We start from the raw sequence: 57,671 nt of genomic DNA on the forward strand, positions 1-57,671 counted from the left end.
GCTGCTTTCGGTGATTGTGCTGGGGGTGGCGCTCTCGCGCGGCGTGCTGACCGAGGCGCTGTGGCAGGCCATGGACCGGATGCTTTTCCTGTCGGCCCTGATCGCGATGCTGGGAACCTTGCGCTCTGCGGCTGCCATCGCGCCGGAAGTGTTGCAGGCCGGGGCCTATGTCACTAACCAGCCCGCATCACGGCGCTATCTTGCCATGACTATGGGTGGGCATCTATTCGGAGTGCTGATCAATTTCGGTGGTCTTGCATTGCTGCTGGATCTGGTCAAACGCTCGATGGCCACGCCGGCCACCGCCAATCTTCCTGAGGCGGCTCGTGAGGCACGGCTGCGACGCATGACGCTGGCGGTGGTTCGGGGATTTTCGATGATCTCGCTGTGGTCGCCCTTTGGCTTTGCGACCAATGCGATCCTGATCACGCTGCCGGGTGTCTCTTACATGGATTTTGGCCCTGTCGGTTTCGCGATGTCCTTTCTGTTCATCGCCATAGGCTGGGGCTTTGACCGCATCGACGGGCGACGTTTCCGGCGCCTTGGGTTGCCGCGCCCCAGTCCGCCACAGGGCAGTTGGCGCGGCGCCGCGCTGATGGTGGCGCATGTTCTGGCCTTGGGTGCGGGCATCGTGACGATACATGAGCTGACGTCGCTTAGCTTCCAACAGGCACTGATCCTCATGGTGCCGACATATGCCTTGCTGTGGGCGGCCTCTGCCGGTCGCCGCGCAATGGGCGGCGCGGCAACCGGGGTCGTGGCGGCGTCGCGCATGACCTGGCTGCGCCTGTCGGATCTTGGCGCCGAGGTTGGCGTTTTTGCCGCGGCGGGATTCCTGCCGGTGATCTTGTTGGCGATCATTCCGATCGAAGATTTTCGCGCGACAATCATTGCAATGGGGTTGGGACCGGTCGCGCTTGCACTTGGGCTGAGCCTGCTGACGGTGGCGCTGGCCTTCTGTGGAGTGAATCCGATTGTGACGGCCTCGGTCTTTGGCGCAATTGCCGCGCAGCTTGCCGTGCCGGGATTAAGCAATGCCGCCATCGCGCTGGCAATCACCGGGGGCTGGACCGCGGTAATCGGTTTGTCACCTCTGATCACGACACTGGTGATCGCAGGAACGATCATGGAGCGTAGCACCAGCAGGATCGGGCTTGTCTGGAACGGACCCTATTGCCTTGCCATCCTGTTCGTCTGGCTGCTGTTCCTGACAACCCTGATCTGGTCCGGCGCAGTCTAGGATTGCAACAGGCCGAAATGGGCATGGTTGCCTATCCGGCTATACCCCATATGCATGTCTTTTTTCAGAGCGTTGTCCCGGGCCATTGACCGGTGGCGACCATGGCATGGACTTCGGATGTCAGGAACTCGGCAAAGCTGCTGGTCAGGCGCGATCCGGGCCGGTTCAGAGGGGTCATCAACACAAGTGTCCGGTCGATCGATTGCCTGACGATGGGGCGGGCGATCAGACGTCCGTCGCGGACATGGTTGATCACGCTGATCAGCGGCAGGATCGTGCTGCCCAGCCCGCGCTCGACGAAAGCCAGCATCGTCGGCAGGATGTCGATCTCGAGCACCACCTCGAGATCGATCCGCTCATCCTGCGAAATGGATTCGACGCGGCGGCGCAAACCATGCTCGGGATTGGGTAGGATCAAGGGTTTCGTCAGCGCGTCATGCATCGGGATCGGCACGCCATCACGATCACCTTCTTTCTCGGCGGACTGGATCAGGAAAAGCTGCTCGAGAATGATCGGCTGGGCCTTGATCGAAGGTGATTTTTGGTCCTCATATGCAACCCCCAGGTCGATCTTTCCCCGCAGCAGCCAGTCCTGAACATGGCCGCTGAAACCCGAGATGATCCGCAGCTTCACCTCGGGATAGCGGTCCATCGTGCGTTCGATCAGATGCGTGGCCAGTATCTCGGACACGGTGGGCGGCAGGCCAAGCGTCACGGTGCCTGAAAGTGGCGCACGATTGCCGGAAATGTCCCCGGCCATATCCGCGACATCCTCCAGGATCGCTTTTGCCCGGCGTGCCAGCCGGATTCCCTCCTCGGTGGGCATGACCCCGCGACCATGCCGGCGCAACAGCGCGACATTGAGTTCTTCCTCCAATGCCTTGACCTGACGGCTGAGGGCGGGCTGGGCGATGTTCAGACGTTCGGCGGCGGCGGTGATGCTGCTCAGCTCGACCACCTGGATGAAGTTGCGCAACTGCCGGAAATCCATTCATGCCTCATATGTATCGCTGATATATTTATAATGCATTTGAATCATGTCTTCCAGTTCGCCAAGCTCAGTTATGGAGGAAGGCGTCAATCCTGCCGGGCAAGCCATCGCCTGATCGGGGATGCAGGTCGCAAAAAAGAACGACCCGCTGACGTTTTGGGAGAACAGGGAGAATTACATGAAAACCGGATTCAAGTTCGGGGTCGCTGTCAGCGGTCTAGTGACAATGACTGCGTTTGGTGCCTGGGCGCAGGACCTGCCGAAAACCATGGTATGGACATCTTATGACGTTGGGTCGGCAGGATATGCCGAAGCTTCTGCGATTGCCGATGCGTTCGGCAAGGAGTTTGGCACCCGTGTGCGCATCCAGCCATCGGGCAGTGGAATCGGACGTCTGCAACCACTGCTGCAAGGGCGCGCTGATTACGCATTCCTCGCGACCGAAGCGTTCTTTGTTGCCGAAGGGGCCTTTGATTTCGCAACGCGCGACTGGGGCCCGCGTGAGCTGCGCGCGGTGGCAGGCCGTCCGGCAGGCATCACGCTCATTGCGGCGGGAGATGCGGGGATCGAGAATGTCGAGGACGCCCGCGGCAAGCGCATCGCCTTCGTTGCCGGGAACCCCTCGGTGAATGTGAAATGCGAGGCGATCCTCGCCTTTGGCGGCTTGACGCTGGACGATGTCGAAGTGGTCACCTTTCCGACCTATGGCTCGGCGATGGCGTCGATGACCCGCAACGAATCCGACGCCACCTGCACGACGCCCACGACCAGTCAGCTTTACGAATTGGCCGAAAGCCCGAGGGGCATCCATTATGCGCCACTGGAGGCAGACAATGCCGCCGGCTGGGAGGGATTGCTGAAGGTGCTGCCGATCATGAGCCCGTCGGACGAGGATGTTGCCGCCGGTCTCGAGGAAGGCGAGATCGCCAAGATGGCCGCCTATCGCTATCCGGTGATCACGACCACGGCCGAGAAATCGGCGGATGATGTCTATGCCTTTATCAAGTCGCTCGATGAGAGCTACGAGCTTTACAAGAACGGCACCGCCACCATGTCGCGCTGGACGCTTGAAAAGTCGGGCAAGCCCGCCATCGATGTGCCCTTCCACGAAGGCGCCATTCGCTACCTGAAGGAAAAGGGCATCTGGACCAAAGAGGATGATGCCTGGAACGAGAAACGGATTGCCCGCATGGATGCGCTGCTGGCGGCGTGGGAGGAGTTTCTGCCACAGAATGAAGCCTTGTCCGATGAAGAGTTCTCGCAGGCCTGGATGGCCCGGCGCGCCGAGCTCGTCTCGGGTCTCAACTAAGCGGCTGCTCTCACATATTCTCCGGCGCGGACCGCGCCGGGGGATCGTCTTGCTTCGATCAGGAAGAAACCATGGATTCCGACAAGACCACCGATGTCGCGATGCCGGACGGCCAGGCCGCTATCCTTCCGCCGCCCTTGCCCGGACAGAAGTCCATCCGCGTGATCGTCATGGTGATGGGCGCGCTTGGCCTCGTGATGGCGATCAACCAGCAGTTCCTGCTGAACCTGTTCGGGTTCCAGCCTCTGGGGAATGCCTATCTCTACTATCTGATCGGCATCTTTCTGGCCCTGGCCTTCCTGACCCTGCCGGTCAGTGCGATGTATCCCCGACGGTATCGGTGGCTGAACCCGGTACTTGCAGTCGCGGCGTTGGTCAGCGCCGGTTGGCTTGGCACGCATGGGCTCGACATCATCCAGAAGGGCTGGGAATATGATGCGCCGCTTCTGGCCGATGTCATGGCGTCGATATTGATCCTGCTTGTTCTGGAAGGGGTGCGGCGTGCGGGGGGGCCGGTCCTGTTGGCCACGGCGCTGCTGTTCGGAGCCTATCCGCTTTATGCCGATTACATGCCCGGTTTCCTTTGGGGGACCGAATATTCGCTAATCGGAACCGTTCGCGCGCATGTACTGGGCGTCGAGTCGATCATCGGCATTCCCATGCAGGTCGTCGCGGAACTGGTGATCGGCTTTGTAATCTTCGGTTCGGTCCTTGTCGCGACGAAGGGCAGCGATTTTTTCATGGAGCTTGCATCCGCGTTGCTGGGTAACAGCCGGGGTGGCCCCGCCAAGGTTGCGGTAATGGGCTCGGGCATTCTCGGCTCTCTTTCCGGCAGCGTGATCTCGAATATTCTGACCTCGGGACCGTTTTCGATCCCGACGATGCGCCGGGTCGGTTATCCGGCCTATTATGCCGCTGCCGTCGAGGCCTGCGCCTCGACTGGCGCGACGTTGATGCCGCCGGTAATGGGCACAGTCGCCTTCGTCATGGCCTCGTTTCTTGGGGTGCAATATTCAAGCATCGTCATTGCCGCGATCATTCCGGCGCTGATGTTCTATATCGCGTTGCTCTTTCAGGTCGACATGTATGCGGCGCGCCGTGGGCTCAAGGGGCTGCCGCGCGACGAGATGCCCGCAATCTGGCCGGTGCTGAAATCTGGCTGGCCCTATCTGCTGAGCCTCGCCGTTCTGATCTTTGTACTGATGGGGCTGCGTATGGAAGCGCGCTCTCCATATTATGCCTCGGTGGTGATGGTGGTCGCGACCGCGTTCAACAAGAATACCCGTCTGACATTTGGCCGGGCCAAGGCACTGCTGTTTGACATCTCGACGAATATCGCCGGTCTGGTTGCGGTTCTGGCCGGGATTGGTCTTGTTGTCGGTGGTCTGTCCTATACCGGCGTTGCGGGTGCATTCTCACGCGAGTTGCTGCTTTATGCTGGAGGGAACACGGCGCTGATGCTGATTGCCGGGGCTGTGACCAGTTTTGTCCTGGGCATGGGGATGACGGTGACGGCCTGTTACATCTTCCTGTCGATCCTGCTGGCTCCGGCTCTTGTGCAGGCCGGGCTCAACCCGATCGCCAGCCATCTGTTTATCCTTTACTGGGGAATGCTGTCCTATATTACCCCGCCGGTCGCGCTGGCCGCCATTACCGCCGCGAATGTGGCCGGGTCGAAACCGATGCAGACCGGGCTGCACGCCATGCGTCTGGGGATGCCGCTTTTCGTGCTGCCCTTCATCTTCGTCTATGATCCCGCGCTGATCATGGATGGGACATGGTTGCAGATCTTTGAACGTGTCCTGCTGACCCTGGTGGCAATCTGGGCGATCACCTCGGCCTTCGAGGCCTGGATCTACAAGGTAGGCCAGATCGGCATGCTGAGCCGGGCTGCCTTTGCCCTTGGTGGCGTTCTCATCCTTTTTCCCGAACTGACCACCAGCCTCGCAGGGGCGGGAATTCTGATGGCAGTGATCGTTGTGAATCGCGGGCTCGGGCGCCGCAGAAACGCCGTCAGGGCGTAAGACAGAAATCAGGAGAAACGAGATGGACAAGAGTGTGGCCGACCTGGAAACTGCGGTCGCTCCAATCCCCGACGGTGCTTCGGTGATGATCGGAGGCTTCGGATCTTCAGGTATTCCCCTTGCCTTGATTGATGCGCTGTTGGCGCAGGGTGCCAGCGGCTTGACGGTGATCTCGAACAATGCCGGTGCCGGTGAGACCGGGATCGCCAAGCTGCTGAAGGCCGGACGCGTGGCAAAGGTTATCTGTTCCTATCCGCGCACCCCCGGTTCGATCTGGTTCGAAAAACGATATCAGACCGGAGAGGTCGAGCTGGAAGTCGTGCCTCAAGGTACATTGGCCGAGCGCATCCGCGCAGCAGGGGCTGGGCTGGGCGGCTTTCTGACTCCGACCGGCTATGGAACCCTGTTGGCAGAGGGCAAGGAGACCCGCGTGATCGGCGGGCGCGGCTATGTTATGGAGTTGCCGCTACACGCGGATTTCGCGCTGCTGCATGCCGAGCGTGCAGACCGGTGGGGCAATCTCGGCTTTCACGCCACAGCGCGCAATTTCAATCCGGTGATGGCGATGGGCGCGCGACATGCGGTGGCCGAGGTGCGGCAGCTTTGTGCGACCCCGCTTGATCCTGAACATGTGGTGACGCCGGGCATCTTTGTCCAGAGCGTCGTGGAATGCGGAGTGCAGGCATGACCGTCATAAATCTGCATGCGCTGAGCGATGCCGAACTGGCCGCGCGAGTGGCGCAGGATATTCCCGATGGGTCCTATGTGAATCTGGGGATCGGCAAGCCGACCCATGTCTCGGCCCATATGCCGGAAGGTCGCGAGGTGATCTATCACTCGGAAAACGGGATTCTGGGCGTGGGGCCGGTGCCCGCCGCGGGCGAGGAAGATCCGGAACTGATTGACGCCAGCAAACGCTATGTCACTGCCGCGCCCGGCGCTTCCTATTTTGAACATTCGGACAGTTTTGCCATGATGCGCGGCGGGCATATCGATATTGCCGTTCTTGGCGCCTATCAGGTGGCCGAAAACGGCGATCTGGCGAACTGGGCGACGCTGGACGAAAGCTATCCGCCTGCGGTCGGCGGGGCGATGGATCTTGTCGTCGGAGTGCCCCGGATCTTCGTGATGATGCGGCACAGGAATCGTGATGGCACGCCAAAGCTGTTGCAACGCTGCAGCTATCCGCTGACCGGTCTTGGGGTCGTAAGTCGTGTCTATACCGAACTTGCGGTTCTGGATGTGACGCCGGCCGGCTTCCGCCTTGTCGAACTGACACCAGGCAACCGCCTGGAAGAAGTTCAGGCGGTGACCGGGGCCAGAATTCTGACCTGAAGGACAAGATCATGCCGATACATGAATGCGGCTCGCAGCACCAAATGCCACGTTGGCGGGGGAATGGCATGGATCTGAGCTTCCCGCTTTTTGTCTCGGCTGCCCGTCCTGACGCCTTTGCTGCAGCTTGCAGGGCGGGCAGCGATACCGTGGTCATAGACCTTGAGGATTCCGTGCCAGCCGACAGCAAGGCGGCGGTGCGGCGCATTCCGCAAAGCGCGATGCCACAGGAACGCTCGGTGTTGCTCTTCCTGCGTGTGAATGGTGTGGGGACACTCTGGCATCGGGACGATGTGGCCTTTGCGCGCATGTCCGGGGTCGAAGGGGTGTTCCTGCCGAAAAGCGAAAGTGCCGCGCAGATCAACAAACTGCGCGCGGCGTTGGGTCCGGGGCAGAAGATCGTCGCGCTGATCGAGACCGTCAAGGGGTTGTCGCGGGCCGAGGAAATCGCCGAGGCGGCCGATCGTCTGGCCTTTGGTTCAATCGACCTCTCGGAAGATCTGGGCTGCGCGCATACACGTCTGGCCCTGCTGCCCTTGCGCAGCCGCATCGTGCAAGCGGCACGGTTGGCGGAACGCCCGCCGCCCCTTGATGGTGTCTCGGTGACGGTCACGGATGCGGCCGCCATTGCGGATGATGCAATGCATGCCTGCGAGTTGGGATTTGGCGGCAAATGTCTGATCCATCCTCGACAGCTGGTGCCGGCGCAGACCGGATTCAGCATTGTGCCACAGGATCTCGATTGGGCGCGCAATGCGCTTGCAGCGGAAGATGGCGCGCCGCCGGATGTCGCGGATGAGATGCTGCGCTCGCCGGTCGTGGCCCGCGCCAAACGTCTTTTCCTTCGCGCCCAGACAAGGTTGGCCCAGGCCTCCACAGGAAATGCCGGTGATGCCTGAGGGGCAGCACGGCCTGCCCGACACCAGACAGAGCATCAGGAAAGTGAGATTTGCATGAATGAGCAAAGCCATGTCGCAAAACAGGACCGGGCTGCGGCCTTGTGGCCGGGTCTGAAATTGCCCTTGATCGGCGCCCCCATGTTCCTCGCCTCGGGCGTCGAACTGGTGGTGGCGCAATGCAAGGCGAGGGTCGTCGGTACGTTTCCGGCGCTCAATGCGCGACCTGCCGAGCAACTCGACATCTGGCTGACCGAGATCAAGCGCCGCCTCGATGCGTATCGGCGCGACAGCGGTGAAGTTCCGGCACCGTTTGGCGTCAATCTGATCGTCAACACATATAACACCCGTCTGGAAGAGGATCTGGCGACCATTGTGCGCCATGAGGTGCCGTTGGTCATCACCTCGCTGTCCGCGCCCGACAAGGTGGTCGAAGCGGTGCATGGCTATGGCGGTCTGGTGTTTCATGATGTCGTCAAGGCGCGTCATGCGCGCCGCGCGGTGGCGGCAGGAGTTGATGGGCTGGTGCTTGTCTGTTCCGGTGCCGGGGGACATGCTGGCACGCTCAGTCCCTTTGCACTGGTCGAGGAGGTTCGCGAATTTTACGACGGGCCGCTGGCCCTGTCGGGAGCCATCGCAAATGGTCGCGCGATACTCGCGGCGCAGATATTGGGTTGTGACTTTGCCTATGCCGGGACGGTGTTCATTCCCAGCGAAGAAGCGATCGCGCCCCAGGGCCACAAACAGATGATCATCGGGTCCAACTCGGAAGAAATTCTGTATACTCCTTTATTTTCAGGTACATATGCAAACTACCTTACGCAAAGCATAGAGGCGGCGGGAGTCGATACGGACGAGGCAAGGCTGGCGCAGCCGCGCCGGATGGCCGACAAGTCGGCCCCTGATCGTCCCAAGGCATGGTCCCAGGTCTGGAGCGCCGGACAGGCCGTGGCACAATCGCGGAGTGTGGAGCCGACATCTGTCATCGTGGCACGGCTGGCGCGGGAATATCAGGCGGCCAAATCCGCAATTTGCGGCTGATGGAAGATCCCGACGTTACTGCATCGTTGTCGGCTCGGCGCGGTCGCGACGCCGAGACCACCCAGTACATATTGTAGTGAAGGACCTCATGACAGTTGCACAAACCCTTGCCAGATTTGCTTCGACCTCAACAGTTCAGGACGAGCGGATGCGTAACTTCCTGCGTCTGTCTTTGTTCGACTGGGCGACGGTTGGCATTGCCGGACGGGAGGAACCAGTGGCACGCATTGTCCGGAGGATGGTGCGGGAAACCGCTGCGGCCTCGTCGGGGGCGACATTGTTTGGAGGTGGTTGCGCCAGCGCCGCGATGGCCGCCCTTGCCAATGGGGCAGCAAGCCACGCGCTCGACTATGACGACACGCATTTCGGCCATATCGGCCATCCAAGTGTGGCGGTCATTCCTGCCGCGCTTGCTGCTGCTGAGACCGCACAGGCGGGGGAGAGTGTGTTTCTGGATGCCGTGGCGGTGGGGCTGGAAACTGCTTGCAGGATTGGCGCATGGCTGGGGCGGTCCCATTACGAGGCCGGATTTCACCAGACCGGAACTTCCGGTGCTTTTGGGGCGACTGCGGCGGCAGGGCGCGCATTCGGCCTTGGTCCCGAGAGGATGGCCGAGGCTCTTCGCCTGACCGCGTCGCGCGCCGCCGGGTTGAAAAGCCAGTTTGGCACCATGGGAAAGCCGTTGAATGCGGGTTTTGCAGCCGAGGTGGGGATCATCTCGGCCTCGTTGGCGCGGGCGGGTGCGACCTCTGCGCCGGACGCGCTGGAAGGCGCACAAGGATTCGCGATGACCCATGCTGGCAATGCTGATGCCACGGCGCTAGCGGGACTTGGGAGTGACTGGGTGTTTCCGCATATCTCATATAAATTCCATGCCTGTTGCCACGGCCTGCATGCAATGCTTGAAGCCGCGCGAAACCTGCGAGCGGAGGGCCTGATGGCCGATGAAATCGAAAGCGTCACGATCCGCACGCATCCCCGCTGGCTGGCGGTTTGCAATCAGCGAGAACCTGAGACAGGCCTGCAGGCAAAGTTCAGCTATCGCCTGACCGCAGCGATGATGCTGTCAGGTGTCGATACTGCATCGCTGAAGGTCTATAGCGACGCAACCTGCATGAGGGGTGACCTTATGGCGCTGCGCGATCTTGTGACGGTCCAACCCGACGACCGCCTGACCGACAGCGAGGCCTGGATATCGGTGGTTGCGGCCGGAAAAACGCTGGAGGCGCATCACGATATTCTTGCCGATGTCGACCCTGTCACTGTCCAACAACGTCTGCGCGCCAAGGCGGCGACTCTGCTCGGCTTCAGAAATGCGGGCGATCTTTGGGCTGTGGTTTCAGAATTGGGATCGGAACAGAAGTCCTTGGTGAGATTTCTGAAGCTGATTGGTTCAGAGACTGGCCGTGTCGGGGCAGATGGGGCATTTGCGCCCTAGGACCCCAAAATCCTTCAGGGCCGCTGCCCTGCCTTCAGCGTGAATTTTCGCAGTCCATAGCGGTTGCTGTGCAACCTCTTGATCGGACGGGCGATGCAACCGGTCCTCCTGATCTGAATTCCCGCCGTTTTTTGGTTCGCAGAAATAGCGCGCGTTCAGATTGCGGGCTGCTGGCGCGGCGGCAACGCAAGAACTGACAATATTTTCCTTGCCGAATGTTATTTATTATGGAGAATGATGAAAGGCCCATGTTTGCGAATGATTCTTGTCGGGGTGCAGAGAAACAGACCCGCTGAACGGTCTTGTTGGTCTGGTGCGGCGCTGGGGTCATTGGGGACGACAAGTCTATCGTGCTGGCGCGACGGCTTCGAATTTGATCCGGCACCTGGGGGAATGTTGGAGGTCGGGCTGCGGGGTCATTGGCCCATGCCCGCCCGCATATCTTCAGTGTCGGAATTACTGTCTGGGAGGAAAGAAATATGTATTGCCAATGTCTTCGGGTATTTGGTCAGTCACTTGAGGGGGAGGAGCGACCCGACATGGTTCCGCAGGGGACCGAGGTCATCATCAATGTGACGGCCGCAGGGGTGTGCCACACGGATCTGCATATTCGTGAGGGGGGCTTCGATCTTGGGCATGGACGCCGCATGAACTATGCTGAACGTGGCGTTGCGCTTCCGAAGATCGCAGGGCACGAGGTGGCGGGTGTCGTTGCTGCGGTTGGGCCGGATGCCGGGCCGGTCGATATGTCAAAAGCATATGTCGTCTATCCTTGGGGCGGCTGCGGTACATGTGATTTCTGCGCCGCCGGAGAAGAACAGCTTTGCACACAGCCACAGTTTTTGGGCATCCATCGCGATGGAGGCTACGCGACTCAGGTCCGCGTGGCTCATCCCAGATATCTGTTCGATGCAGGTGATCTGGCTCCGGAAATTGCTGCGCCGCTGGGATGTTCGGGTCTGACCACCTATGCCGCGCTGAAAAAGATATCGTCCACTTCCGGCACGCATACGCCTGTCCTGATCGGTGGCGGCGGGCTCGGACTGATGTGCCTGCAACTCCTCAAGGCTCAAAAGCTGAAAATGCCTGTGGTCGTGGATCTTGCTCGCGACAAGCGTGAGGCGGCCTTGGCGGCGGGCGCGGTGGCGGCCATCGATCCAACGGACGCGGATGCCATCGAGCAGGTTCACAGGGCCTGCGGGGGCGCGCCACTTGCCGTGATTGATTTTGTCGGTGCCGAACAGACAGCCGAATTCGCGATGAATGTGGTTGGCAAAGGCGCGACGATCATCGTTGTAGGGCTGTTCGGCGGGGCGACACCCTGGGCCATTCCGATGCTGCCGCTGAAATCCGTTACCGTTCGTGGCAGCTATACCGGCTCGTTGTCCGAATTCGGAGAATTGATGGAATTTGCTCGCAACGGCGCCATCACACCTATTCCGACAAAATCATATCTGCTGACCCAAGCCGACGAGGTGTTGGACCTGCTGGAAACGGGAAAAGTGATTGGCCGCGCCATTCTGGCGAATGGTTGACATGTTCTGCGGCCGTCACCGGCCCTGAAATCACGACATGGGAGGAAATATAAAATGATGAATTACAAAGCCTTGGCGCTTCTTTCGACAATTCTCTACGCTGCCTTTCCGGGCGATGCGGCACAGGCCGAGACGCTGCGCTATGCGATCGGCTTTCCACCTGGCGGTTCCGTGACCGATGGTCTTCATGAGTTCAATGACCGACTGAAAGCGGAAACGGATCTTGAATTGAAGATCTATGAGCTTTCGCTTCTGGATCTGAAGGAAACACCGCCGGGTGTGCGCGACGGCTTGGCTGATGCGGGCTATATCATCACGCCCTATTACGCAGCCGAATATTCCGAAACAAACCTTCCGGCAAATATGTCGATGCTGGCAACCGTCGGAACGCCCGCGAAGTCCTCGGGGGCCGTCATGGCCGGCGTGATGACCGAATATGTCATGCTGCATTGCGATGAATGCCAACAGCAGTACAAGGCGCAGAACCAGATATTCCTGGGGGCTATCGGCACACCAGAATATGTGCAGCTTTGTACGACGCCGATCCGCAGCATCGAAGACCTGAAGGGCAAGAAGATGAGGTCCTCGGTGGACGCGATGGGCCGTTGGGCTGAGAATTTCGGAGCCACCAAGGTTTCGATCCCTGCCAATGATATCTACGAAGCCATGTCGCAGGGCGTTGTCGACTGCACGATGTTCTCTGCTCCTGAACTGGGCAATTTCCAGCTGTTCGATGTGACCAAATACATCACGCTCGGTTTGCCTGGGGGGAGCTTCGCTGGCGTTGGCGCGATGAACGTGAACCTTGATACTTGGCAATCGCTGTCGAAAGAGCAGCGTTCGGAAATGCTGCGGCTGGCACCTTTCAACGCGGCGGCCATCACCGTCAACTATCACCGCGCCGCCGAGCAGGATATCGAGAAGGCCCGCCAGAACGGCACCGAGATCATCGAGCGGCCCGAGGCGATGGCCAAGGCGACCGAGGAATTCGTTCGCGATGACGCTGCGGTCATCAAGGCCAGTTTCCAAAACGACTACGGTTTGGAGAATGTCGATGAGAAATACGATCTTATCGCCGGTCTGATCGAGAAATGGAAAGGTCTGACGGAAGATAGCCATAACGACAAGGATGCAATGACCGAGTTGCTCTGGACCGAGGTGTTCTCGAAAATGGATGCCGCAACCTATGGCATGAACTGATGGCTGTGGCGGGTCGAAACACCGGCGCGCCACGCTGATATCCAAGAGGCTGCAATGCAAAAAACAGACAAGCTTCTGCGGGCGATCATCGCGGTTTACGGAGGGATTGGTGCGGTCATCATCTTTTTGATGATGCTGCACATCACGGCCGATGTGATAAGCAAATTCGTCTTCAATCAACCGCTTCCCGGCACGATTCAGATTGTCTCACAATACTATATGGTTGCCGCAGCATTCCTGCCGCTTGCCATGGTGGAGCGGCTGACCGGACATATTTCGGTCGAAATTCTCTACAATGTACTTCCGGGCACGCTGCGCGGTATTCTCGCCATGTTTTCAACCGCTTTGGGGGCCGTCGTTTTTGCGGCCATGGCCTGGGCAAGCTGGGGCGAGGCGGTCAAGAAATATACCATCGGTTCATTCAGCTATGAACAGGGCGTCAAGATAGCCATCTGGCCATCCTATTTCATCCTGCCGGCAGGCACAGCCTTGCTGGCGCTGGTGTTCCTGTGGCGGCTCATTGCCTATGTGATGCGCGCCGAGGATCCTTCGGCCCTCACTCCGGGACAGGCGCAGGCAAGCAGTGAGGGTGTTTCCATTGACTGATATCCAGATTGGTTTCGCCGGAATTGCCATCCTGCTGACCCTGATTGCCCTGCGCGTTCCCATTGCGATCGCCTTGATCAGCGTGTCCTTCATGGGCATCTCGGAATTGGTTTCATACAAGGCTGCCTGGGGCGCGCTGGGGAATATCCCCTATAATTTCACCGCCACCTGGCATCTGTCCTCTATCCCGATGTTCGTCCTGATGGGGTTCTTTTGCTATCATGCCGGGCTGACGACGGGGTTGTTCAAGGCTGCGCGGATGTGGCTTTCGGCGCTGCCCGGCGGGCTGGCGGTGGCGGGTGTTCTGGGTTGTGCCGGATTTGCCGCTGTTACCGGCTCTTCCATTGCCTGCGCGGCTGCCATGGGGCGCATCGCCGCGCCCGAGATGCTGCGCTATCGTTATGACGAGGGTCTTGCTACGGGCACCATCGCCGCGGCAGGCACCATCGGGGCCTTGATCCCGCCATCCATCCTGTTCATTCTTTACGGCATCATCGCGCAGGTTCAGGTCAGCCAGCTTTTTCTGGCCGGATCGGTGATCGGGCTGATCACTGTTGTGGCCTACACGCTGGTGATCGTGATCCGCGTCAAGCTCAACCCCGCGCTGGCCCCGGCAATCGAGGAGCATGTCGGGTGGGCGGAACGCTTTGCGGTCTTGCGAGAGGTCTGGCCGGTTCTGACGCTTGTTGTCGGTGTGTTTGGCGGCCTGTTTACCGGGATATTCACACCGACCGAGGCAGGCGGGGTCGGTGCGGCAATGTCCCTGGTGATCGCTTTTGCGCGCCGATCAATGACGCTGAAAGGAATCTGGTCCTCGCTGATGGAGACCCTGACCATTTCCTCTTCGATTTTCATCATTGCTGTCGGGGCCAGCATGTTGACGCGATTTTTCACCTTTTCCGGTGTCAGCGATGCAATTGCCGACAGCGTATTGGGGCTGGGGGTTTCGCCTCTTCTGCTGATTTTGGCGATCACGCTGCTGTATCTGGTGTTGGGAATGTTCCTGGAACCGATCGGTGCGATGTTGCTGACCTTGCCGATCTTGCTGCCACTTGTCCAAGCGGCAGGCATCGAGCTGCTTTGGTTTGGCGTTCTGGTCGCAAAGCTCCTTGAGATCGGAATGATCACCCCTCCCATCGGGTTGAATGTCTTTGTCCTGAAAGGCGTGATGGGAGAGCGTATCTCGATCGGAAAGATATTCTCGGGCGTGACCTATTTCATCTTCGCGGATTTCGCGATCATCGCGCTGCTGGTGGCCTTCCCCGGAATCATCCTCTTCACACAAAACATTCTGCACTGACTTACCGATCACGAAGGAACGACTTCATGCTTACGGATACGAAACTCTTCATCAATGGTGCCTGGCGTCCCGCGTCGGACGGTGCGCGAAACGAGGTGCATGATCCCGCCACGGGCGAAGTGTCGGGTCACCATGCCGTGGCGACCAGAGAGGATATGCTGGAAGCTGTAAGCGCAGCTGAAAGGGCCTTTCCGCTGTGGCGCGACACCCCGGCCATGGAACGTGCGGCAATCATGAAACGCGCTGCCGCACTTTTGCGGGAACGTGCAGCCGAGGTGGCCGCGATACTGACCTTGGAAATGGGGAAGCCTATTGCCGAAGCCGAAACGGAATTGCGTTCGTCGGCAGATATTCTGGATTGGTTCGCCGAAGAAGCGCGGCGCGTCTATGGTCGGGTCATCCCTCCGCGCAGTCCGGATGTAATGCAACTGGCGCTTAAGCAGCCGGTCGGGCCGGTTGCGGCCTTTACGCCCTGGAATTTCCCGGTCTCGCAGCTAGTCCGCAAGGTCGGCCCGGCGCTTGCCGCAGGCTGCACCGTCGTCGCCAAACCGCCAGAGGACGCACCGGCCAGTCCGGCGGCTATCGCCGAAGTGTTGTCAGAGGCCGGGCTGCCGGCAGGGGTGTTGAACCTGCTTTACGGAAATCCGCCAGACATTTCGAATTTCCTGATCCCGCATCCCGCCATTCGCAAGGTCTCGTTTACCGGCTCGGTCCCGGTCGGCAAGCAACTTGCCTCTCTTGCGGGACGGCATATGAAGCGCATCACGATGGAGCTGGGCGGTCACAGTCCGGTTCTGGTCTTTGATGATGCCGACATCGAGGACGCGGCTCGCAGCATCGCTGCCTTCAAGTTCCGCAATGCCGGGCAGGTTTGCATTTCGCCGACCAGAATTCTGGTGCAGCGCGGAATCTATGATCGCTTTGTCAGGCAGTTGCGTAAAGAGGTCGATAAGATCGTGACCGGACCGGGGATCGATCCGGCAACCGTGATGGGGCCGCTGGTTAGCCAACGCCGGATCGAGGCGGTCGGCACGCTCATCGATGAGGCCGTTTCCGAAGGAGCGACTCTGCTGACCGGGGGGGAACGGATGGATCACAGCGGCTTCTTCTACCGGCCGACGCTTCTTGAGAATGTCCCCGTCAAAGCCCGGATCCTGAACGAAGAGCCTTTCGGGCCGGTCGCACTGCTTGCGCAATTCGATACGATCGAGGAAGCCGTCACGGAAGCAAATCGTCTGGCCTATGGGCTTGCAGCCTATGCCTATACGACCTCGATTCGGATTTCGCAGATACTTCAAAATCAGGTGGAAACTGGGATGTTGGCGATCAACCACACAGCGCTGGGATTGCCCGAACTGCCTCTGGGTGGGGTCAAGGATTCCGGTTTTGGTTCCGAGGGTGGATCGGAAGCTGTGGAAACCTATCTGTTCACAAAGCTGGTGACCCAGAAATCCTGAAGCAAAAAGGCCGGAGCGCGGCGAATATGCGCTCCGGCAAACCGAAACCATTCTCAGGCCCTGGTTCCGGTTCAGGCAACTCGGGATCGTCAATTTGTTGCCCGCGGTCGAAGGTGGCTGTGCGCTACCGCCTTTCACGCGGCCATGCTGTTTGCGCAGTCGTTCCAGCGCTCGAACGCGGTGGCGAAGTTCTGACGGTATGCGGAGGCGGTCATCTTGTGGCGGCGAGGGCGGAACAGGTCTGCGGTTTCATCGTAACCGCCCGATTGGCATTGCTGGACTGCTCGAACACCAGGGCTGCCTACCGTTTCTTTTCCAACGGGAACGTCAGCGAAATGCATAAAACCCCCGACCCTGACCGCAACATTTAGCTTTAACTCATTGTTTTTCTGTATCTGTGCGTCAAATTTGGGCTGTGAGGGCCTGAACATTTCAAAGTTGATCTGTTGTTTTGATACAGTTTGTTTGCCATGCAGATGTCCTCGTTCCAACTGATATCGCGGCTTCCCGAGCGTCGGGGGGGGGATTACCCCCCTGACCGGTTAGACGGACGGTGATGCCCCCTGCGTGGCGGCACTCGAAACGCTTGATGACGCACGGCGACAGGTGCTGTTCGGAAATGCCCCGACACTGCACAGCACCGACGCGCCTGCGCCCGCAGCTCCTGTGACAGAGCAAGCAGATGCCTGGCGCATGGTCCCGGTTTGGGACGCGACGGGCATCGAGGCGCAGAGCTCGACGAGATTACCATCGGCGGTCGTCCCGCGCCCTACAACGGGCGGCAGGGCGACACGGCTTTTGCACTCTTTGACGGAGGCGCGCGTGCGCAACTCGTCTCCGGCGCCTCCATCGGTCGGTGTCGCGTAGCCCCTAATTGTGAGATGCGAAATCCAACGAAATCAACGGCTACACTTTGCCCTTAAACCCGAAACAGGGTTCACAGACTTGTTCGGCAAATGTCGATGGATGATGATGATGGCGAGGACTCCGCTGCCGTTGGTGCTGAGGAGGCTCGCAGGGCCGTCGTGCTGCGCCCTCTCGTTCAGGCATGTCTCAATGGGACTGGCAGTCTGGAAAGTGGCATCAATGATGCCGTTTGGGAGCTTGGTGTCAGTAGGGCGACGGTCTGGCGTTGGATAAAGCGGCTAGCTGAGGAGGGTGGCGCACCAGCGCTCTGGTACCGCGGAAGCGGGGCCGCCCGACAGGTAGGGTTTTGATATCCAGCAAGGTCGAAGCGGTGATCGAATAGCATCTTCGCCTCTATTTCTTGCGCCGGGAGCGATCTAGCCTGTCGCGTGTTGTGACAGAGATCCGCAGCGCCTGCTGGCAACAAGGCTTGCAGCCGCAGACACGGCGGACGGTTCTGCGTCGTCTGGATGCGATGGATACCCGCGAAATTGCGAAGGCACGGGAGGGCGCAAAGGCGGCCGGTCAGAAATTTGCGCCAGTCATAGGCGAGAACAAGGCCAGTCAGCCACTCGAGATCGTGCAAATCGACCATACGCCCGCGGACATCATTCTTGTCGACAGTCTTGAGCGTCAACCAATTGGCCGGCCTTGGGTCACGCTGGCGATCGACATCGCAACGCGGATGGTAACTGGATACTACACCTCTCTGGAGGCCCCTTCGCGTCTGTCCGTGTCGCTTTGACTGACAAAGGCGGTTGCCCCGAAGGCGGAACTTCTGAGGGAATTGAGGTGCAATATTCCTTGGCCCGCGCAGGGCAAACCGCTCAGCCTCCACGTCGACAATGGCCGCGATTTCCGCTCGCGGGCCTTTCGGTCGGCATGCGCGGAATGGGGGATCGATTTGGTCTATCGGCCACCGGGAAGCCCTCATTTCGGAGGGCACATCGAACGGCTGATCGGGACGATGATGGGGGCCGTTCACCTGTTGCCGGGAACAACGCAATCCTCGGTCGCGGCCACCCAACGCCGAACCAAGCGCTGCACTGCAAACAAGTTGGCAATGCCCAGACGTCAAAAAGGCCATGGCTCGGATTCAGAATGCGTTTCATCGATCAAGCCCCAATTGATCTAGGAACTGTTCATCTCGGGAGCGCAGCTTACGGGTGCCATCAAAGAATACCCCAATGTTTTCTGATCGAAACAAGTGCTGGAGCTTCTTGGTGCGCATGTCTTTGGGAAGGTCGACCAACATTTCGTCACAACATAAGGCAAAAAATATGCCCATCCCATTGCGCGCATACTCGATACATCGGTCATTGCTGGATGCTTCTAGCGTCACGTTGAACGGCAATCCCTTTTTCGACAGAGCAGACAGCAGCGCGCTTCCGGTTTGTGCGTATTCGGTGATCGGCGGCAGGATCAGGTTGTACCGGGAGATGGATTCAAGGTTGACCGGCGTGTTCCAGATGTCGTGGCTATCGTGGGCGATGATGTAGTGATGCATCGGCAGCCACCTGATCTGCGTCAGGTCGGACGGCACATGCGTGAGCAGCCCTAGCCCCAAGTCGAATTCCTGGGAGCGGATGCCCTTGACCACCGCGTCCATTGAACATTCGATCAGCCGCAGCTTCACATCCGGCCGGGATTTCCAGAACGCCTTCACGTAGGACGGCAAAACCTTGGACATCGTGTCGATGGGGGCCGCGATGACCAGCTTCCTTTCGGTCTCGTCCCTGATGTCGTGGATTCGTTCCACAACGGCTCGCTGTTCGCGCATGTACATCTCGGCGAACTGGAACAACTCCTTGCCTTCCGTGGTCGCCACGACGACGCCGCGCGAAACCTGCTCCACCAGTTTGCAGCCCAATTCCTGTTCCAGCGCGCGTATTTGCTGGGTCACGGCCGATTGTGTCCGGTAGGTCGCCTCGGCCGCCTTGGTGAAGCTGCCGAGCTTGATCAGGTGATAAAACCCGACGATTTGGTGCTGTTGCATGAGAATCCAAATTATTAGAACGTCTAATATTTATGCCGACTTAAATTAATTTGACGCTAGGTAATTGTCACGCTCTAATCTTGGTAACAGCGCGACAACCATCACCAACTGGATAAGAACATGCCCAAGTCTCCCAACATCGTAATGATTTGTACCGATCAGCTTCGCTTTGACGGTCTGGGGTGCACCGGAAACTCGGTCGCGCGCACGCCCAATATCGACAGCATCGCGAAGAGGGGCACGTCCTTTGCCAACCATATCACGCCTTGCCAGATATGCGCGCCGAGCCGGGGGTCGATGTTCACCGGGCTCTACCCTCGCCACCACGGTATGACCCGCAACGGTCTGATCCTCGACCCGTCCAAGGAACACTTTACGCATGTGCTGAAGAAGGCCGGCTATCGCACCTACGGCCTGGGCAAGTTCCACTTCCAGCCGACCCATGCGCCTGCCGAATACGGCCTGCCGGAATCGAACGGTTTCTGGACCCTGCCGCAAAGCGAAGGGTGGGACGGGCCGTTCTATGGCTTCGACAAGGTCGACTTCGTGATCGGCGATTCCTTCACGACTGCACGGGGCGGGCATTATGCCACCTGGCTGAACACCAACCATCCGGGGGCGGCGGACCTGTACCTGCCAGAAAACAGCCTTGATGACGAACCCGACGAGATGGAAGAACTCTGGAAGGCCAGCATTCCGGCGGAGCTGCATTACAATCACTGGATGGCTGACCGCGCGGCGGACTACATCGAGAAGCACACCGACGACAACCCGTTCTTCCTGTTCATGTCAACGCCTGACCCGCACCATCCCTGGTGCCCGCCGGCACCATATTGCGACCGCTTCGACCCCAACGACATGCCGATGCCGAGGGCGGTCACCGGCGAGCTGGACAAGATGCCCAACTACATCCGGGATGAAATCTGGACCGACGGGTCGAACGGTGAGACGACCTACAAGGACTTCGTGGACGCCGGGACCTTCCCGATCGAGCAGGGCAGCTGGCAGAATACGACTGCTTTCGGCGAAATGAGCCTGAGAAAGATCATCGCCTACAACCACGCCCTGATGAACATGATCGACGATTGCGTGGGCAAGGTACTCGCCGCACTGGAAGCGCGCGGGATCACCGACGACACGATCATCATTTTCACCTCCGACCATGGCGAGTTGATGGGCGATCACGGTCTCATTCGCAAAGGACCCATGCCCTACAGGGAGCTGATCCAGATCCCGCTGCTGGTCGCGGGGCCCGGTATTCCCGAAGGTCGCCAGATCGACGCGATGACGAGCCACCTCGATCTCAAGGACACGATTGTTGATCTGGTAGGACACACGGGACAGCCGACCGATGGAACCAGCCTGAAGCCCCTGATCGACGGTACAAAAGAGCAGGTGCGTGACGTCGCTTACGGCGAGTATTACACGCGCGCCGTCGACAACCAGTACAACAAGACGATAATCACCAACGACGACCGCCTCACCATCTATCCTCTCGCCGAGGAAGACAACTGGGGTGAATATTTCGACTATGCAAGTGACCCCGGCGAGCACGACAATCGCTTTGCGGACCGAGGCAAAAGTGAGCGCATCGCGCAGTTGTCGGCGCAACTGGAAACTGCCTTGCCCGGCACACCTCCGGCAACCGGGAGCATCCTGGGCTTCTTCTGATCGAGGCCCGGCGGGGCCGTATGAGAAGCCTCAAACCCCGCAACCAAAAATCGGCCATTCGTGCCGGTGAAAGAAACCACAACAGGGAAAAACCTATGCAGAAACTGATGAAACTGACCGCGGCTCTTGCTGCCATGGCGATACCGGTTCAGGCCGTTGCCCAGGAATGTACCAACGACGTCTGGAACAAGGTGATGGAGCGCGGAAAGCTCGTCGCCGGTGTCAAGGCGGACTACAAGCCGTGGGGCTATCGCGATACAGATGGCTCCATCGTCGGGATGGAGGTCGACTTGGTCGCCGATGTGGCCGCCAAGATGGGCGTCGACTACGAACTAGTGCCCGTCGTCGGCTCCAACCGCCTGGCATTCCTGGAGCAGGGCCAGATCGACATGTTCATCGCCACAATGACCGACCTGCACGACCGGCGGAAGATCGTCGGCATTCCCAGCCCGAACTACTACAGCTCCGGTACCAACATCCTGTCGCCCAAGGCGCTTGGCTTCAAGGAATGGGTCCAACTGCGCGACAAGCCGGTCTGTGCGGTCCAGGGCGCGTTTTTCAACAAGCTCATCGAAGAACGCTATGGCGCGAACATCGTTGCCTTCCAGGGGACTGCCGAGGCGAAGCAGGCTCTCAGGGACAAGAAATGCGTGGCCTTTGCCTTTGACGACAGTGGCCTGATGTCGACCCTCGCCACCGGTGACTGGGAAGATTTCGAAATGCCGCTGCCGACCGAGGACGCCGCATCATGGGGGCTCGCGGTTCCGAAAGCTGAAGAAAACTGCATCTTCGGGCGCTTCATGTCGGGCATGCAGTACTACTGGCACCGCGAAGGCAGGCTGATCGCGTTGGAAGACAAATGGGGCATCCGGCAGACAGCCTATCTAGCTGAGCAGGCCGAGAAGTTCAAAGACCACCTTCCCGCAGAATAAGAGAGGGGCGACTTCCGTCATGAACGGCTTGGAAGACTTCTTCGTACAATTGGCGGATGATTACCCCCGCTGGAACTTCATCTGGCTTTACGATGCAAGGCAGGCCGATCGAATTTTGACCGGCCTGTGGATGACCATCAAGCTGAGCATCGCCTGCGTTCTGCTGTCGGTCGTCATCGGCGTAGTTGGCGCGTTGCTGCAAGGCAGCAAGAACGCATTGGTTCGATCCCTTATTCAGGGCTACATCCAGTTCTTTCGCAACACGCCGCCGCTGGTGCAATTGTTGTTCTTCTATTTCGCGTTGGGACAATTCACCCCCGTGGTGGTGGGCCCCGACGGCTGGACCGAACAACCCATCATCTCCAACGTGGGCTGGGCCATAATCTCCCTGTCGTTCTTTGCCGGAGCTTTCAACGTCGAGATTTTCCGCGCCGGGATCGAGGCGGTCCCGAACACCACGCGCGAGGCTGCAACCTCCCTGGGAATGGGAAACCTGCAGACCTTTGCCTACGTGGTGTTTCCGCTCTCGCTCAGGGTGTCCATTCCCGCACTGAACAACAATCTGGTCAATCTGGTGAAAACCACAACGCAGGCCTACGCCGTAGCGGTCCCCGAACTGCTTTATGAATCCGTGTCTGTCTGGAACGATTACCCCTCTGCGCAGAACCCGACGATGCTGTTGTTGCTCGTCACCTACCTTGCGCTTGTCGGTGTGCTCGTTTTCGGAATGAACACTTGGGAAAGAAACATGAGGATCCCCGGATATGGCAATTAATTCCATTCCAGGCCTTGCGTCGGGCAGGCAAACGGACCTTCCGGTGATGAAACCGTTTCGTCCGCGAGGTCCAGCCTACGACGAGATGTATCTCGTTCGCTGGTTGGCCAGTATCCGGGCACGACACATCGTGCTGTTGCTGATGCTCTGGCCGGCTGTCGCATATGCGCAAGGCGGCAACTACGGGCTGGGCGACGCATTCAAGGCGCTCTGGCGCTGGATCCCCTTCATCACCTTGCAGGGGTTCGTGTTCAACGTCCTGATCTCGATCTTTGCCATGGCGATCGGGACATTCGCCGGTGCCGCCCTCGGATTGGCGCAGTTGTCCAAGATCACCATTTTGCGCCGGATCGCCTATTTTGTCACTCAGATGTTCAGAAACTCGCCATGGCTGGTGTTGCTGTTCGTCGTCCTGCTGGCGTTTCCTTACGAAATTGTCATCTTCGGTTTTGTCATACCAATCCCTTCGTGGATGAAAGCCGTTGTGGGCCTGTCTCTCCCGGTCATGGCAAACATTTCCGAAATCGTGCGGGGAGCGGTGAAATCCGTGCCTTCCGCCCAATGGGAAGCTGCGGAAGCGCTGTCCTTCACCAGAACGCAAACCATGTGGCAGATCATCCTGCCGCAATGCTTCAAGCGAATGATCCCGCCATGGATGAACTGGTACGCAATCCTGACGATGGCCACGCCGCTGTGTTCTTTGCTGGGGGTTGGGGAAATCATTACCTACTCGCGCCAGGCGATGGAGGCAGAGAACAACTATCCCGAATTGCTGGTTCCCTTCTACGGTTACACCCTTCTTCTGTTCTTTGCCTATTGCTACCCGATCGCACGGATGACCATCGCGCTTGAACGCCGTTTTGCCGTAAAGTTTTGAGAGACACTGACATGACCAACTGGACTCCCGACCAACCGATCATCTCGATTCACAACGTCCATAAATCCTTTGGTACTTTCAAGGTTCTCAAGGGCGTCAGCATCGACGTCATGAAAGGCGAGGTGATCTGCATCATCGGGCCTTCGGGCTCGGGCAAATCAACGTTGATCCGGTGCATCAACGCATTGAATGACATCCAGGGTGGTTCGATCACTGTCGAAGGGCAGGAGGTGCACGACGACAAGCTCGACAAGCTGGCGCTGCGGAAAAAGGTGGGAATGGTCTTTCAACAGTACAATCTGTTTCCGCACAAGACCGCCCTCCAAAACGTCATGATGGCACCAATCAAGGTTTTGAAAGAACCAAAGGCCGAGGTCGAACAGCGTGCGCGCGCCTTGATCAAGAAGGTCCGGCTGGAAGGTAAGGAAGACAGCTATCCGGGCGAATTGTCGGGTGGTCAGCAACAGCGCGTCGCCATCGCGCGGTCATTGGCAATGCGGCCGGATGTGATGCTGTTCGACGAAGTGACCGCGGCACTCGACCCCGAGACGGTGAAGGAGGTGCTGATCACGATCAAGGATCTGGCGGCCGAAGGCATGACCTGCATTCTCGTGACCCATGAAATGAAGTTTGCCGAGGAAGTCGCCGACCACATCTACTTTACCGACAAGGGCGTGATCGTCGAGCATGGGCCCCCGGCCGAATTCTTCAAGATGGCAAGCGACCCGCGCACGCGGGAATTCCTGTCGCAGGTTCTCTGAAATGAACGGCACAAAAATTCGAGAGTCGCTGTGTCTGTCGCGGGCCTTGTCACATTAACTGGTTCTGTCGCAAACTTTGCCGAGTGTCGGGGGTAATCCCCCCCGATCTTAGGGGGCTGCGGAAGTGGAATTTTCTCGGCAGGATGAACGAGCAGATCGCCGACCTGCTGCTTGGGCTGACGAAGGCGAAGAAGACCTGGGGCTTTGGCCTGTGCTTTCTCTACCTGCGCAATGTCCAGGGCCATGGCTGGAACCACAAGCGGGTCTACCGGATCTACCGCGAGCTGGAGCTGAACCTCAGGATCAAGCCGCGCAAACGGCTGAAACGGGAGAAGCCCGACGAGTTGGCCGTGCCAGAACAGCCGAACGAAGTCTGGTCCATGGACTTCATGGCAGATCGCCTCGGGGACGGACGCCAGTTCCGGCTGCTGAATGTCCTGGACGACTTCAACCGTGAAGGGCTGGGTATCGAGGTCGACTTCTCGCTACCCGCGGAACGCGTCGTCAGGGCGCTGAACCAGATCATCGAATGGCGTGGTGCGCCTCGAACCATACGAGTCGACAACGTCCTATGTCAGGAAAATCTGGCTGCTTAGGTCAGCAGGTCGTGTGGCATCCGGCTGTCCGGATACCCTGATAAGGTTGCCCAGACGGGCTCTGCCGTCAAGAAATGATCTCATCCATAGCAAACACAGGGTACGCGCGCTGGCGGCCCTCACCGTCCTTAATACGAGATCCCAAATCCCAAGCAGAAGGCCCGAACATTATCTACGAGGTCAGATTGACTGCCTCCACGGCTCAGTCAGAGAGAGGTCCTTCCGCCTGGGCTCACCCCCTCGAAGAAGGGGCGATAGGGTTCGCCGTGATTGACCACAGCGTGTACGGTGCGCGCCATCTTGGCCGCGATCGCGGTGTAGGCCTTGCGGCGCAGATGAGCGTTGTGTCGGTCTTTCGAGATGTAGCGTTCGAACTTGTCCCGAAAGCTGTTGGTCTTTGTCTGGACCGCCGTCTGGCCGGCCATCCATAGCGTGCGGCGCAGCCGGGCATTGCCGTACTTCGAGATCCGGCTCTGCCCGCGAAACATGCCGGACTGCACGGTGGCAAGATCCATGCCGCAGAACTTCAGGAACTGCCGATGATGCCGAAATCGGCGTAGGTCACCGGCCTCGGCCAAGATGGTCATGGCATTGATCGGACCAATGCCGGGGATGGTTGTCAGTAGCTGATAATCCGGCAGATCGGAGAGCAGCGCGACCGCCCGGGCCTCGATCTCGTTGCGCTGGCGGACGAGGCTTCTACCTTCGGAAAGGACCAGGCGGAACATGCGAACGGCGTCGGAATCCGGTTCCACGGGCAATCCAACAGAGTTGACCGCCGTAGCGTAAATATCTGAAAGCAGGCGCTCCTTGGCGACCTTCCTGCCCACCACCTGCCAAGCGTCTGCGATGAAGGTTTCCTGGCTCATGGCCGTGATCATCGTCGGTGTCGGATACTTCTCGAGGAAGGCCAGGAACCAATCGGTTCGTGAGCTTCGGTGAAACCGTTCGGCCTCTGGGAAATAGAGCGGCAGGTAATGGGTCAGGATGCGGTGCCAGAGCTCGGTCTTCGAGCGTGAAACGATCTCGTGCGTCTTTGACAATTCCTGGATGTCGGCGGTCCCGACGACCAGCGGATCATGAAAGAACTGCACGGCGCCAATCTCCAGCATGTGCAGGATGACCTGGGCATCCTTCGGGTCGTTCTTGTCCCAACTGTTGTGCAGGGCCTCGCGCGTCCGGGCGAGCCCGACAGAAGGGATGAGCTTCAAGTCAAACCCGGCCTGCCCGAGATGATGTGCCAGTGGCCTGTGATAGTTGCCGGTCGCCTCGAACCCGACCCGCACAGGCAGGCCGTAGCTGGCCAGGCTCGCGGACAAGCGCTGGAAGTCTTCCAACGTGTTCATGATCGTCATGCGACGACGGCGCTTCTTGCCCGGTACCTCGATCAAGACCTCGTGGCGGTGCTTGGAAATGTCGATGGCGACAAGCACAGTCGCAGCAGTAGAATGGTTGGCGGGCATAGCCGGTCTCCTCAGCGGTGTGGTTCTGCAAAACCACTGTTGAGACCTGAGACCGGTTATGGCCACACGCTGCGCTATTTGGGGGCTACGCGCGTGGCCATAACCTTAAAACAGCGCTTCTTCCCGACGTGCTACGGCCCAGAATACATCAGCGGCACCCTCATGGAATGGGCCGAAAACAAGGGCATCTCCTTGGCCCACATACAGCCGGGGAAACCGCAGCAGAACGCTTATGTCGAGCGCTACAACCGGACGGTCCGGCACGAATGGCTGGACCTCCACATCTTCGAAAGCATCGACGAGGTGCAGCAGATTGCCACCGAATGGCTCTGGTCCTACAACAATGAACGCCCGAACATGGGCAACGGCGGGATGACACCCGCACAGAAACTGAGAATGGCCGCGTAAATTCTACGACCAAGCCCCCGTAAAAACGGGGGGATTACCGTCGAAGCCGCTCATTCTCTTTGGCGAGGCTCAAATCTTCTTTGGAAACCACGTCTGTATCTCGGTGCGCGGCGATCCATTTGTTCAGCGTCGACATCCCAACACCCAGATCGTCAGCCAACTGCTTGCGTGTAAGCCCGCTGGTCAGCGCGATACGCACCGCGTCCTTGCGGAATTCGTCCGTTCCTTTCAGTCCCATAGTTCATCTCCTTTGGTGCATTAAATGCTATCAAAGGAGCGGCATCAAACCGCGACAGATCCATACATTGAAGACGACCAGCACCGAAAACCATGATGAGGCACAACATGCGTGACCTCGGAGAGAACCATGACCCTGGACGGACGGCTCGCTTTCCCGATTGACAATGCCGCAATCAGAGAACGGTCCGCGACATCTGTGAGGTCGCATCATTAGGCCGGACATATGTCAGTACCCGACGACGCGTCAGAAAAGCTCTGAACATATCTTTTGCGTTTGGGGCGGTTACATATGTTGTGTTGCGCGTTTGGAGAAGTCCGACCCCGCGACGACATGTCTCAACCTGCAACGAGGCGGTTCCGACCACGGCAATCCGCTTGCGCCAGGCGGCATTTCCGGGGTGGGTTTCACGATGGCAAGCACCACGGGAACCCGCAAACGGAACTTCCGTGACCAAAGATTTCGGGAATTCGGGGGCTTCGGGCGATGCTGCGATTTCGCATGGCATTCGCCTGAACAAAAAGGGCGCCCGGACAGTTTCTGCCGGACGCCCCTTGCTGTTGGTGTTGGGCTGACCAACCCGCGCGCAGCGCGGGTCGATTCTGCCGCGCTGTGGTCAGGCGGGCTGCAGCTCTTTGACAGCCGCTTCGACGGGCTCTGCCTTGGCCGGGGCCGCAGCCGGGGTCACCGCATCATGACCGACCCAGACACCGCGAGTGTCGATGACGGTGCTGTTGCGAGGCGCAGGCATGGATTTGAAATCATCGTGGTCGACCAGCAGGACGATGATGTCGCAGGTCTCGGCCGCCACACTCGGGCGCAGCAGTTGCGTCTTGCCTTCCAGCTGCGCCGGCAGGCTTTCGATATAGGGTTCGACAATGTCGACCTGCCCGGGATAGGTCTGCACCAACCGCGTCGCGATGGACAGGGCAGGGCTTTCGCGCAGGTCGTCGATATTGGGTTTGAAGGCCAGACCGAAGCAGGCAATCCGCGCGGGCGCGCCGCCCTTGGCGGCATGTTCGGCGACGGCCTGATGAACCTTGGCCAGAACCCATTCGGGCTTGTTGTCATTGATCTCGCGCGCGGCGCGGATGATCCGGGCCTCTTCAGGGGATTGGCTGACAATGAACCAGGGATCGACCGCGATGCAATGTCCGCCGACGCCGGGGCCGGGCTGCAGGATGTTCACGCGCGGATGGCGGTTGGCCAGGCGGATCAGCTCCCACACATTGATGTTCTGGCGGTCACAGATCAGCGACAGCTCATTGGCAAAGGCGATATTCACGTCGCGGAAGCTGTTTTCCGTCAGCTTCGCCATTTCGGCGGTGCGGCAATCGGTTTCAATGCAATCGCCTTCAACGGCCAGCTTGTAAAGCTTGCGCGCGCGGGTCGAGCAAGCCTCGGTCATGCCGCCGATGATGCGGTCATTGGTGACCAGCTCGGTCAATGCATGGCCGGGCAGGATCCGTTCGGGGCAATGGGCCACGCGGATATCCGAGTCTTCGCCAGCGTCCTGCGGGAAGGTCAGATCGGGGCGCGCTGCGGACAACCAGGCGGCCATTTGCTCGGTCGCGCCGACGGGGCTGGTCGATTCCAGAATGACCAGATCGCCCTTTTTCAGCACCGGCGCAATCGCAAGCGCTGCCGATTTGACATAGGACAGGTCCGGGTCATGGCCCTCGCCCTCTGACAGGAAGGGTGTCGGCACCGCGATCAGAAAGGCGTCGGCGGGCTCGGGCGTGGTGGTGGCACGCAGGCGCCCCGCCTGAACGGTGCGGCGCAGCGCGTCATCCAGTCCCGGCTCGACGATATGGGTCTTGCCCTGGTTGATCGTCTCGACCGCCCTGGCGTTGACATCCAGGCCGATCACATCGACGCCGCGCAGTGCAAAGACAACAGCCGTCGGCAGTCCGATATAGCCCAGGCCAACCATGCAGATATTCTTGAAGTCGTTCATTATTTCTTGTCCTTGAATTGCGCGAGTGCATCAAGAATCCGGGCGACGGCCTTGCCGTCGCCATAGGGATTATGTGCAAAGCTCATCTGGTCATAGGCGGACTGATCGCTCAGCAGCAGCGAGACCTGCTGCACGATCAGATCGGTATCCGTGCCCACCAGCCTGACCGTGCCGGCATCGACGGCTTCGGGACGTTCGGTCGTGTCGCGCATGACCAGAACCGGCTTGCCAAGCGAGGGGGCCTCTTCCTGGATGCCGCCCGAGTCGGTGACGATGATATCGGACCGGCTCATCAGCCAGACGAAGGGCAGATAGTCCAGCGGTTCGATCAGGTGGATATTGTCCGCCCCGCCCAGAATGCGCTGCACGGGTTCACGCACATTGGGGTTCATATGCATCGGATAGACCAGATCCACATCGGGGAAACGGTCCGCGATCTGGCGCAACGCCTGACAGATCCGCTCGAACCCGCCGCCAAAGCTTTCCCTGCGGTGGCCGGTGACCAGCACAACGCGACGGCCGGGTTCGATAAAGCTGAAACGCTCGGCCAGTTCTGCGCTCAGCGCAGCATCGTTGCGGATCCGCTCGACAACCTGCAGCAGGGCATCAATGACGGTGTTTCCGGTGACGATGATCTGGTCATCGGGCGTATTCTCGCGGCGCAGACTGGCCCGCGAAGTCTCGGTCGGGGCGAAATGCAGATCCGCCAGTGCACCCGTCACGCGCCGGTTGCCCTCTTCAGGCCAGGGCGAATACAGGTCACCGGTCCGCAGCCCGGCCTCGACATGACCAATCGGAATGCGGGCATAATAGGCGGCAAGCGTGGCCGACAATGTGGTTGCCGTATCGCCATGCACGAGCACCATGTCCGGGCGTGCCTCGGCCAGGACATCGCGCAGTCCCAGCAGGATGTCCGAGGTGACGCCCGTCAGGTCCTGACCCGGCTTCATCACGTCCAGATCATATTCGGGGCGAATGCCGAAAAGACTGGTCACCTGATCCAGCATCTCGCGGTGCTGGGCGGTGATGCAGACTTGGCTTTCAAAACGCTCATCGGATGCAAGACCCGTGACCACAGGTGCCATCTTGATGGCCTCGGGGCGGGTCCCGAAGATTGTAAGAACGCGCAAATTCTGTCCCTAACCGTTTACTGGTGTCTATTTGTGCGCGTCTTTTAATCACGTGCGAGCAGTATTTCCAGACGCCAATTCAACCCGAATGAAATCGTTGTCAAACTGTCACGATCCGCCAAGTTAAGGCGCTAACATTATCAAAAATTTTATGCCTGACATGAAAACTTCATTTGCTCCTGCCAAACGGCCTTTGGGATAGGCCTTCGGAAAAACAGCCCTTTTCCCTTCCGTCTGTCCGTGTTTATGACGCGCTGAGCAAAAATTTCAAAACTGAGGTGGAGATGTCGGGTTCATTAGCGGTTGTCGTGCTGGCGGCAGGACAGGGCAGTCGAATGCGATCTAGTCTTCCCAAGGTCCTGCACCGTCTCGGCGGTTTTCCGCTTGTAGGGCACGCGCTGTCTGCGGCGCGCAATCTGACGCCCGCGCAGGTGATCGTGGTGACCGGTCATGGCGCCGCTGCGGTGACGCAGGAGGTCGCGCGGCTGGAACCGGAAGCGTCGACGATATTGCAGGCCGAACAACTGGGAACTGGCCATGCCGTGCGCCAGACCCTGCCGCTTCTGGAGGGGTTCGAGGGGCGTGTGATCGTTCTGTATGGCGATACGCCCTTTATCAGGGACGACACATTGGCGGCTCTGGCCAACCATGGGGCGGATCTGGTCGTGCTGGGCTTCGAAGCTGCGGATCCGGGCCGCTATGGCCGGCTGGTAGTCGGCGATCAGGGGCTGGACCGCATCGTTGAATGGAAGGACGCGGATGACGCCACGCGCCAGATTTCGCTGTGCAATTCAGGCGTGATGGCACTGGATGCGGCGTTGCTGCGTCGGCTGATCGTCCAGTTGGGCAACGACAATGCCTCGGGCGAATATTATCTGACCGATCTGGTTGCTCTGGCCCGCGCCGAAGGCCGTCGCGCCGATGTGGTTGTCTGTGATGAAAGCGAGACGCTTGGCATCAACACCCGCGCCGAACTTGCCGATGCCGAGGCCGCCTTTCAGGCCCGCGCCCGCCGTCGCGTGATGGAGGATGGCGTGACGCTGACGGACCCGGCCAGCACATTCCTGTCGCTGGATACGGTGATCGGCGCAGACACGGTGATCGGCCCACATGTGGTGTTCGGACCCGGTGTGACCGTCGAGGCAGGGGCCGAGATCCTGCCTTTCTGCCATCTGGAAAACTGCCATGTCAGCGCCGGTGCGAAGGTCGGTCCCTTCGCCGGTGTGCCTTTCGGTGATGGGGCGCGCGGCAGCGCAATGACGGGCAACCCGGCAGGTCAGGGGACCATGCCAGAGCTGCAAATGAACAAGGAGACAGGCTGATGTGCGGCATTATCGGAATTCTGGGCAAACATGAGGTTTCGCCTTTGCTGGTCGATGCGCTCAAGCGTCTGGAATATCGCGGCTATGACAGCGCCGGTGTGGCGACGGTCGATGCGTCGGGACAGCTGGATTGCCGACGTGCGGTGGGCAAGCTGGTCAATCTGTCGGACCGGCTGGTTCATCAGCCTCTGACGGGTCATGCCGGTATCGGCCACACCCGTTGGGCCACCCATGGCGCCGCAACCGAGGTGAATGCCCATCCCCATCGCGCCGGACCCGTGGCGGTCGTGCATAATGGCATCATCGAAAATTTCCGCGAGCTGCGCGAAGGTCTGACCCGGCTGGGCATCGAGGCACAATCGCAGACCGATACCGAAACCGTGGCATTGTGGACCGCCCATCACCTGCAGCGCGGCCTGTCGCCGCTGGAGGCCGCGCGGGCAACTCTGGCACAGCTTCAGGGGGCATTCGCGCTGGCCTTCATCTTTGAAGGCGAAGGCGATCTGATGATCGCTGCACGCCGGGGCAGCCCGCTGGCCATCGGCCATGGCGATGGCGAGATGTTCCTGGGTTCGGACGCGGTGGCGCTGGCGCCCTTCACCGACCGGATCACCTATCTGGCCGATGGTGATCATGCCGTCCTGACCCGTGCGGGGGTTCAGGTTTATGAAGCCGGATCGCAGCCGGTCACCCGGACGCAGGCACAGATCGACGTGGGGGCGACGGCCATCGACAAGGGCGGATATCGCCACTTTATGGCCAAGGAGATTGACCAGCAGCCCACGGTGATCGCCGATGTGCTGAACCACTATGTCAAGGATGGCCGGATCGTGCTGCCCGAAGGGCTGGATTTCGCCGCGCTGGACCGGGTCACGCTGGTGGGCTGCGGCACTGCCTATCTGGCGGGTCATGTCGCGAAATACTGGTTCGAACAGCTTGCCGGTCTGCCCTGCGACATCGATGTGGCGTCGGAGTTCCGCTATCGCGAGCCGCCACTGTCCGATCAGAGCCTCTTTGTCGCCATCAGCCAGTCGGGCGAGACCGCCGATACTCTGGCCGCCCTGCATTATGCCGGTGCGCATGTGGCGCGCACTGTCGGTCTGGTGAATGTCGGTACATCCGCGATTGCGCGTGACAGCGATATCGCGCTGCCGACCCGGGCGGGAATCGAGGTCAGCGTGGCCTCGTCCAAGGCCTTTACCTGCCAACTGGCGGTTCTGGCCGTGCTGGCGCTGAAGGCCGCGCATGACCGGGGCCGGATTGATGACGCCGGACTGGCCGCCCATCTGCGCGACCTGCAAAGCGTGCCCGGATTGCTGGCGCAAACTCTGACGATTTCCAAGGAATGCGCCCGTCATGCCGAATGGTTGGCCGAGGCGCGTGACGTTCTGTATCTGGGGCGCGGGCCGCTTTATCCCGTGGCGCTGGAAGGGGCGCTGAAGCTGAAGGAACTCAGCTATATCCATGCCGAGGGCTATGCATCGGGCGAGCTGAAACACGGCCCGATCGCCCTGATCGACGGCGATGTGCCGGTGGTGGTGCTGGCACCCCATGATGCGCTCTATGACAAGACCATCTCGAACATGCAGGAGGTCATGGCGCGCCATGGTCAGATCCTGCTGATCTCGGATGAGGCGGGAATCGCGGCTGCGGGCGAGGGCGTCACCGCGACCCTGACCGTGCCTCAGGGCGGCGGCATCTTCCAAGCGATGCTCTATGCCGTGCCGATGCAATATCTGGCCTATCATACTGCCATCGCCAAGGGCACGGATGTGGACCAGCCGCGCAATCTGGCGAAATCCGTCACCGTCGAATGACGGGGCGGCTCTGTCGCCGCAATATGACCAACCGACCTGCGCGGAAGTCGCCTGAAAAGGTGCCGCGCAGGTTTTCGCCGCGCGATCAACGCGCCCCGCGACCAAAGTCGACGCTGGCAAATCCTGACTTTGTGCTAACCTCTTCCCCCAAGGGGGAGAGGGCGCGATGGCGAGAAGTCAGCATGTCGATGAGATCGAACAGGTTCTGGGCGGTGGCCAGACCGGGCGGGACAGCTTTGTCTCCGAATCCTGGCGGCGCTGCGTCGAGTTGTATGGCATGGACCCGACGCGCCACGAACCCGCCCATATTGTGACCGAGGCAGAACTGCGCGACCATCGCATGCAGGCCGAACGGATGATCGGCGCGGCGCGCACCAGCATGCAAGCCTTGTTCCGGCAGGTCGCCGGGCAGAATTATGTCCTGCTGCTGACCGATGCGCAGGGGGTCTGCGTCGATTTCTTTGGCGACGATATGTTCATTGATGAGTTGCGCAAATCCGGTCTGTATCTGGGCGCGAACTGGTCCGAAAATCTGGCCGGAACCTGTGGCGTCGGGGCCTGTATCGTGACGCAGGAGCCGGTCACCATCCATCAGGACGATCATTTCGACAACGCACATACCACGCTCAGCTGCACGGCCGCGCCGATCTTTGACAGTCTTGGCGCGCTGGCGGCGGTGCTGGATATTTCGCTTTTGCGATCGCCCTCGCTGAAACGCAGCCAGAATCTGGCGATGAGTCTGGTCACCAATGCCGTCCGCCGGGTCGAGATGGCCAATCTGATGGCGGAAAGCCGCCGGGACTGGGTGCTGCGCCTGTCCGACAGCCCGGAATTTCTGGATGTCGACCCTGAAACGGCCATCCGGCTGGATGGTTCGGGCCGGATTCTGGGCTATACGCGCGGCGCGCGGCGGTTGTTTCCCGAAGGTGGCCCGATCATCGGACGGCGCGTGGATGAGGCGCTTGGGCTGAGCGTGGACGATCTGCCCAATCTGATGCGCGACCGGCGCACCGAAGAACGGGTGATTGAAATGCGCGATGGCGGGGCGCTGTTTGGCCATGCCATTGCGCCCCAGGCCCCGCGCACCGCGCTGCGCCCACCCCGGCAGGGCGGCCCCATTGACGGGCTTTCGGGCAATGATCCGGTGATGGCGCGGCTTCAGGCGCAGGCCGGAAAACTGGCCCCGACACAGGTGCCATTGCTGATCACCGGCGAAACCGGCACCGGCAAGACCAAGCTGGCCCGCGCGATTCACATGGTTGGCCGGTCCCGCGGTTTTCTGGCGCTGGATTGTGCCGGGTTGACGGTGGAGCGTCTGGACGAAGCCTGTCGCGATTTGAGCGGGCCGACAACGCTGTTGCTGCGTCGCATCGAAGAGCTGGAAGAGCGGGTCGCCGTGGCGCTGACCTCGGTTCTGGACGGGCAAAGCGATCTGCGACCGATCTCGACCAGTTGCCTGAATGTCGGCACATTGGATCTGCCGCGCACGCTGATCCATCGCCTTGCCGGTGCGGTGCTGCATCTGCCGCCACTGCGCCAGCGGCAGGATCTTGGCTGGCTGTTGGAACGCTTGTTGCGCCGCCGCGCCCCTGATGAGATTCGCCTGTCACCCTCGGCGCGTGCGACATTGCTGGGGCGGGACTGGCCGGGAAATCTGCGCGAGTTGGAGCAGGTGCTGGATGTGGCCATCGCCTTGTGTGATGGCGATGTGATCGATCAGCCGGACCTGCCGCCGCCGCTGGAAATGTCGCCGGACATGGGCGAGGCCGAAGAACCATTGGAACAGGTGATGGAGGCCTGTGGCTGGAACATGTCGCGTGCCGCACGCCGTCTGGGGGTCAATCGGTCAACCGTGTTGCGCCGTTTGCGCCGCGCCGGGTTGCGTTCTCCGGCCTGATCTGTTGCGCGGCGTTGCGTGGGCAACATGCCGCATTGCAGCACCGCTCTTTCAGGCGCATTGCTTGCGATATTGATGGATCGCGACTGTGACGCGCCGCGATACTCCACCCTGCAGAGGCTCAGAGGAGGAGAGACAATGCTTGATTCAGCCGTGACCGCCCGCACGCAGCAGGTGCTGGATACGCTCAACACCGCGCTGGAGGCGGGGGATGTCGATGGCGCCAGTGCGCTGTTTGCCACCGACAGCTATTGGCGCGACCTCGTGGCCGTCACATGGAACCTGAAAACGGTCGAAGGCCCCGGCGGTGTGGCCGATATGCTGAACCATCAGCTGACCCATACCCAACCCGGAAATTTCCAGATTCAGGATGGAGAGATGCCCGCCGAGGAGGGCGGCGTGATCACCGCCTGGCTGACATTCGAAACCAGGGCCGGACGTGGCTGGGGGCTGATGCGGCTGAAGGATGACCGGATCTGGACCTTGCTGACCGCATTGCAGGAACTGAAGGGCTACGAGGAAAACCGCGGCAAGCGCCGCCCGATGGGGGCCGAGCATGGCGCGAAAAAGAACCGCGCCAGCTGGAAGGAACGGCGTGAGGCCGAACAGGCCACGCTTGGCTATGATACCCAGCCTTACACGGTAATCGTCGGCGGCGGGCAGGGTGGTATCGCGCTGGGGGCGCGGATGCGGCAGTTGGGCGTGCCGACCATCGTTCTGGACAAGCATGACCGCCCCGGCGACCAGTGGCGCAGCCGCTACAAGTCGCTCTGCCTGCATGATCCGGTCTGGTATGACCACATGCCCTATCTGAAATTTCCCGACAACTGGCCGGTCTTTACCCCCAAGGACAAGGTCGGTGACTGGCTGGAAATGTATACCAAGGTCATGGAGATCAACTATTGGACCCGCTCGACCGTCGAAAGCGCCAGCTTTGACGAGGCGACGGGCAAATGGACGGTCAATGTGATGCGCGATGGCGAACGCGTGGTGCTGCAACCGACGCAGCTGGTGCTGGCCACCGGCATGTCGGGCAAGCCGAACATGCCTGATTTCCCCGGCATGGACAGCTTCAAGGGGGAAATCCAGCATTCATCCCAGCATGAAGGCCCCGATGCCTGGAGCGGCAAGAAGGTGGTCGTGGTCGGCTCGAACAACTCGGCCCATGATATCTGCGCCGCCCTGTGGGAGGCCGATGCCGACGTCACCATGGTGCAGCGGTCCTCGACCCATATCGTCCGCTCGGACAGTCTGATGGAGATCGGGCTGGGCGGGCTTTACTCGGAAGACGCGGTGGCAAACGGGGTGACGACCGAAAAGGCCGACATGATCTTTGCCTCGCTGCCCTATCGGATCATGCATGAATTCCAGATTCCGCTCTATGACCAGATGCGCGAACGCGATGCGGAATTCTATGCGGGGCTGGAAAAGGCCGGATTCGAACTGGACTGGGGCGATGACGGCTCGGGGCTGTTCATGAAATACCTGCGCCGTGGCTCGGGCTATTACATCGATGTGGGGGCCAGCCAGCTGATCATTGATGGCGAGGTCAAGCTGGCCAAAGGGCAGGTCGATCATTTCGAGGAAGACGCCGTGGTCCTGTCCGACGGCACCCGGCTGGAGGCGGATCTGGTGGTGATGGCCACGGGCTATGGCTCGATGAACGGATGGGCCGCCGATCTGATCAGCCAGGAGGTCGCCGACAAGGTCGGCAAGGTCTGGGGGCTTGGCTCGGACACGACCAAGGACCCCGGCCCATGGGAGGGAGAACAACGGAATATGTGGAAGCCGACCCAGCAAGAGAACCTGTGGTTCCATGGCGGCAATCTGCATCAGTCGCGCCATTACTCGCTATATCTGGCGCTGCAACTGAAGGCGCGGATGGAGGGGCTGGAAACCTCTGTCTACGGCTTGCAGGAGGTGCATCACCTCTCGTGACGCGACGGTCGCCCCGGATTATATTTGCGGGGCGTTTCATCCTGATCGACGGCGGTGCGGCCACTGGCGGCCGCCGTCAACCGAGCAAGGAAAGGAAAAGCCATGAAAGCAGCCCGTTGGCATGGTGTGAAGGATATCCGGGTCGAAGATGTCGACAAGCCGGAACCCGGCCCCGGAGAGGTGCGGCTGAAGGTCGCATGGACCGGAATCTGCGGCAGCGACCTGCATGAATATCTGGCTGGTCCGATCTTTATTCCGGTGGCCGAAAATCACCCGCTCAGCCATGACAAGGCCCCCGTCACCATGGGGCATGAATATTGCGGCACCGTGACCGGGTTGGGCGCGGGTGTTCAGGATCTGGCACTGGGGGACCGCGTGGCCATCGAGCCGATCTTTGCCTGTGGCACCTGTCCGGCCTGTCGCGACGGCAAATACAATCTGTGCGACAAGCTGGGCTTTGTCGGACTGTCGGGTGGCCATGGCGGCTTCGCGGCATTCTCGGTGGTGCCCGCCCGCATGGTGCACAAGATTCCCGACAGCCTGTCGCTGGAACAGGGTGCGCTGATCGAACCTTCGGCGGTGGCCCTGCATGCGGTTCGCCTGTCCAATATCAAGGCCGGAGATACGGCGGCGGTCTTCGGCGCCGGCCCGATCGGCTTGCTGGTGGTCGAGGCGCTGCGCGTGGCCGGGGCGGGTCAGATCCATGTGGTCGAACCCTCTGAAGTGCGGCGGAAAAAGGCGCTGGAGCTTGGCGCAAGCTCGGCGCTGGATCCAACGGAATGCGATGTCGTTTCGACGATCCGCGCGGCAACGGGTGGTGTGCATGTTGCCTTCGAGGTGACTGGCGTGCCGCAGGTTCTGTCGCAATGTATCGACAGCACCCGCTATGACGGCCAGACGATGATCGTGTCGATCTGGGAGAAAGAGGCCTCGTTCCAGCCCAATACGGTGGTGCTGAAGGAACGCGAGCTGAAAGGCTCGATCGCCTATCGCAATGTCTATCCCGCGGTCATGGAACTGATGACCCAGGGCTATTTCAGCGCCGACAAGCTGGTCACCAAGCGCATTGATATCGACGATATCGTGGCCGAGGGGTTCGAGACGCTGGTTGCCGACAAATCCCAGGTCAAGATCCTTGTGAAAGCGCCAGACTGATCGGTCGGAAAGATATGGCCTGCCCCCGGATCGTCTCCGGGGGCAGGCAATCGCGGCGGGCTATGCGCTGTTGCGTATGATCAGCTGGCCCTGGAATTGTCGGTCAAGGCAGGTTCCATCTGCATTTTCCAGAACATCGACAAGATAGTTTGACATGTCGGTCAGCGGCTGGCGATAGGTGGTCAGGCAATAGTTGGGGCTGGCCGCCTGAGGAATGTCGTCGAAACCGATGACGGCGACATCCTCGGGGACGCGCAGGCCAAGGCAATGGCGCAGGGTGTCGATGACACCCAGAGCAAGCGCATCATTCTCGCAGACGATGATATCGGGAAGATCGTCGCGCCGACGCGCCTTCAATGTGTCCAGCGCGATATTCGCCGCAAGGGTGGCATCATAGCGGGGCACGGTGACGCTGTCGGGCGTCTGGGCGAAGCGGTCCTGCCAGATCGCTGCAAAGGTCTCTTTGCGCAGAAGATGCGCCGAAACGGTGGCCGGACCGGCGATATACAGCGGATTGCGATAGCCCCTTTCGATCACATAGGCGGTGATTTCGCGCGTGGCGGCCTCGTCATCGACGGCAATCGAGATGGTATCGGGATTCTGCGATTGCCGGGCAAAGATGATAAGTTTCTTGAAGCGGCGCGCGCGATGTGCCGTGGCAAGAACCTCGTCATCGAACTGGATGCCGATCAGGATCGTCGCATCGACACGACGCTGGCTGGCATTGAGCAGGGCGGGCTGGGTATCGTCGCGATCCAGCGTGTTGACCAGAAGCGTGTCCCAGCCGCGGCTGCGCAGGGCGCGGGTCAGGCGTTCAAGCATCACCAGCTTGTGCGGATTGGCAAAATCGTCGATCAGCAGCGCCACCAGATTTGACCGGGTCGAGGCCAGCGCCGCCGCACTGAGGTCGGGCACATAGCCAAGCGTCTGCGCCGCCGACATCACTTTCGCCCGTGTCTTGGGTGAAATCGACGCATCCTTCTTGAATGCGCGATTGACCGTCCATCTTGAAACGCCTGCCGAAGCAGCGACGTCATCAGCGGTTACATTGGCAAAACTGTCAGATTTTGGCACTTGCGCGCTTTCCATTATTCGGTGGTGAGCCAATCGACCCGGTTCTTCCCAGCATCTAGCCTAATGGCTGCCGGGTGAAAATGCACCAAAAATGCACGCGCGTGCAAAATTGTCTTGCACGCGCGTGCAAAGAATGTATTTCTGTTGCTGCGGCGCGGGGAGTTCCGCCACGGATTCGGGAGGACAGAATGCTTAAGGTTGGTTTGTTGGGCGCCGGCAGGATCGGTCAGGTTCATGCGATGAATATCGCGGGAAACGTGCGTTCGACGCTGGTCGCGGTCTCGGACATGTATGAAGACGCCGCCCGAAAGCTGGCCGCCACACATGGCGCAGAGGCACGCAGTTCAGAGGCGATCCTGTCGGATCCCGAAATCGATGCGGTGCTGATTGCCACCTCGACCGACACCCATTCCGATCTGATCGAGGCTGCGGCCAAGGCAGGCAAGGCGGTGCTGTGCGAAAAGCCGGTCGATCTGTCGCTGGAACGCGCGCAGCAATGCCTGCGCAATGTCGCGGGAACGGGCAAGCCGGTGATGATCGGTTTCAACCGCCGCTTTGATCCCAATTTCGCCGCATTGAAGGCATCAATGCAAAAGGGCGAGATCGGCAAGCCGGAATTGCTGTCGCTGACCTCCTTTGATCCGGCACCGCCTCCGGTTTCCTATATCAAGGTCTCGGGCGGGCTGTTCCGCGACATGATGATCCATGATTTCGACATGGCAAATTTCCTGATGGGCGAGGCGCCGGTGGCGCTGCGCGCGGTGGGCAGCAGCCTTGTCGATCCCGAAATCGGCGCTGCGGGCGATGTCGATACCGCCGTCGTGACGCTGACCTATGCCGATGGCCGTATCGCGGTGATCAAGAACAGCCGCCGCGCTGTTTACGGCTATGACCAGCGGGTCGAGATGCTGGGCTCGGAAGGCCTGTTGCAGGCTGGAAACGTGCTGGAAAACACCGTGGTGCGTTCGACCGCGGATGGCGTGTTGTCAGGCAAGCCGACATATTTTTTCCTGGAACGCTACATGCCCGCCTATGCTGCCGAGTGGGAGGCCTTTCTGGCCGCCGCACTGGACGGGCAGGCGATGCCGGTGACGCTGGAGGACGGCATTTCGGCGTTGGCCCTGGCCGAGGCCGCGACCGAATCCGCCAGAAGCGGTCAGGCTGTGGCGCTGAACGGACAAGCGAATTGACAGATCGTCGCGCCGGAGGAGACGGCGCGGCGGTCGTCATGACATCCGGCAGATCTTGATGCCGGAGCACGGGCAGGGCCAGCAGGGTCGCTGCATATGAACCCATAGGGAGGGTAAATCATGAAGAAATTTCTTGCTTCGGTCGCTGCGGCCGCGGCCTTGACCGCGATGCCGGTCGCCGCAGCCGATATCATTGTCGTCGCCCATGGTCAGGCCAATGATCCGTTCTGGTCGGTGGTCAAGAACGGCGTCCAGCAGGCGGGCGAGGATTCCGGCGCCAATGTCGAATTCCGGTCGCCCGAAACCTTCGACATGGTTCAGATGAGCCAGTTGATCGATGCCGCCGTGAACCAGGAGCCTGACGGGCTGGTCGTGTCGATCCCCGATGTCGATGCGCTTGGTCCGTCAATCCGGCGCGCGGTCGAGGCCGGGATTCCGGTGATCTCGATGAACTCCGGTTCGGATGTTGCGCGCGAACTGGGCGCATTGCTGCATGTCGGCCAGTCGGAATATGACGCAGGCAAGGCCGCAGGCGAGAAGCTGGCAGAAATGGGCGGCACCAAGGGCATCTGTGTCAACCACGAGGTGGGCAATGTCTCGCTGGACCTGCGTTGTGACGGCTTTGCCGAGGGGTTCGGCCAGGAAGTGAACGTCATTCCGACGCAGAACGACCCGACCGAGGTTCAGTCCAAGGTCCGCGCGGCGCTGGAGTCCGATCCTGATGTGGATACGGTTCTGGGGCTGGGTGCCTCTCTGGTCGGTGAACCCGCCGTTGCCGCCGTCAAGGCGCTGGGTCGCGACGATGTTCTGGTCGCCAGCTTCGATTTGTCGGCGGGCTTTCTGCAATCGGTCGCCGATGGCGATGCGGCCTTCGCCATCGACCAGCAGCAGTTCCTGCAAGGTTATCTGCCGGTCATGTTCCTTGCGCTGAATGCCGAATACGGCCTGGTGCCGGGCGGTGATGTCGCCTCGGGGCCCAACCTGGTGACCAAGGAGGCCGCGGAGCAGGTCATCGAGCTGTCGGCTCAGGGCATCCGCTGATGTGAAACCCGAGGGGGCGCGCCTTTCTGCGCGACCTCTCATCCGAACCGGAGGTGACCATGTCTGCAGAAAATCTTTCGCAACCGGATGAGCGTATGCGCGCGGAATCCCTGGCGACCAAACTGATGAAAAAGCCGGAACTGGGGGCAATCGGCGGCGTGGTGCTGGTGACGCTGTTCTTCCTGTTCACCGCTGACAGCACGATGTTCACGCTGTCGGGCATCATGAACTTCATGACCCCCGCCGCACAGCTGGGCATTCTGGGCATCGCGGCGGCCATGCTGATGATCGGCGGTGAATTCGATCTGTCGATCGGCTCGATGGTGGCATTTGCCGGGATGGTCTTTGGCGTGCTGACGGTCAACATGGGCTTGCCACTGATTTTCGCGATCCCGCTGACCATGGCATTTGCCGCCGGCATCGGCGCGGTGAATGGGACCATCGTGCTGCGCACGGGGCTGCCATCCTTCATCGTGACGCTGGCGGGGCTGTTCATTCTGCGTGGCGCGGCGCTGGTCGGGCTGAAGCTGTTCACCGGCGGATCGACCCAGCTGCGCGGCGTGCGTGATGCGGTCGAGGGCGACTGGCTGGCTCCGCTGTTTTCGGGCGATGCCTTTCCGGGGCTGTTTGCCTGGCTGTCCGGCCTTGGCCTGATTGACAGCTTCAAGTCCGGCATGCCGAAGGTGCCGGGCATTCCGGTCGAGATCATCTGGTGCCTGCTGATCGCCCTGGTGGCGACCTATGTTCTGGTGCGCACCCCGGTCGGGAACTGGATCTTTGCCACTGGCGGCGACAGCAATGCCGCCAAGAACTCGGGCGTGCCGGTGCGCGGCGTCAAGATCTCGTTGTTCATGCTGACGGCCTGCGCGGCCAGCCTGGTTGCCATCATCACCGTGATGGATGCCGGATCGACCGATGCGCGCCGTGGCTTCATGAAGGAATTCGAGGCCATCATCACGGCGGTGATCGGGGGCTGCCTGCTGACCGGGGGCTATGGTTCGGCCATCGGGGCGTTCTTCGGGGCCATCATCTTCGGCATGGTGACGATCGGCCTGACCTATACCAGTTTCGACCAGGACTGGTTCCAGATCTTCCTTGGCGGAATGCTGTTGCTGGCGGTGGTGTTCAACAATGTGATCCGCAAGCGCGTGACGGGAGAGCGGTAAGATGACCCAGCCGATCATCCATATGGAAAACATCAAGAAGCATTTCGGCAATGTGATTGCGCTGAACGGTGTGACCTTCGATGTCACCCCGGGTGAATGCCACTGCCTTCTGGGCGACAACGGCGCCGGAAAATCCACCTTCATCAAGACCATGTCAGGGGTGCACAAGCCGACCTCGGGAGAGATCTTCTTCGAGGGCAGGCCGATGTCCTTCGACAGCCCGCGCGAGGCGATGGAGGCCGGGATCGCCACGGTCTTTCAGGATCTGGCCATGATCCCGCTGATGTCGGTCACGCGCAATTTCTTCATGGGGCGCGAACCCACCAAGGGCCGCGGGTTGACCAAGCGGCTGGATATCGAACGTGCCAATGAGATCACCATGGAAGAAATGCGCAAGATGGGCATCAGCCTTCGCGCCCCCGATCAGGCGGTCGGCACGCTGTCGGGGGGCGAGCGCCAGACGGTGGCCATCGCCCGCGCGGTCTATTTCGGCGCCAAGGTGCTGATCCTTGACGAGCCGACCTCGGCCCTTGGCGTGCGCCAGACCTCGAATGTGCTGTCCACCATCGCACGGGTCCGCCAACAGGGGGTGGGCGTCGTGTTCATCAGCCACAATGTCCGTCACGCACTGGCCGTCGGCGACCGCTTCACGGTGCTGAACCGGGGCCAGACCCTCGGCACGGCCGTCCGGGGCGAGATCACGGCATCCGAGCTGCAGGACCTGATGGCCGGTGGTCAGGAAATGGCCGAGCTGGAAGGCTCGCTCGGCGGAACGATCTGAATGGCTTTCGGCGGGCAAGCTTTTGGCATTGCCCGCCAATTTCGTCCTGTGCCCCACGCCGAGACGAGGGTAAGGACTAGCGAGCCGGGCGGGTTGGAAGGATCCGCGCGGCAAGAAACTGACAGGATGAATGACGATGAAGACGCTTGATGTTGTAACGATTGGTCGGTCTTCGGTTGATTTATACGGCCAGCAGGTCGGCGGCCGTCTGGAAGATATGGGATCATTCGCGAAATATATCGGCGGATCTCCGACGAATATCGCCTGTGGCACGGCGCGGCTGGGGCTGCGCTCGGCAGTGATCACCCGGGTCGGCGATGAACATATGGGGCGCTTCATCCGTGAACAGCTGGCACGTGAAGGTGTCGAGACCAGCGGCGTCGTGACCGATCCCGAGCGGCTGACCGCGCTGGTGCTGCTGGGCATTCGCGACGAGGACAGTTTCCCGCTGATCTTCTATCGTGAAAATTGCGCCGATATGGCGCTGTCTGAATCCGATATCGACGAGGATCTCATCGCCAGCGCCCGCAGCGTATTGGTCACTGGCACGCATCTGAGCCATCCCCGCACCGAGGCCGCCGTGATGAAGGCGCTGGAACTGGCGCGCAAACATGGTGCCCGCACGGCGCTGGATATCGACTACCGGCCCAATCTCTGGGGCGTCGCGGGGCATGGCGATGGCGAAAGCCGTTTCGTGGAAAGCGCCGCCGTGACCGCGCGCTTGCAGAAGACGCTGCATCTCTTTGACCTGATCGTGGGCACCGAAGAAGAATTCCACATTGCTGGCGGCACGACCGATACGCTTGCTGCGCTGCGCGCCCTGCGGGCGGTGTCGGATGCGACCCTGATCTGCAAACGTGGTGCGAAAGGGGCTGTCGCCTTTACCGGCGCCATCCCCGACGGTCTGGATGATGGCGAGGCCGGTCCGGGTTTCCCGATCGAGGTCTTCAATGTGCTGGGCGCAGGCGACGGGTTCTTTTCGGGGCTGCTCAAGGGCTGGCTGGAAGATGCCGACTGGCCGACGGCGCTGAAATACGCCAATGCCTGTGGCGCTTTCGCGGTCAGCCGGCATGGCTGTACCCCGGCCTATCCCAGCCTTGACGAGCTGGAATTCTTTCTTGAACGCGGCGTGATCCGCCCCGATCTGCGCAATGATGCCGAATTGGAGCAACTCCACTGGTCCACCACCCGTCACAGCCGTACCGCTGGCGACTGGACCGAGATGCGCGTCTTTGCCTTTGACCACCGCATCCAGCTGGAGGAAATGCCCGGCTATGACCTGGCCAAGGGTGGCCGGTTCAAGGAATTGTGCCTTGAGGCCGCCTTGCAGGTGCAGGACGGGCGTGCGGGCTATGGCATCCTTTGCGACAACCGCATCGGGCGCGCGGCCCTGCATCGTGCCAGCGGAACGGGGCTGTGGATCGGGCGGCCCTGTGAATGGCCGGGATCGCGGCCGCTGGAGCTGGAACCGGAACTGGGCAGTGATTGCGGGACGCTGGTCGAATGGGCGCGCGAGAATGTCATCAAGGTGCTGTGCTTCTGCCATCCCGATGATGACGCCGCCACCCGCGCCGCGCAGGAAACGACCGTCAAACGCCTCTATGAGGCCGGGCGTCGCAACCAGCTGGAATTCCTGCTGGAAGTGATCCCCTCGAAGGTCGGCCCGGTCGATGACATGACCACCGCGACGCTGATCCGGCAATTCTACGCCGCCGGAATTTACCCCGACTGGTGGAAGCTGGAGCCGATGAAGACCCGCGCGGGCTGGCAGAATGCCATTGCCGCCATCGAGGAACATGATCGCAATACGCGCGGGATCGTGGTTCTTGGTCTTGATGCGCCCGAGGCCGAGCTGCAGGCCAGCTTTGACGTTGCCGCCAGCTTTGAGCTGGTGAGGGGGTTTGCCGTCGGGCGCACGATCTTTGGCGATGCGGCGCGTGCCTGGATGCAGGGGCAGTTGTCGGATGGCGATGCGGTGGCGCAGATGGCCGAACGCTATGCCCGTCTTGCCGGGTTCTGGGACAAGGCCCGCGCCGCGGCGAAGGCTGGCGGGTGAGAAATTTGGAACTGGCGTCGGGAGGGGCTTTGCCCCTCTTGGCCGCTGGCCAATTCACCCCGGGTATTTGAACGAAGAAGACGCCGGCAGAGGCGAGGATAGCAAGAGGATTCGAAATGGGTGGGACGGTTCGACTGACCGCGGCGCAGGCGATGACGCGCTGGTTGTCGGTGCAACAGAACGAGACGGGCGAGCGCTTTGTCGAGGGCGTCTGGGCGATCTTTGGCCATGGCAATGTGGCTGGGCTGGGCGAGGCATTGCAGGGCATGGGCGATGCGCTGCCGACCTGGCGTGGACAGAATGAACAGACCATGGCGCATGCCGCCATCGCCTTTGCCAAGGGGCATGCAAGGCGGCGGGCGCAGGCGGTGACGACCTCGATCGGGCCGGGGGCCACGAATGTGGTGACGGCGGCGGCGCTGGCGCATGTGAACCGCCTTCCATTGCTGGTCATTGCCGGGGATGTCTTTGCCAATCGCCGCCCCGATCCGGTCTTGCAGCAGATCGAGGATTTCGATGACGGCACGGTCAGCGCCAATGACTGTTTTCGTCCGGTCAGCCGCTATTTCGACCGCATCACCAGGCCCGAGCATCTGTTGACGGCGCTGCCGCGTGCCATGCGGGTGATGACCGATCCGGCGAATTGCGGGCCGGTCACGCTGGCCTTTTGTCAGGATGTGCAGGCCGAGGCCCATGATTGGCCCGAAGAATTTTTCGAACCCCGCATATGGCGCATTCGTCGCCCTGAACCCGATGCGCAGGAGCTGGCCGAGGTGGCTGGGCTGATCCGTGCGGCAAAATCGCCAGTGATCGTGGCCGGCGGCGGTGTGATCTATTCGGAGGCAGGGGAGGTGCTGGGGGAATTTGCCAGCCGTCACAATATTGCGGTGATCGAGACACAGGCCGGAAAGTCGGCGTTGGCACAATCCCATCCGATGAATTTCGGGGCGGCCGGTGTCGATGGATCGGCGGCGGCGAATGCGGCTGCCGCGGCCGCGGATCTGGTGATTGCGGTCGGCACGCGCCTGCAGGATTTCACCACCGGCTCGCGGACATTGTTCGGCGATGCCAGAATTGCTGCGGTGAATGTGCAGCCCTATGACGCGGCGAAACATGGCGCGGTCAGCCTGGTTGCCGATGCTCGTGTCGCGCTGGAAAAGCTGACGGCGGAGCTGGGCGACTATCACGGCGAAGCTGCGGATGCGGGGGCGCGTGCAGCCTGGCTGACCGCAGTCGATGCGCATTGCGCGGCGCCTGCCGGGGACGAGGGTCTGCCCACCGATGCGCAGGTGATTGGTGCCGTGCAGCGCGCTACCGGGGATGACGCCATTGCGATGTGCGCGGCGGGCACCATGCCCGGTGCGCTGAAGCTGCTGTGGCAGCCCAGTCAGGGCGGCTATCACATGGAGTATGGCTATAGCTGCATGGGTTATGAGATCGCCGGGGCGATGGGGCTGAAACTGGCCCGGCCCGAGCGCGAGGTGATCTGCTTTGTCGGCGATGGCAGCTATATGATGGCGAACTCCGAGCTGGCGACGGCGGTGATGCGGCGGGTGCCCTTCACGGTGGTGCTGACCGACAATCGCGGCTTTGGCTGCATCAACCGTCTGCAGCAGGGCTGTGGGGGCGAGGAGTTCAACAATCTCTACAAGGATTGCAATATCGAGGCACAGCCGCAGATCGATTATGTCGCTCATGCGGGGGCGATGGGGGCCCATGCGGTGAAGGCGGCCAGCATTGCCGATCTGGAGGCACAGATTGCCGCGGCGCGGGGGCGTGACATTCCGACGGTGATCGTGATCGAGACCACGGCCGAACCCGGTCCGGGCTTTGGCGAGGCCGGGCATTGGTGGGATGTTGCCGTGCCGGAAGTCGGGCGGAGCGAGAAACTGAAACAGGCCTATGTGGCCTATCTGAACAACAGGGCGCACCAGCGCCTTGTGAACTGAGGGTGCGGGCATTGCCCGACCATGACGGAGAGACGAAGATGATCCAGTTTGGCACCAACCCGATCGCCTGGGCCAATGATGACGACCAGACGCTGGGGGCGGATATCCCGACCGAGCGGATCCTTGAAGAGGCCGGGCGCCTGATCGGGTTTGACGGGATCGAGAACGGCCATCGCTGGCCGCAGGACGACCCGCAGGCGCTGAAGGAACTTCTGGGCAGCCATGGGTTGGCCTTCGTGTCGGGCTGGCATTCGCTGAACCTGCTGGATCATTCGGTCGAGGCAGAGAAACAGGCCATCCAGCCGCATCTGGACAAGCTGAAGCACAACGGCTGCAAGGTCTGCATTACCTGCGAGACCTCGAACAGCGTGCAGGGGCTGGACCAGCCCCTGAGCGAACGTCCGGTTCTGGACGCCGCCGGCATGGCCGATTTCGGTGCCAGGGTCGAAGAGATCGCCCGCTATTGCGCCGATCAGGGCATTGCGCTGGTCTATCACCACCATATGGGCACGGTGGTCCAATCACCCGAGGATATCGACCTGTTCATGGCCTCGACCGGCCCGGCGACCAGGCTGTTGTTCGACGCAGGTCATTGCTATTTCGGGGGCGGTGATCCCTCCGAAGTGCTGGCCCGCCATATCGACAGGGTCGGGCATTTCCATGCCAAGAATGTCCGTCCTGCCATTCGCGCGAAGGTCGAAGGCGAAGGGCTGTCCTTCATGGACGGGGTGCGCGCCGGAGTCTTTACCGTGCCAGGCGATCAGGAGGGCGCGATTGATTTCGCGCCACTGTTGCAGATCCTGAAGGATCATGGCTATGAGGGCTGGATCGTGATCGAGGCCGAGCAGGACCCCGATCAGCGCAATCCGCTGCTGTATCAGACGCTTGGCCTGCATACCTTGAAACGCATCGCCCGCGATACCGGCCTGATTTGAAAGGAAGCCCCATGCCCGATCTTTTGAAACGTCCCTTTGGCACCCATGGCAAGGTTCATCAGATCACGCCCGAAAGCGCCGGCTGGCGCTATGTCGGCTTTGATCTGATCCGGCTGCGCGCCGGTGAAAGCTGGGCCGAGGCCACCGGCGAGAACGAGGTCATTCTGGTGATGATCGAAGGGCGGGCCAAATTCCAGGCCGCCGGTCAGGACTGGGGTGAGCTGGGACAGCGGATGAATGTCTTTGAAAAGACACCGCCGCATTGTCTCTATGTGCCCAATGGTCAGGACTGGTCGCTGGAAACCACGACAGAGGCGACCATCGCGGTCTGCAAGGCACCGGGCCGGGGCGGGCATCAGGCGCGGCGCATTGGTCCCGATGGCATCACCCTGACCCAGCGCGGCGAGGGAACCAATTCCCGCTTCATCAACAATATCGCCATGGAGGCCGAGGACTACTGCGACAGCCTGCTGGTGACCGAGGTCTTTACCCCGGCGGGCAACTGGTCCTCTTATCCCAGCCATCGCCATGACGAGGATGACTTCCCCCGGATCACCTATCTGGAGGAAACCTATTACCATCGCCTGAATCCCGCCAATGGCTTTGGCATCCAGCGCGTCTATACGGATGATCTGTCCCTGAACGAGACCATGGCCGTGCATGACGGTGATGTGGTCTGTGTGCCGCGCGGCCATCACCCCTGTGGCGCGCCGCATGGATTCGAGATGTATTATCTGAATGTCATGGCCGGACCGCGCAGGAACTGGCGCTTTGTCGCAGCGCCCGAGGTCGAACATCTGATGTGACCCTATGGCCTGCCCGGGCAACAGGGCAGGCCGCAGGTGGCGCTTACAGGCTGGGCAGGGCGCAGAGCGTGTTGACCAGCCGCATCTGTTCGACCGTATCGCATTTCGCCTCGCGCAGGCGGGGTGCGCCAAAGATCAGTGCCAGACCCTTGGCACGCGAGACGGCCACATTGATGCGGTTGAGCGAGAACAGGAACTCCATCCCGCGCGAGGTTTCCTCGGCCGAGGATGCGGTCATCGACACCAGACAGACCGGAGCCTCCTGTCCCTGGAACTTGTCGACCGTGCCGACGCGGATATCCGGGGGCAGGGCCTCGCGCAGCGCATTGACCTGCGCGTTATAGGGCGCGACGACAATGATGTCGGATTGGCGCATGGGGCGGGTGGTCCCGTCCTTGTCGGTCCATTCTCCGCGCAGCAGTTCGGTCGCGGCGGCCTTGATGGCGGCGGTTTCCTCGGGCGCGATCTGGGCATTGCCGTCATGGGGAACAGGCACCCAAAAGGCACCGCTGGCAGGATAATCGGTGCCGGTGACCTGCTGGCTTGCGGTGTCGGGATGGCTGGTCAGCCGCCCGTCATAGACCTGATCGGAAATGAAATCGCAGACATCGGGATGCATCCGCCGCGAGACAGGCAGGAAAATTCCCCGGTCAGCCGGGATGGTGGCATGATCGCCCAGCATCCAGTCCAGACAGGACAGATTGGCTGGTTCGGGATGTGCGCCCTGAATGACCTGCGGCAACTGGCGCGGATCGCCGACCAGCACGATATTGCGCGCCGCCCGTCCCATCGCGGCCATATTGGCCAGCCCGACCTGTCCGGCCTCATCCACGAACAGCCAGTCGAAGGCCTGCAGATTTTCATCACGCGCAAAGAAAAACGCCGTTCCGCCCACCACATGCCCGCCGCTGGACGCCGCGCTGTTGTCGGTGACGCGCCGGATCGGGCAGTCATCGGGATAGCCGTCATTTCCCGCCGAGAGCTTGTGCACCAGATCCAGTGCAAACGGCAGGTCATCCTCCTGCGCTGCGGCCAGACAGCCCATCAGGACATTGCGGATGGCCTCGTGGCTGTTCGAGGCCACCCCGACGCGCGCGCCCTTGCGCAACAGCGACAGGATCGCCCGCGCGGTGACAAAGGTCTTGCCGGTGCCCGGCGGTCCCTGAATCGGCAGCAGGGTTTCATCCATCGCCCCGACTGCCGCGATGGTGCCCGCCACCGGATCGCTGATCGGCTGCAAGGGGCCGGTGGTCAGGCGCGGTGCGCAGCGCGACAACAGGTCATCCACGGCGCGATAGCTGCGCGTGCCGCATTGATCGGCGATCACATCGCGCAGGGCATCGGAGATGACACGGGTATTCAGTGGCGCATCTGGATGCAGGGTCAGCCGGTCGCGTAGAAGCCCGGCCTTCTTCGCGCCGATCTTCAGCCGCACGGTCCGGGCAGCGCGGTCCAGATCATCGATCGTGACCCCGTCAAAACCCTCGGGCGAGGGGATGCTGGCGCGCTTGCCACGGCGCAGCTTGGTTTCCTGCGGAGGAAAGGCATAGGTCCGGGTGACCGAGCGTTGGACAGGCTGGGCCGGACCTGTCGCCCGCAACCCGCCCATGGCATCAAGATCGTCGATCAGATCCTCGTCATCGCTGGCAAGGCTGTCAAAGATCGCCCACCACGCCGGTTTGGCCTCGCGCTGATGGAACAGGCCCAGATTGAACAGCATCTTCTGGCGTTCCTCGGGCAGATGCGATGCCGCCAGTGCGTCCTGCAATGCCTGGGTTTCGGTGTCCTCCTCGGCCTCCTTCTCTGCGTGATCAGGGGCCAGCTCGGGCCAGGGAATGGCAGGGCGGATCGACACCAGCCAATCGCGCAGTTCCTCGGTCGAGATACAGTCGATGCGATTGTAGTCCTCGATTTCGTCAAGAATGTGCTGATCGCCCGTTTCGCGCCAGTTTTCATAGGCGACGACCGAGCCGCCGGCGGTCTTGACCTCGCCGTCGCGCTTGCGCCCGTAAAATGCTTCCATCGACTTGATCGAGTAATTTGCCTCCGAGCAGATCAGCCCGCCCCTGACCACGGCGAACAGATCGACAAAGCGGCGCTCGCGCAGCAGGCGGTCCAGATATGCCTCGCCAATGCCGTATTTCGTGGTCAGGCGCTTCAGCGCGGTGATCTCATAGGGCGCATAATGGTAGATGCGCGCATCGGGATGCGCGGCCAGCCTGTCGCGGAAAAACGCGAAGAGATCGGTCAGCGCCTGCGCTTCGGCCTGATGATCATGCGCCCAGAAGGCGTGGAACTGGCCATCGCACCAGAGCCCGTGCAGATATTCCAGTCCGCCGTCGAAATGCGGGTCGCCCTCGATATCATAGAAGATGTCGCCGGGCTGCGGCTGGGGCAGCAGGTCAAACCCCTTGCCCGGCTGGGACGGGCGCAATTCATAGGTGGGATCGCCGGTCTTGCGGGCATGTTGCAGACGCGCCTGCGTGACCAGACGCTGACGGGTGCTTTCGGCCATGCCGCGAATGGGGTGATCCAGCTGCGCCAGACCGGCCATGGTGGTGATCCCGGCGGCTTCCAGCTTCTTGACCTGTCCCCTGGCGATATTGGCCACATTGAACAGGCTGTCCTCGGCCTCCCAGATGCTGCTGCAATGATCGGCCCAACGGCACAGGGCGCAATCGGCACAGGGGACAGGGCGCGTTTGCGGCGGATCGGCCACGAAAGCCTCCAGACGGGCGCGGGCGGCGCGGGCATAATGGGCGTAATCAGACAGCCGCAGCGTTGCTCTTTCGCCCGAGCCCAGTTCGACATGGGCAAACTCGGGGGCCTTGCCCTGAATCTCGGCCAGCAGATCGGAATAGAGAACCAGCTGCAGCACATGTTTCGGATGGGGTTTGCGCTTCAGCTTGGTGTCGGCAACCTCATAGCTGAAGGGCCCAAGCGCCGAAGGGCTGTCCACCCGTATCAGGAAATCGGACCAGCCGCCCCAATTGCCCGACAGGAAAGCACCCTGAAAAACGACCTCGGCCCCCTCCGCCAGCGCCGCGCGGGTCTCGGCCGCGTTCTGCGCCAGATCGTGGCGCGCGATTTCAATGACATCTTTTCCCTCGGCCTTCAGCCGTTCCAGATGCGCGGCCTCATGGGCATCGCCCTGTTTCTGCAGCAGGGCGGTGTCCTCGCTGTCCTCGCCCGGCGTCGGACCCAACCCGCGCAGGCGCAGCAGATCCAGCGAGGTCGCATGCTGACAGCCCATGAAACGCATCAGATCGGTGGCAGAGAACAGAATGGTGTTGTCGACGTCCCGCATGGGTTCCTGCAATGATTTGTGGGCGCAACCGACGCAAGATGGCCCTTTCGGCGGTCGCCCCGTCTTCAATATCTGCCATGGGTGTCAGGAACTGTCGGGTATGGCAAGATATTGACCGAGGGGTGGGCCGCGTCAGGTCGTCTGAGGATTGTCGCCGCGCACAATCCGCAGGCTTTTGGGCGCAATCAGAGAGGGGCTCTTGCCCTTTGCACCCATTCGCAAGGAAAAGCCTTTCTCGACAAGCGCGGCAGCTTCATCCAGGGTTTGGGCATAGACAGCGTATTTGGCGTGATGCTTGGCACTGCCGTGCGCAGGATCCCCGAGCTGATATCCTTTGCTGGTCAGGACTGGCTCTTCGATAACGCCCGGTCGTGAAGAAATCCGCTCGATCCTGATCACCTTTCCATTCATCGCATTTCCTTTCCTCTGGTTCATGCGCTTGTCGAGCCTTGGAACCCGCAACAGAAAGCACTCGTCAGAATCGGCTCGACAGGACGCGTCTGGCTTCCTAGCGTGACTGGGTGACAAATGCTGACAGGGAGGAGCGCGCTATGTCTTTTTCCAAGGCCCGGGATCTGATCCGTCTTGCCCAGATGGCCGCTGTGCGGCGCAATGGGATCAGTCTTGAGGAAATATCGGCCGAGTTCGGCGTTTCCCACCGGACCGCACAGCGCATGACCGATGCTCTGGAGCTGACTTTCGGAAATGTGGCCGCCGAGGCTGGAGAGGATCGCAAGCGGCGTTGGCGGCTGGTCGATCCGGGGCTTGACCGGCTGCAACTGCGCCATGAAACCGCGCTTGAGGCATTGGAGATCGCAACCCGCAGCGCCGAGTCCGAGGGCAGGTTGCGCCACGCGCGGGCGCTGAGCGATCTGCGCGACGGGATGCTGGCCCGTGTTCCGGCGCGTGCCCGCGTCGAGGCGGATGCCGAAGCCGTGCTGACCGCCATGGGGCAGGTCACGCGTCCGGGGCCGCGGGTCAGTCTGGCCCCTGACATTCTTGATGCCATCATCGAAGCCCTGCGCGGCCCCTTTCGTTTGCGCGTGCGCTACAACCGTGATCCCGGATCGCGCATTCTGGAACCCCATGGGGTGCTTCTGGGGCATCGGACCTATCTGGCCGCGCGTGATCCCGCCAAGGCTGACGAGGTGCGCAACTTTCGCATCGACCTGATCCATGAGGCGGAAACACTGAATGAAAGCTTTGCGCTGAAAGACGGATTTACCATCGCCGATTATGCCGCCAATGCCTTTGGCGTCTGGCAGGACCCGCGACAATATGGCGAAGTGGTCTGGCGTTTCGCGCCCGAGGCTGCCGAACGCGCCGCCGGATTTCAATTTCATCCGAAACAGTTGCTGGAATATCAGGATGATGGCAGTCTTGTCGTGCGCTTTCACGCCGCGGGTTGGCTGGAAATGGCCTGGCACCTGTATCAATGGGGCGACAAGGTCGAGGTCATTGCGCCGCCAGCCCTGCGGGACATGGTAGACGGGTATCGTCGGTCCGATTTCGTGGCCATGCCGTGATCCCTCTGTCCAGGCAGGGTTGCGAAGCGTGATTACATCCGAACCTGTGTCGTCAGCATCGGCGGCAGCATGACGCGCAGCACCGCGCCCTGTGCGGGCATGGGCACCGTGCCGCGGCTGTGAACCGACATGAAGCTTTGACAGGCGTGGCGGATATCCTCGGCCAGATCGTGATACAGCACCGCGTCCAGTTGCTCTTGCGCCAGAAGGGCGCGGTTCTCCGGGTCGAGATCATGGCCGATCATCAGCGGTCGGGGCAGATCCGCCGCGGCCAGTGCGGCCAGCAAATTGCGGTTTCCCCCGCCGATGGAATAGATCGCTGCCACCGGATGCGCGGCCAGATCTGTGGCCAGCCGTCTGGCGAAATCGGGGCCTTCCTCGCCCTGCACCTCGACGTTGACTTCGGCGGCGGGCCATTGCTGTGCCATGGCGGCGCGAAAGCCCTTTTCGCGGTCGGTCTCACCATGAAATGCCTCGTTGCGCTTGATCACCAGAACCCGTCGCGGCGCATCGGGCCTTGCCCATTTGCGGATCAGCCAGGCGGCGGTCTCGCCGGCGCGGAAATTGTCCAGCCCGACATAGCCCACGCGACCGGTGGCCGGCATGTCGGTGGCCAGCGTGACGACGGGGATGCCTGCCGAGGTCAGCCGGTCCACGGCCCTGCGCAGGGGGGCGGTATCAGGGGCCATGACGATCACGCCGTCGCTTTTCAACCGCGCGGCGCGATCAAGGGCGCTGGCCATTGCCTGTGCGGGAAAGCGCGCCCGCAGATCGCTGCGCACCCGAAAGATCGCGGTCTGGATCAGGGGCAGTTCGCGTGCCACCGCATCCTGCAAGGCGTTCAGGAAGGCAGGCGGTGCCTCGACCAGCAGATCGATCATCAGCTTGCGCCCGGCCATGGACAACTGCGCCTCTTGCGCCTCCAGCTCGCGGATCGCGGTCATCACGCGGTTCGCGGTCTGTCGCCGCACGCCGGGGCGCTGATTCATCACGCGGTCAACCGTGGCGGTGCTCAGTCCGGCCTGACGGGCGATCTCTTTGATCGGAAAGGGATGAGGCATTGGGCTTGATGTATTTCTGATGGATCGGACCGGCGACGGCGCCGCCGCCCGGACCTAGCATGGAACGAGGAGAGATGAAATCAGGAGGAGAAACCATGTTCGATCAGAACAAGCCGCAGGAACCGGTCTGGCTGGATGACAGCCATTGTGACATTGCCGAATTCGAACGTCATGTCTCGCAGGAAACCCGCGCCGAAGACTATCCCCATGCGGTCGAGATTGCGCGCAACATTCCCATCTATGACGGCGATGCGATGCGCCGGGCGATGGCGGATGAGCCGCAGGCCCGCGTGGTGATGGCGGAATGGAACCGCGCCTTTGCGGGCGGGCCGGGCATCATCGCCATTCGTCGCGGCTATGACGATCCGGCGCTGGTCGATGCCGTCACCGAGGCGCTCGGCGAGATCATTGCCGACGAAGAGGCCAGCGCATCGGGGAAGGGCGACCATTTCGCTGCTGCCGGTGCCAACAGTCGGGTCTGGAATGCCCATGAAAAGCTGGCCGTGCGCGCGCCCGAACTGTTCGCGCGCTACAATGCCAATGAACTGGTGCGCCGTGTCAGTGAATCCTGGCTGGGTTCGGGCTATCAGATCACCACTCAGGTCAATGTCGTGCGCCCCGGCGGCAAGTCGCAGACCTGCCACCGCGACTATCACATGGGCTTTCAGGATGTCGAAACGCTGAAGGGCTATCCGGCCTCGCAACATGCGCTGTCGGCCTCGCTGACCTTGCAGGGTGCCGTGGCGCACAGCGAAATGCCCCTGGAAAGCGGACCGACCAAGCTGCTGCCCTATTCGCAAAGCTATCTGCCCGGCTATATCGCCGTGCTGCTGCCGCGTTTCCGTGAATTCTTCGAAGAGCACCATGTGCAATTGCCGCTGGAAAAAGGCGACATGCTGTTCTTCAACCCGGCCACCTTCCACGCTGCAGGCGAGAATTGCAGCAGCGACATTCACCGCTTTGCCAATCTGATGCAGATCGGGTCGGCCTATGGGCGTTCGATCGAGATCGTCGATCGCAGCCGCATCACGCTGGCGGTTTATGGTGACGTGAAACGGCTGCTGGAGGCAGGCAGCGTCACCATGCGCGAAGCTGACAATATCGTTGCCGCCATGGCCGAGGGCTATCCTTTCCCGGCCAATCTGGACATCGACTCGCCGCTGTCGGGCATGGCCCCGCCCAGCCAGCAGGATGTGGTCCGGCAGGCCCTGGCCGAAGGCTGGGACGAGGCGCGGCTGACGCAGGCGATCACCGAACAGAACGCCCGCAAGCGTTCCCACTGATCGGGCCTTGCCCCATCTCATTTACCTCTGTCCTGGTTCGGTCAGAGGTGAATTTCGCTGCCGGGAGGCTCCACCGCCTGGCAGCGATTTTCTGCGCATTGACGTGTTTCCAACCTGCCGACCGGTAGATCCCGACCATGCAGGGCTTGCGATGGCATAGCAGTTAGCATACTAACTGTAAGTATGGAAACTGAACTGCTGCTCTTGCATCCCCTGCTGCATTCCGCCGATCTGGTCGAGGAAGCCTTGCGCCGTCGTCTTGACATGATCGGTCTGCGCCCGCGTCAGGCACGTGTCATTGATGCCCTGTCGCGGATGGAGCCGGCCTCACAGGTCGCTCTGGCACGCGAATTCGCGATCACCCCTGCCAGCATGAGCACGATGACCGCGCGTCTGATCGATGCCGGTCTGATCAGCCGCGAGGTCGATCCCTCGGAGGCGCGTAGCAATCTGTTGCGCCTCACCGACCGGGGACGTGGCCTGCTATCGGAAATTCATATTGCCTGGAGCGAGATTGACGCGATGATTTCGCAGCTTGTCGGTCCCGAAAATGCTGCCGAACTATCACGGCAGACCAAGAATCTGCGCGAAAAACTGGGCGGCCATGTGCCCGGTCAATGCAAATCGCCCTCCGAAAGGACCCGGTGATGTCTTCATGCGTGACGTGCCTGCCCCTGGCCACGCTTGCCGCCCTTGCGCTGGCGACGTCGGCCATGGCCCATTCCGATCACATGGGCTTTGCAGACCCCGATTTCGTCGAGGCCCCCCATATTGTCGATTGCACGTTGGAAAATGGCGATGCGGCGCAATGTCAGGAATTCACGGTCGCCTATCAGCCCGAAGGGTTGGAGATCGGGCCGTTCTGTCCTGCAACGCTGGATGACACCGGCGGGCTGTGGGACTGGGATGGTGAAAATGCCGGGCTATACCGGCTGGACCGCGCATTTTTCGAGATGCTGGAAGATCTGGGCTATCGCTTCTATGACGAGGATGGCAACGTCTATTCGGTCGACATCCGCACCGAACAGCCGACGGTTGCCCATACCTGTCTGACCGCTTCGCCCGATGACAGCGTCACCATCACCATGCGCCTGCCCATCGCGCCGGTGATGGCTGACAGTCCCAGCGATCTGGGCACTGTCGCCAAGGTAGCGGTCGCGCTGGATGGTGTGCCGATCTTTGCCGATGCGCCTTCGGTTCTGGACCGCGATCACCTGCCCGCACTGGATGACTGTGGCGGGCATATCGATCCCGGCGGCATGCCCCCGGGTTTTGACGAAGCAGC

The 57,671-nt window shown here is 60.9% G+C and carries 46 protein-coding genes and 3 pseudogenes (2 of these 49 only partly in view); 39 read left to right on the forward strand and 10 right to left on the reverse strand.

Going from position 1 to position 57,671, the window contains the following annotated elements:
- Positions 1-1,240 carry the 3' portion of a hypothetical protein gene (locus JHW44_RS13920; RefSeq protein ID WP_089345931.1) on the forward strand. 185 nt of this gene lie to the left of the window's left edge, so only the last 1,240 of its 1,425 coding nucleotides appear in the window; the start codon falls outside the window, past its left edge; the stop codon is at positions 1,238-1,240.
- Between the two features lie 64 nt (positions 1,241-1,304).
- Here the strand turns inward: JHW44_RS13920 and JHW44_RS13925 are convergent, their stop codons facing one another.
- Positions 1,305-2,231, reverse strand: coding sequence for a LysR family transcriptional regulator (locus JHW44_RS13925; RefSeq protein ID WP_089345932.1), 927 nt, complete (start codon positions 2,229-2,231; stop codon positions 1,305-1,307).
- Between the two features lie 226 nt (positions 2,232-2,457).
- Here JHW44_RS13925 and JHW44_RS13930 point away from each other — a divergent pair, with 226 nt between their 5' ends.
- The 14 genes from JHW44_RS13930 (at position 2,458) to JHW44_RS13995 (ending at position 18,023) form a co-directional block, all read left to right on the forward strand.
- Complete coding sequence (locus JHW44_RS13930; protein WP_272850335.1) at positions 2,458-3,540, forward strand: TAXI family TRAP transporter solute-binding subunit; 1,083 nt, start codon at positions 2,458-2,460, stop codon at positions 3,538-3,540.
- A 170-nt stretch (positions 3,541-3,710) separates the two neighbouring features.
- Entirely contained in the window at positions 3,711-5,564 is a 1,854-nt protein-coding gene (locus JHW44_RS13935) for a TRAP transporter permease (protein WP_272850336.1), read from the forward strand.
- A 22-nt stretch (positions 5,565-5,586) separates the two neighbouring features.
- The gene (locus JHW44_RS13940) at positions 5,587-6,252 is read left to right on the forward strand and encodes a 3-oxoacid CoA-transferase subunit A (protein WP_089345933.1); all 666 of its coding nucleotides are present in this window, start codon (positions 5,587-5,589) and stop codon (positions 6,250-6,252) included.
- A gap of 11 nt (positions 6,253-6,263) precedes the next feature.
- A complete protein-coding gene (locus JHW44_RS13945; RefSeq protein WP_089345955.1) occupies positions 6,264-6,899 on the forward strand; it encodes a 3-oxoacid CoA-transferase subunit B in 636 nt (211 codons plus the stop codon).
- Between the two features lie 68 nt (positions 6,900-6,967).
- The gene (locus tag JHW44_RS13950; RefSeq protein ID WP_179217798.1) at positions 6,968-7,798 is read left to right on the forward strand and encodes an HpcH/HpaI aldolase/citrate lyase family protein; all 831 of its coding nucleotides are present in this window, start codon (positions 6,968-6,970) and stop codon (positions 7,796-7,798) included.
- A 54-nt stretch (positions 7,799-7,852) separates the two neighbouring features.
- Positions 7,853-8,836 carry an NAD(P)H-dependent flavin oxidoreductase gene (locus JHW44_RS13955; protein WP_089345935.1) on the forward strand — a complete coding sequence of 328 codons (984 nt, stop codon included), beginning with the start codon at positions 7,853-7,855 and terminating at the stop codon, positions 8,834-8,836.
- Positions 8,837-8,924: 88 nt separating this feature from the next.
- Positions 8,925-10,274 (forward strand): MmgE/PrpD family protein, encoded by a 1,350-nt coding sequence (locus JHW44_RS13960; protein WP_089345936.1) that lies wholly within the window; start codon positions 8,925-8,927, stop codon positions 10,272-10,274.
- Positions 10,275-10,813: 539 nt separating this feature from the next.
- The gene (locus tag JHW44_RS13965; protein WP_245847440.1) at positions 10,814-11,809 is read left to right on the forward strand and encodes a zinc-binding dehydrogenase; all 996 of its coding nucleotides are present in this window, start codon (positions 10,814-10,816) and stop codon (positions 11,807-11,809) included.
- 54 nt (positions 11,810-11,863) lie between these two features.
- Positions 11,864-13,009, forward strand: coding sequence for a C4-dicarboxylate TRAP transporter substrate-binding protein (locus tag JHW44_RS13970; RefSeq protein WP_089345938.1), 1,146 nt, complete (start codon positions 11,864-11,866; stop codon positions 13,007-13,009).
- A 54-nt stretch (positions 13,010-13,063) separates the two neighbouring features.
- Positions 13,064-13,615, forward strand: a complete 552-nt coding sequence (locus tag JHW44_RS13975; RefSeq protein WP_089345939.1) for a TRAP transporter small permease — start codon at positions 13,064-13,066, stop codon at positions 13,613-13,615.
- On the forward strand, positions 13,608-14,915 hold the full coding sequence (locus JHW44_RS13980; protein WP_089345940.1) for a TRAP transporter large permease: 1,308 nt from the start codon (positions 13,608-13,610) through the stop codon (positions 14,913-14,915). The genes JHW44_RS13975 and JHW44_RS13980 overlap by 8 nt, the downstream gene beginning before the upstream one ends.
- Positions 14,916-14,941: 26 nt before the next feature.
- A complete protein-coding gene (locus tag JHW44_RS13985; protein ID WP_089345941.1) occupies positions 14,942-16,372 on the forward strand; it encodes an NAD-dependent succinate-semialdehyde dehydrogenase in 1,431 nt (476 codons plus the stop codon).
- Positions 16,373-17,334: 962 nt separating this feature from the next.
- Positions 17,335-17,589 carry a helix-turn-helix domain-containing protein gene (locus JHW44_RS13990; protein ID WP_245847443.1) on the forward strand — a complete coding sequence of 85 codons (255 nt, stop codon included), beginning with the start codon at positions 17,335-17,337 and terminating at the stop codon, positions 17,587-17,589.
- 164 nt (positions 17,590-17,753) lie between these two features.
- Positions 17,754-18,023, forward strand: coding sequence for a hypothetical protein (locus JHW44_RS13995; protein WP_272850326.1), 270 nt, complete (start codon positions 17,754-17,756; stop codon positions 18,021-18,023).
- A 363-nt stretch (positions 18,024-18,386) separates the two neighbouring features.
- Here the strand turns inward: JHW44_RS13995 and JHW44_RS14005 are convergent, their stop codons facing one another.
- A complete protein-coding gene (locus tag JHW44_RS14005; protein WP_089345944.1) occupies positions 18,387-19,274 on the reverse strand; it encodes a LysR family transcriptional regulator in 888 nt (295 codons plus the stop codon).
- A gap of 120 nt (positions 19,275-19,394) precedes the next feature.
- Here JHW44_RS14005 and JHW44_RS14010 point away from each other — a divergent pair, with 120 nt between their 5' ends.
- The 6 genes and pseudogenes from JHW44_RS14010 to JHW44_RS14035 all read left to right on the forward strand — a co-directional run.
- On the forward strand, positions 19,395-20,945 hold the full coding sequence (locus tag JHW44_RS14010; protein WP_089345945.1) for a sulfatase family protein: 1,551 nt from the start codon (positions 19,395-19,397) through the stop codon (positions 20,943-20,945).
- Between the two features lie 95 nt (positions 20,946-21,040).
- On the forward strand, positions 21,041-21,877 hold the full coding sequence (locus JHW44_RS14015) for a transporter substrate-binding domain-containing protein (protein ID WP_089345946.1): 837 nt from the start codon (positions 21,041-21,043) through the stop codon (positions 21,875-21,877).
- Between the two features lie 19 nt (positions 21,878-21,896).
- Positions 21,897-22,652 carry an amino acid ABC transporter permease gene (locus tag JHW44_RS14020; RefSeq protein ID WP_089345947.1) on the forward strand — a complete coding sequence of 252 codons (756 nt, stop codon included), beginning with the start codon at positions 21,897-21,899 and terminating at the stop codon, positions 22,650-22,652.
- A 46-nt stretch (positions 22,653-22,698) separates the two neighbouring features.
- Entirely contained in the window at positions 22,699-23,529 is an 831-nt protein-coding gene (locus JHW44_RS14025) for an amino acid ABC transporter permease (RefSeq protein WP_245847451.1), read from the forward strand.
- An 11-nt stretch (positions 23,530-23,540) separates the two neighbouring features.
- Positions 23,541-24,290: an amino acid ABC transporter ATP-binding protein gene (locus tag JHW44_RS14030; RefSeq protein WP_089345949.1), complete on the forward strand. Its 750-nt coding sequence runs from the start codon at positions 23,541-23,543 to the stop codon at positions 24,288-24,290.
- A 146-nt stretch (positions 24,291-24,436) separates the two neighbouring features.
- Positions 24,437-24,856, forward strand: a pseudogene (locus JHW44_RS14035) (DDE-type integrase/transposase/recombinase); the annotation flags it as partial.
- A gap of 236 nt (positions 24,857-25,092) precedes the next feature.
- Here JHW44_RS14035 and JHW44_RS14040 read toward each other — a convergent pair.
- Positions 25,093-26,349 carry an IS110 family RNA-guided transposase gene (locus JHW44_RS14040; protein WP_089346217.1) on the reverse strand — a complete coding sequence of 419 codons (1,257 nt, stop codon included), beginning with the start codon at positions 26,347-26,349 and terminating at the stop codon, positions 25,093-25,095.
- A 135-nt stretch (positions 26,350-26,484) separates the two neighbouring features.
- On the opposite strand from JHW44_RS14040, the pseudogene JHW44_RS14045 reads away from it, so the two are divergent.
- Positions 26,485-26,757: pseudogene (locus JHW44_RS14045) on the forward strand (transposase); the annotation flags it as partial.
- Positions 26,758-26,794: 37 nt separating this feature from the next.
- On the opposite strand, the pseudogene JHW44_RS14050 reads toward JHW44_RS14045, so the two are convergent.
- The 3 genes and pseudogenes from JHW44_RS14050 to wecB all read right to left on the reverse strand — a co-directional run.
- A pseudogene (locus tag JHW44_RS14050) lies at positions 26,795-26,995 on the reverse strand (transposase); the annotation flags it as partial.
- 616 nt (positions 26,996-27,611) lie between these two features.
- Positions 27,612-28,952: a UDP-N-acetyl-D-mannosamine dehydrogenase gene (gene wecC / locus JHW44_RS14055; RefSeq protein ID WP_089346201.1), complete on the reverse strand. Its 1,341-nt coding sequence runs from the start codon at positions 28,950-28,952 to the stop codon at positions 27,612-27,614.
- Positions 28,952-30,082: a non-hydrolyzing UDP-N-acetylglucosamine 2-epimerase gene (gene wecB, locus JHW44_RS14060; protein ID WP_089346202.1), complete on the reverse strand. Its 1,131-nt coding sequence runs from the start codon at positions 30,080-30,082 to the stop codon at positions 28,952-28,954. The genes wecC and wecB overlap by 1 nt, the downstream gene beginning before the upstream one ends.
- A 284-nt stretch (positions 30,083-30,366) precedes the next feature.
- On the opposite strand from wecB, the gene JHW44_RS14065 reads away from it, so the two are divergent.
- The 5 genes from JHW44_RS14065 (at position 30,367) to JHW44_RS14085 (ending at position 38,211) form a co-directional block, all read left to right on the forward strand.
- The gene (locus JHW44_RS14065) at positions 30,367-31,404 is read left to right on the forward strand and encodes an NTP transferase domain-containing protein (protein ID WP_089346174.1); all 1,038 of its coding nucleotides are present in this window, start codon (positions 30,367-30,369) and stop codon (positions 31,402-31,404) included.
- Complete coding sequence (glmS, locus tag JHW44_RS14070) at positions 31,404-33,221, forward strand: glutamine--fructose-6-phosphate transaminase (isomerizing) (protein WP_089346175.1); 1,818 nt, start codon at positions 31,404-31,406, stop codon at positions 33,219-33,221. The genes JHW44_RS14065 and glmS overlap by 1 nt, the downstream gene beginning before the upstream one ends.
- 166 nt (positions 33,222-33,387) lie before the next feature.
- Entirely contained in the window at positions 33,388-35,118 is a 1,731-nt protein-coding gene (locus JHW44_RS14075) for a sigma-54-dependent Fis family transcriptional regulator (RefSeq protein ID WP_089346176.1), read from the forward strand.
- Between the two features lie 138 nt (positions 35,119-35,256).
- Positions 35,257-37,056: an NAD(P)/FAD-dependent oxidoreductase gene (locus JHW44_RS14080; RefSeq protein ID WP_089346177.1), complete on the forward strand. Its 1,800-nt coding sequence runs from the start codon at positions 35,257-35,259 to the stop codon at positions 37,054-37,056.
- 102 nt (positions 37,057-37,158) lie between these two features.
- The gene (locus tag JHW44_RS14085; RefSeq protein ID WP_089346178.1) at positions 37,159-38,211 is read left to right on the forward strand and encodes a 2,3-butanediol dehydrogenase; all 1,053 of its coding nucleotides are present in this window, start codon (positions 37,159-37,161) and stop codon (positions 38,209-38,211) included.
- A 60-nt stretch (positions 38,212-38,271) separates the two neighbouring features.
- Here the strand turns inward: JHW44_RS14085 and JHW44_RS14090 are convergent, their stop codons facing one another.
- A complete protein-coding gene (locus JHW44_RS14090; RefSeq protein WP_272850327.1) occupies positions 38,272-39,285 on the reverse strand; it encodes a LacI family DNA-binding transcriptional regulator in 1,014 nt (337 codons plus the stop codon).
- Positions 39,286-39,473: 188 nt separating this feature from the next.
- Between JHW44_RS14090 and iolG the strand changes: the two genes are divergently transcribed.
- The 8 genes from iolG to iolB all read left to right on the forward strand — a co-directional run bounded on the left by iolG (position 39,474) and on the right by iolB (position 49,209).
- Positions 39,474-40,475: an inositol 2-dehydrogenase gene (gene iolG / locus JHW44_RS14095; protein WP_089346212.1), complete on the forward strand. Its 1,002-nt coding sequence runs from the start codon at positions 39,474-39,476 to the stop codon at positions 40,473-40,475.
- 120 nt (positions 40,476-40,595) lie between these two features.
- A complete protein-coding gene (locus JHW44_RS14100) occupies positions 40,596-41,516 on the forward strand; it encodes a sugar ABC transporter substrate-binding protein (RefSeq protein WP_089346205.1) in 921 nt (306 codons plus the stop codon).
- A gap of 59 nt (positions 41,517-41,575) precedes the next feature.
- Positions 41,576-42,682: an ABC transporter permease gene (locus JHW44_RS14105; RefSeq protein WP_089346204.1), complete on the forward strand. Its 1,107-nt coding sequence runs from the start codon at positions 41,576-41,578 to the stop codon at positions 42,680-42,682.
- 1 nt (position 42,683) lies between these two features.
- Positions 42,684-43,463 (forward strand): ATP-binding cassette domain-containing protein, encoded by a 780-nt coding sequence (locus JHW44_RS14110; protein WP_272850315.1) that lies wholly within the window; start codon positions 42,684-42,686, stop codon positions 43,461-43,463.
- Between the two features lie 136 nt (positions 43,464-43,599).
- Entirely contained in the window at positions 43,600-45,519 is a 1,920-nt protein-coding gene (locus JHW44_RS14115) for a bifunctional 5-dehydro-2-deoxygluconokinase/5-dehydro-2-deoxyphosphogluconate aldolase (RefSeq protein WP_218822592.1), read from the forward strand.
- 116 nt (positions 45,520-45,635) lie between these two features.
- Entirely contained in the window at positions 45,636-47,468 is a 1,833-nt protein-coding gene (iolD, locus tag JHW44_RS14120) for a 3D-(3,5/4)-trihydroxycyclohexane-1,2-dione acylhydrolase (decyclizing) (protein WP_089345202.1), read from the forward strand.
- Positions 47,469-47,506: 38 nt separating this feature from the next.
- A complete protein-coding gene (gene iolE, locus JHW44_RS14125; RefSeq protein ID WP_089345211.1) occupies positions 47,507-48,403 on the forward strand; it encodes a myo-inosose-2 dehydratase in 897 nt (298 codons plus the stop codon).
- 11 nt (positions 48,404-48,414) lie between these two features.
- The gene (iolB, locus tag JHW44_RS14130) at positions 48,415-49,209 is read left to right on the forward strand and encodes a 5-deoxy-glucuronate isomerase (RefSeq protein ID WP_089345201.1); all 795 of its coding nucleotides are present in this window, start codon (positions 48,415-48,417) and stop codon (positions 49,207-49,209) included.
- Positions 49,210-49,252: 43 nt separating this feature from the next.
- On the opposite strand, the gene JHW44_RS14135 is transcribed toward iolB, so the two are convergent.
- Both JHW44_RS14135 and JHW44_RS14140 read right to left on the reverse strand, forming a co-directional pair.
- Positions 49,253-52,516, reverse strand: coding sequence for a TM0106 family RecB-like putative nuclease (locus JHW44_RS14135; RefSeq protein ID WP_089345200.1), 3,264 nt, complete (start codon positions 52,514-52,516; stop codon positions 49,253-49,255).
- Between the two features lie 132 nt (positions 52,517-52,648).
- On the reverse strand, positions 52,649-52,915 hold the full coding sequence (locus tag JHW44_RS14140; RefSeq protein ID WP_218822591.1) for a hypothetical protein: 267 nt from the start codon (positions 52,913-52,915) through the stop codon (positions 52,649-52,651).
- Positions 52,916-53,067: 152 nt separating this feature from the next.
- Between JHW44_RS14140 and JHW44_RS14145 the strand changes: the two genes are divergently transcribed.
- On the forward strand, positions 53,068-54,042 hold the full coding sequence (locus JHW44_RS14145; RefSeq protein ID WP_089345198.1) for a helix-turn-helix transcriptional regulator: 975 nt from the start codon (positions 53,068-53,070) through the stop codon (positions 54,040-54,042).
- 32 nt (positions 54,043-54,074) lie between these two features.
- On the opposite strand, the gene JHW44_RS14150 is transcribed toward JHW44_RS14145, so the two are convergent.
- Positions 54,075-55,103 (reverse strand): LacI family DNA-binding transcriptional regulator, encoded by a 1,029-nt coding sequence (locus JHW44_RS14150; protein WP_089345197.1) that lies wholly within the window; start codon positions 55,101-55,103, stop codon positions 54,075-54,077.
- A gap of 95 nt (positions 55,104-55,198) precedes the next feature.
- Between JHW44_RS14150 and JHW44_RS14155 the strand changes: the two genes are divergently transcribed.
- The 3 genes from JHW44_RS14155 to JHW44_RS14165 all read left to right on the forward strand — a co-directional run.
- The gene (locus tag JHW44_RS14155; RefSeq protein WP_089345196.1) at positions 55,199-56,386 is read left to right on the forward strand and encodes a phytanoyl-CoA dioxygenase family protein; all 1,188 of its coding nucleotides are present in this window, start codon (positions 55,199-55,201) and stop codon (positions 56,384-56,386) included.
- Positions 56,387-56,569: 183 nt separating this feature from the next.
- Complete coding sequence (locus JHW44_RS14160) at positions 56,570-57,034, forward strand: MarR family winged helix-turn-helix transcriptional regulator (RefSeq protein WP_089345195.1); 465 nt, start codon at positions 56,570-56,572, stop codon at positions 57,032-57,034.
- Positions 57,034-57,671: the 5' portion of a hypothetical protein gene (locus JHW44_RS14165; protein WP_089345194.1), read on the forward strand. It continues 139 nt past the right edge of the window; the window shows 638 of its 777 coding nt (coding positions 1-638); the start codon lies at positions 57,034-57,036; its stop codon lies beyond the right edge, outside the window. The genes JHW44_RS14160 and JHW44_RS14165 overlap by 1 nt, the downstream gene beginning before the upstream one ends.

It is taken from the genome of Paracoccus seriniphilus (assembly GCF_028553745.1).
GTDB classification, from domain to species: Bacteria; Pseudomonadota; Alphaproteobacteria; order Rhodobacterales; family Rhodobacteraceae; genus Paracoccus; species Paracoccus seriniphilus.

Excerpts from the sequence above, each read along its gene's own strand:
- JHW44_RS13925 (WP_089345932.1), bottom strand. The coding sequence starts at position 2,231 with ATGGATTTCCGGCAGTTGCGCAACTTCATCCAGGTGGTCGAGCTGAGC.
- JHW44_RS13950 (WP_179217798.1), top strand. The coding sequence starts at position 6,968 with ATGGATCTGAGCTTCCCGCTTTTTGTCTCGGCTGCCCGTCCTGACGCC.
- JHW44_RS13990 (WP_245847443.1), top strand. The coding sequence starts at position 17,335 with ATGGATGATGATGATGGCGAGGACTCCGCTGCCGTTGGTGCTGAGGAG.
- JHW44_RS13995 (WP_272850326.1), top strand. The coding sequence starts at position 17,754 with ATGGATACCCGCGAAATTGCGAAGGCACGGGAGGGCGCAAAGGCGGCC.
- iolG (WP_089346212.1), top strand. The coding sequence starts at position 39,474 with ATGCTTAAGGTTGGTTTGTTGGGCGCCGGCAGGATCGGTCAGGTTCAT.
- JHW44_RS14110 (WP_272850315.1), top strand. The coding sequence starts at position 42,684 with ATGACCCAGCCGATCATCCATATGGAAAACATCAAGAAGCATTTCGGC.
- JHW44_RS14075 (WP_089346176.1), top strand. The coding sequence starts at position 33,388 with ATGGCGAGAAGTCAGCATGTCGATGAGATCGAACAGGTTCTGGGCGGT.
- JHW44_RS14145 (WP_089345198.1), top strand. The coding sequence starts at position 53,068 with ATGTCTTTTTCCAAGGCCCGGGATCTGATCCGTCTTGCCCAGATGGCC.
- JHW44_RS14010 (WP_089345945.1), top strand. The coding sequence starts at position 19,395 with ATGCCCAAGTCTCCCAACATCGTAATGATTTGTACCGATCAGCTTCGC.
- JHW44_RS14025 (WP_245847451.1), top strand. The coding sequence starts at position 22,699 with ATGAAACCGTTTCGTCCGCGAGGTCCAGCCTACGACGAGATGTATCTC.
- glmS (WP_089346175.1), top strand. The coding sequence starts at position 31,404 with ATGTGCGGCATTATCGGAATTCTGGGCAAACATGAGGTTTCGCCTTTG.
- JHW44_RS13965 (WP_245847440.1), top strand. The coding sequence starts at position 10,814 with ATGGTTCCGCAGGGGACCGAGGTCATCATCAATGTGACGGCCGCAGGG.
- JHW44_RS13985 (WP_089345941.1), top strand. The coding sequence starts at position 14,942 with ATGCTTACGGATACGAAACTCTTCATCAATGGTGCCTGGCGTCCCGCG.
- JHW44_RS14030 (WP_089345949.1), top strand. The coding sequence starts at position 23,541 with ATGACCAACTGGACTCCCGACCAACCGATCATCTCGATTCACAACGTC.
- JHW44_RS14150 (WP_089345197.1), bottom strand. The coding sequence starts at position 55,103 with ATGCCTCATCCCTTTCCGATCAAAGAGATCGCCCGTCAGGCCGGACTG.
- JHW44_RS13935 (WP_272850336.1), top strand. The coding sequence starts at position 3,711 with ATGGTGATGGGCGCGCTTGGCCTCGTGATGGCGATCAACCAGCAGTTC.
- iolE (WP_089345211.1), top strand. The coding sequence starts at position 47,507 with ATGATCCAGTTTGGCACCAACCCGATCGCCTGGGCCAATGATGACGAC.
- JHW44_RS13940 (WP_089345933.1), top strand. The coding sequence starts at position 5,587 with ATGGACAAGAGTGTGGCCGACCTGGAAACTGCGGTCGCTCCAATCCCC.
- JHW44_RS13955 (WP_089345935.1), top strand. The coding sequence starts at position 7,853 with ATGAATGAGCAAAGCCATGTCGCAAAACAGGACCGGGCTGCGGCCTTG.
- JHW44_RS14085 (WP_089346178.1), top strand. The coding sequence starts at position 37,159 with ATGAAAGCAGCCCGTTGGCATGGTGTGAAGGATATCCGGGTCGAAGAT.
- JHW44_RS14040 (WP_089346217.1), bottom strand. The coding sequence starts at position 26,349 with ATGCCCGCCAACCATTCTACTGCTGCGACTGTGCTTGTCGCCATCGAC.
- JHW44_RS14065 (WP_089346174.1), top strand. The coding sequence starts at position 30,367 with ATGTCGGGTTCATTAGCGGTTGTCGTGCTGGCGGCAGGACAGGGCAGT.
- JHW44_RS13960 (WP_089345936.1), top strand. The coding sequence starts at position 8,925 with ATGACAGTTGCACAAACCCTTGCCAGATTTGCTTCGACCTCAACAGTT.
- wecC (WP_089346201.1), bottom strand. The coding sequence starts at position 28,952 with ATGAACGACTTCAAGAATATCTGCATGGTTGGCCTGGGCTATATCGGA.
- JHW44_RS14100 (WP_089346205.1), top strand. The coding sequence starts at position 40,596 with ATGAAGAAATTTCTTGCTTCGGTCGCTGCGGCCGCGGCCTTGACCGCG.
- JHW44_RS14105 (WP_089346204.1), top strand. The coding sequence starts at position 41,576 with ATGTCTGCAGAAAATCTTTCGCAACCGGATGAGCGTATGCGCGCGGAA.
- JHW44_RS14155 (WP_089345196.1), top strand. The coding sequence starts at position 55,199 with ATGTTCGATCAGAACAAGCCGCAGGAACCGGTCTGGCTGGATGACAGC.
- JHW44_RS14080 (WP_089346177.1), top strand. The coding sequence starts at position 35,257 with ATGCTTGATTCAGCCGTGACCGCCCGCACGCAGCAGGTGCTGGATACG.
- JHW44_RS14115 (WP_218822592.1), top strand. The coding sequence starts at position 43,600 with ATGAAGACGCTTGATGTTGTAACGATTGGTCGGTCTTCGGTTGATTTA.
- JHW44_RS14160 (WP_089345195.1), top strand. The coding sequence starts at position 56,570 with ATGGAAACTGAACTGCTGCTCTTGCATCCCCTGCTGCATTCCGCCGAT.
- JHW44_RS13930 (WP_272850335.1), top strand. The coding sequence starts at position 2,458 with ATGACTGCGTTTGGTGCCTGGGCGCAGGACCTGCCGAAAACCATGGTA.
- JHW44_RS14135 (WP_089345200.1), bottom strand. The coding sequence starts at position 52,516 with ATGCGGGACGTCGACAACACCATTCTGTTCTCTGCCACCGATCTGATG.
- iolB (WP_089345201.1), top strand. The coding sequence starts at position 48,415 with ATGCCCGATCTTTTGAAACGTCCCTTTGGCACCCATGGCAAGGTTCAT.
- JHW44_RS13970 (WP_089345938.1), top strand. The coding sequence starts at position 11,864 with ATGATGAATTACAAAGCCTTGGCGCTTCTTTCGACAATTCTCTACGCT.
- JHW44_RS14005 (WP_089345944.1), bottom strand. The coding sequence starts at position 19,274 with ATGCAACAGCACCAAATCGTCGGGTTTTATCACCTGATCAAGCTCGGC.
- JHW44_RS14020 (WP_089345947.1), top strand. The coding sequence starts at position 21,897 with ATGAACGGCTTGGAAGACTTCTTCGTACAATTGGCGGATGATTACCCC.
- iolD (WP_089345202.1), top strand. The coding sequence starts at position 45,636 with ATGGGTGGGACGGTTCGACTGACCGCGGCGCAGGCGATGACGCGCTGG.
- JHW44_RS13975 (WP_089345939.1), top strand. The coding sequence starts at position 13,064 with ATGCAAAAAACAGACAAGCTTCTGCGGGCGATCATCGCGGTTTACGGA.
- JHW44_RS14015 (WP_089345946.1), top strand. The coding sequence starts at position 21,041 with ATGCAGAAACTGATGAAACTGACCGCGGCTCTTGCTGCCATGGCGATA.